Raw genomic sequence first — 48679 nt, forward strand, 5'->3', positions numbered from 1 at the left:
CTGCAACAGCAACTGATAGATACCGATCCGGTTGAGCTGGCCAAAATCTTTATCTCCGGCTCATTAGGAAACGAGGAAATGATCTTTGCCCCTATCCCCAACCTCATTTTTTCAAGAGATTTAGGTATCGCGGTAAACAACCACATGCTGCTTAACAAGCCGGCTAAAAAAGCCCGTTTCCGCGAAACCTTGTTGATGCGGTATATATTTTTCAACCACCCCTTGTTTGCTGCTTACCAGGATAACATCCTCGAAATTCCCGAAACTGCCCAGCACTTTTTGCGCCCGGGTGAGGATAACCAGGGCAAAACCACGTTGGAGGGTGGCGATGTGATGATGGTTAGTCCGCAGCATTTATTAATTGGCTGCAGCGAACGCACCTCTATCAGCGGCGCCAATGAGGCTATTAAATTATTGTTTGATAACGATGTAGTAAAGAAGATAACCATTGTAAAAATACCGCACAAACGCGATTATATGCACATCGATACGGTGTTTACACAGGTAAAACGCAATACCTGGGTACTGCTGCGCTCATTGGCCATAGCCGAAGCGCCATTGGAGGACCAGGAACCAATTTCGTGGTTTACAGATAAAAAATCGAAAGAAAAACCAGAGATAGTACAGTTCCGCAAAGGGAAAAAGCCCAAAGTGATTGATTGCCTGGAGGATTTACTTGACGACATCAGCCAAAAAGACCTGCAAAGCCCGGAGAAAACAAAATTCATTTACTCGGGCAATAACACTTTCCCATTTGATGCCCGCGAACAATGGACCGATTCCTGTAACCTGCTGGCTGTTAAAGAGGGCGTAGTTTTAGGGTACGACCGTAACGATAAAACAGTAGAAGCGTTTAAACAAAGTGGTTTCAACGTAATAAAAGTTGGCGACTTACTTCAAAAATTTGAAAGCGGCGAACTTAATCCGCAAACTTTAACCGATACATTAATTTTAATGCCATCGGCAGAACTTTCCAGGGCCCGCGGTGGTTTTCACTGTATGAGTATGCCGCTTTTAAGGGATAAGGTTTTATAGTCATTGGTCACTGGTCATTAGTCATTGGGCTTTAATAGTTTGTAAAATGATGAATGACTGGTAATCATGACTAACCAAGCGAACTAATGACTAATGACCATTGACTAATGACCAATAACCAATCTACCAGTAACATATTAATGATAAGGCCTGTGAGTTTCGGCTTTAATGAACAAACGGCTGCAAGCAATGCGTTTCAAAATCGCGATGCCGATCAACAGGCTGTACAGGATAAGGCCCTTGCCGAGTTTGATAGATTTGTAAATACGCTCAGAACCGCGAGTGTGAATGTAACCGTGGTTGACGATACCCCCGAGCCGCACACGCCCGATTCGATTTTCCCGAATAACTGGGTATCGTTCCATGATGATGGCACAGTTTACCTTTACCCCATGCAGGCCGAAAACCGCCGGTTGGAGCGCAGGGAAGATATTATAACCGACCTTGAAGATAAATTTAAAATAGGCCATATAATAGACCTAAGCCGTTTTGAAGCCGATCATCGCTTTTTGGAAGGCACGGGCAGTATGGTGCTTGACAGGGAGAATAAAATTGCCTACGCCTGTCTTTCACCACGAACCGATAAAGAAGTGCTTGAGCTTTTTTGCGAGCAAACCGGCTACCAGGCCGTTAGCTTTGATGCAGCAGACGAGCATGGCAAAGCTATTTACCATACCAACGTGTTAATGTGCATCGGCAGTGGGTTCGCGGTTATTTGTGTTGATAGTATCCCCAATCCGCATGAACGGATTGTGGTTTTAGAATCCCTTAAATCGACCCAAAAAGAAGTAATTGAAATTTCATTTGCCCAGATGAACCAATTTGCGGGTAATATGCTGGAAGTTAAAAGCGAAGCCGGCGAGACGCTGATCGTAATGTCGAAAAATGCTTTTAATGCTTTAAGCAGCGGGCAGAAAACGGTATTGGAGAAATATGGAAAATTGGTTTATGCTGATATCAATACGATTGAAACCAATGGCGGTGGTAGTGCCAGGTGCATGATGGCCGAAGTGCATTTACCGGTTAATTTGAACAGTTAAAATCGCATACCAATTCATTTATTTTATCCTTTTTAATAAATGTATTTCCTGATATTGAATCAGCCATTTTCGGTCTTGATACTTGATACTAACTACCTGATACTAAATTTACATTCAAACCATAAATTTAAATCTAACAAATAGCCAATTATTCCGTTTTAAAATCACATTTTTGCCCCAAATTTTTAAAGGATGCAGAGTTACCAGGAATTTCTTGATCTTAGTGTTGGTTTCCCGCAGGATGGTTTTGAGATCATCGACGATGAACTATATTTTCAGGACCTTAATTTAATGGAGATGATTGAAACGTACGGTACTCCCCTACGCTTCACCTATCTGCCACAGATCTCTAAAAAGATCCAACAGGCAAAGCTGTTATTTCAGCAGGCTATCATCAAAAACAACTATCGCGGCAGCTATAAATATTGTTATTGTACCAAAAGTTCGCATTTTAAGCACATTGTAGAAGAAGCGCTTAAAAACGAGATCCACCTGGAAACATCATCAGCTTTTGATATGCCGATGATTGACGCCCTGGAGAAAAAAGGTGCCGTAAACAAAGATATCACCGTGATTTGTAATGGTTTTAAAACCTTCCAATACAAAACATACATTATCGACATGCTGCATGATGGCTTTAAAAACATCATCCCGGTATTGGATAACAAGGAAGAGTTTAACCTTTACGATGATGAGATAGAGATGGAGACCCCATGTAACCTGGGTATCCGTATTGCGGCAGAAGAGCAGCCCGATTCGCAGTTCTACACCTCACGTTTAGGTATCCGCATGGAAGATATCATCGATTTTTATCACAATAAAATTGAGGATAATCCTAATTTCCAGGTTAAGTTATTACACTTCTTTATCAACTCCGGTATTTCGGATACGCCATATTACTGGAACGAGCTGGAAAAATACGTAACGCTGTACTGCAAGTTCAAAAAGATCAATCCGCATTTGGATACGCTTGATATTGGCGGCGGTATGCCATTTAAAGATTCGTTGGTGTTTGATTTTGATTACGAGTACATGATCAACGAGATTGTAAGTCGTATCAAAGAAATTTGCGCCGAGCATGATACCATGGAACCGGATATTATTACCGAATTTGGTAAATATACCGTTGCCGAAGCATCGGGCATCCTGTACAAAGTATTGGGCCGTAAACAACAGAACGACCGCGAACGCTGGTTAATGTTGGATGGCTCTTTTATTACCAACCTGCCGGATGTTTGGGCGTTGAACCAAAAATACATCCTGTTACCGGTTAATAACTGGGATTCTGAATACGAGCGTGTGAACCTTGGCGGCATCACCTGCGACGGACAGGATTATTACAACCAGGAAGCCCACATGAACAGCGTATTTATGCCTAAAACACGCAAGGTGCAATATTTAGGCTTTTTTAATACCGGAGCTTACCAGGAAGTTTTAAGCGGCTACGGCGGCATCCACCACTGCCTGTTGCCATCACCTAAACACGTGATCATTCGCCGCAACCGCGATGAAACTTTCAACTTTGAGGTATTTGGCGAAGAGCAGAACAGTAAACAGGTATTGAAAATCCTGGGTTACACCACTTAAGTAGTTGGCAGTTATCAGTGTGCAGTTGGCCCACTGACCAATATAAAATTAAAGCCGTCTGTTTTGCAGACGGCTTTTTTGTTGGATTATGTTTTCTGAACCCTTTTTTCTGAACCTGGATTAAACAGATTTATCGGATTCTTTGGATTTTCATTAACTTGATGGGCTTTTTATCACAACTCACAACTCACAACTCACAACTGACTAAAACGTATGCTGCGGGCAGGTAACTTTATATCGGTTATTGAGCAAAATGCCGATCACAATTTCGTGCGAGCCGTTGCTCACTGTATTCAATGCTGAGGTTGTGAAATCATAAGAGTAACCTACATTGATAAATGAACTGAGGTTAAAACCAACCAGGGCAGCAAATGAGTCGTTGCGACGATATGATCCGCCAAGCCAGAATTTATCGGCAAATGATAGTTTCATGTTCACATCAAACGTAGTTGGCACGGGCTGTATCACCTTTACCAATACCGATGGGATCAACGTTACATCATCTGACAAAAAGAGTTTTGTTCCGGCTGTGAAGAAATAATGCGGCACTGTTTTATTTTGAGTAACACTTACCGATGTGGTAGTGTATAAACTTTGTGGTAATAACTGTTGAACCGATACCCCAAAAAAGTAATTGGAAGCATATGCCCACACACCTAAACCCAGATCGGGCTTCCATTGGTTGTTGTTGATATTATAAAGTACAGGGTCGCTGTCATCCACGCCGCCAAAATGGAGTTGCGATGTATTGAGCACATTGTGACTTACCCCTGCCGATACACCAACCGCCAAATTAAGCGAGCTGGTAATGCCCAAATGGTAAGCGTACGTAGCATCTATATTAGTTTGAGTGATTGGCCCTGTTTTATCAGATACCAGGGTAAAACCTATACCATGATGTGGTTCGGCCGCCTGGTATTGCTGCGTATATAACCTGCTTGAGGGATTAATGCCTCCATTGGCGGGCGACGCTGTAGCATCGCCTTGCAGAAAATTATCACCAATTGGCGCTGTTACGGTTAAATAACCTGTTACCGGCGCACCTTCAAGCCCTGTCCACTGGCTGCGGTAACCGGCTTTTAAATCAGTATAATTTTCAATCCCTGTTAAAGCAGGATTTAACAAATAATTATTGAAAATATATTGCGTGTATTGCGGCCGTTGCTGCGCAACGGCAAACTGTGCGCCAGCTGCAAGAAAAATAATGGCGTATAAAATTCTCTTCATTAATTTATCTAATGATGGTTACGTGTCCGGATATAACCTTACGTCCGTTCTTCGGATTTATTATATAATAGTAAGTTCCGAATGGAAGATCATTTCCTTTATATCTGCCATTCCAGGGAACGCTGTAACCAATTGACGAATATACCTTTTCTCCGTATCTGTTGTATATATCTACCGTATTATTCGGATAATTTTCTACATTTTTAATTACCCATGTATCGTTTTGCCCATCACCGTTAGGACTAAACGCGTCCGGGACAATGATATCCTGATTTATTGTTCCGCTTAACGTGGGCGTAACCGTTATAGTATACGTAGTCGGTGAATTATCACAATCCGTCGATAAATGGGCAAATACTGTTTTATACGGCTGAGGAGCATCAAAGGTTGAAATATTACTACCGTCAACAATACTAATAACAGAAACCTTATTCGCCTTCAAATCCCCTACGTATAATTTGCTTCCATCCGGGCTTATCGACATATAGTCGGGACCGTCTCCCACCGGAAATTTATTAATCACTCCTTTAGCCACCAAATCAATTACTGAAACCATATTGGTTTCACTATTGGTAAGGTATAACAGACTCCCGTTTTTACCAAGAGCGATTTCGCCCGGATGTTGATCAACAGGAACTGTAAGCTCTGTAATATATGTTGACGTATTAATCCCTAAAACAACATTATCAGCGGGATAAGAGGCATATAAAAACTTACCATCGGCGCTCACCGTCATAAACCTGGCGTTTTTACCCATGTAAACCACAAATTTGATAATATGGCTTGTGGTATTGGCATCTATCCAGGCCAGAGTCCCCCCCACTTGTTGAACATATAACGCTTTCCCGTCGGGGCTTATGGCAAAAGTAACTACCTTATCACCGGCAGAAAACCTTGTTAAAGCGTTATTTGAAGTATTTATTACTGTTATTTTATCATCATTAAGGTGAGCTACAAACACCTGAGTTCCATCCGGCGACATAACAACATCAGCCGGTGAGGCAGCTACAGGAATAGTAGTTGTAACCATGTTGGTTTTGGTATCAATTACCACTATGGTATTCGCCTGCTGGCAACTTACGTAAACCTTGCTACCATCGGGGGTAATCGCCGCGCTCACAGGCATCTTCCCTATCCCGTCTGTAATGGTGGTAACCACTTTATCATTTATTGCATCAACTACAGTTACACTGTTTACGCTGGCATCGGCGTTTACAACATAAGCATATTGGGTTGGCGTAGCAGTAACGGTGATGGTAGCAGTTACATCTGTTGAACCTGTATTGATAGCGGTAAATGATACAATATTCCCTGTACCGCTTGCGGCCAAACCAACAGAGGGATTATCATTAACCCAATTATTAGTGCAGGAGCCCGTAAAATTTATAGCAGTAGTTGCCGAACCGTTTTTAACCGTTTGCGATGTTTGGGCAAAAACAAGTAAAGGAGAAAAAAGAGAAAATATACTTATTGCAAGTAGGTATTTATACATCCTATCGGTCCCGTTTTTCCACCGGTAAAAAAAATTAAAATTCGAAGAATTCTTATCCGGGGAGTGGCGATGCAATATTACCAAAATTATTTATCTGATGATAGTTACATATCCCGAAATAACACTGCTGCCATTTTTGGGGTTGATGATATAATAATAAGTCCCAAACGGAAGATCAATCCCATTATATCGGCCATCCCATGGGGTGCCGTACCCTATTGACGAATATAACCTTTCGCCATACCTGTTGTATACATCTACGGTATTACCAGGATAGTTTTGTATGTTACTGATGTTCCAGGTATCATTTTGTCCATCACCATTGGGGCTGAATGCGTTGGGTACAATAATGGCAACACTCAAGGGTTCAATATTAAGCGTACCGTTAACGTAGTTAAAATCATAATTTGTTGCTACCGCGCCGCCCACCTTTATAGGGTAGATCCCTACCGGGGATAACAGGGTTGCCGTTGTACTAACCAACGGTTGAGTTGATAGTACCGATGCGCCGTCACCATTTTTAAACCCACTGTAATTTAATTCCAATGCGGGATTCGGCTCCCCATATTTCCTGCTATAACTTAAAGCTGTAATAGTTAATATAGCCTTGTTTACAACAACATCGGCATTGACATAATTGATATTGTAGTTATTTGCTTTAAATGTATCCCCTGTTGCCTGGTTTGGCACTATCGAATTTGTATACGTCCCGGCGTTATCTGAGGCTGCCGCACCCGCAGCATAGGTTACGGATATGCTGCCGATAGTCTCGCCATTTTGAAGCCCCACTGAGGTAAAAGTTGTAAAATTAGGTCCACCGATGAGATAATCGCCATAAGCCTTATTAACCGTTAAAGCCGTAACGGTTAACGGAGCGGGTGTAACAACACTGTTGGGGATAAATTCTGTAGCGTTTGTTGCACCTGGGCTACTGATCACTACATTCCCGCTGTATGTTTGTACGTTTGCAGTTGCCTTTAAACGGACATAAACGGGTGTTTGCGGTATAAAGCCGGCGGTGCCAAACTGCACCGTGGTATTGTAAGTAATGTTATCTGTACTCACCTCAAAACCGGCAGGCGGTGTAATTAAAATACTGCCCTGCATTTGCGAACCCGAAACCAAAAAACTGGTGAACCCCGAAGGCGTACCATACACCGTACTCACAGCCTGCAGTGTATAATTGAGTGTAAAAATTGGCGGCGGCGGTGGGTCGACCGTTAAACTGCCAGGCAGGTAGGTAATAATATAATTATCGGGGTAAAAAGTACCGCCGGTGGCATCCGTTACGGTTACCGATTGGGGATATACCGCAGGCGGATCAGATGCTAAAGCACCTGCGCCATAGGCTATGGTTACACTGCCAATAACTTCGGAGTTCTGCAGGCCTTCGGCTGTAAAAGAAAAGGCGTTGGCAGCGCCATAAATGTTTGTTCCAAAGTTTTTATGCAAATCAAGGGCACTAACTGTTAAAACCGCGCGGTTTACAGTGCTTAAAATTGTTGGCACGGTAACATCAACAGCACCGGCGCTTGTGAGCAAAATATCGCCAGAGTAAGTGCCCGCATTTGTTGCCGGGGCCAACCTTACATATATGATAGTGGCAGCCACCGTGCCTGCTGAACCTACCGTTAAGGTATGGCTGAAATTTACATTATCGGTACTAACCTCAAAACCGTTTGGTGGTGTTACTAAAATGCCGGCTGTTAAACTTGTACCAGATACATTAAAACTTGTTGAGGTTGACGATGCTTTGCTGTAAGTTGAAGTAAGCGCGGTTAATGTACCAGTGGTTATTATGGCAGGTACACCAGCGTTAGGTTTAACGGTGATTTTAAATGTGATGGGCGTCCCTGTGCAGCCTACGCCAGGTGTAAATTTTATTGATAACGGGCCGTCATCAATTGTAGGTCCGCTGCCTATAACCTTATTTGTTTGGGTGCTAATGATCTTGATATCGTTAGTTTGTGTAAGTGTTACATACAACTTGCTTCCATCCGCACTTATTGAAATTACATTTGGTGCGTATCCAACGGGTATTACGTCTATTACCGCATGAGCCGCATCAAGCGCTGTATTAATCACAGAAACTGTGCCGTCATTTATATTGGTTACATATAAACGGCTACCATCGGGGCTCATGGCTATATCTGTTGATAATACACCCGTTTTAATGGTGGCTGTAACTTTATTGGTGGCTGTGTTTATTACAGATACATCGCTTGATGCACCGCTTACTACATATAGCTGTTTACCATCGGGACTTATCACCAGGTTGTTTGGCCCCGCTCCGGCAACAATCTCATCTGTTACAAAAAATGAAGGGATATCTATAGCGATAACCCTGTCTGAATATTTTATAGCATATAATGTACTACCATCCGGGGTAATTGCCAAACGATGGCATTTTGCGCCAACATCTAAAACATTAGATACCTTGTTTGTTGATAGATCAATCGCAACAATCGTGTTATCGCCGGTTATCCCAACAAACAGTTTTTTGCCATCCGGACTAATGACAATGCCTGTAGGGCCTTCTCCCACCGGGATATAGTTTATTATTTTATTGGTTAATGTATTGATAACCGATATTGTATTTGAACCTATGTTGGTTACGTAGGCCCTACTCCCATCGGCACTTATAGCTATCTGATCCGGTTCTGAGCCAAATCCCGCAGGAATGGTTTCTACTACCTCATTGGTTGTGGAGTTTATTACAGATATACTGCTTCTTACATTTGCTACATAAGCATACCCAACCGATTGAGGTATAACGGTTATGTTTGCCGTAATATCGCTACCTGTATTATTGATTGTTTTCAAAGAAGCTATATTACCTGTACCAGTTGCAGCCAGCCCAATTTGTGGGTTATCGTTTACCCAGGTATAAATTGGGCCACTCCCGGTAAAAGTAACGGCATCTGTTAAATCGCCATTTATTTTTATCTGATCAGGCACCTGCGTAACTGTGGGCAATTGATTGATCGTTCCATTTACCGCAACCAGGCTATTTACTGCCCCGGCCGATGATAAAACTACGTTACCAGATATACTACCGGTTGCAGTTGCTGCCGATCGTACATATACTGTTTTATTGCTTATTACTCCGGCAGATTGCGTAATTAAAACGCTGTTTGCATACCCGGCAGCAGGTGCAAGTGATATTTCAAAACCGGCGGGGGCCGCGGCAGTTATATCCGCAGCCAATGCGCTGCCTGAAACTGAAAATTGCTGAATATTTGGGCTTGATGATGCCGAGCCCAAACAAGCCGTTATGTTACCGCTAATACTACCTGTAGTAATAACCGACTTAACAGGCGTGACCGTTATGGTAAAAGAAACAGGATTACCATTGCAACCGTTACTTTTTGCAACAAACGCACCCAATGAATATGGGTTATGCCCTACAATAGTTGTAGTTGCTACCGAATTTGTTGCCGTGTTAACCACCGTAACATCAGATGAATTTAAATTAACTGAATACAACTGGCTGCCATCATCGCTAACCGAGATACCATACGGATATTCGCCAACGTCTACAGATGCTATAATCGCGTTATTTGCAGCATTTATAACCTTTATTTTATTTTCAACTGCACAACTCACATATATCCGGCTACCATCCGGGCTTACCGCAATACCGTAAGGAGTTTGCCCTACGGGGATACTGGCTATTGCTATTTTAGTTGCAACATCAATTACAGAAAATTTATTATCAAGTTCATTAGTAATATAAACCTTGCTACCGTCCGGGCTCGATACTATACCAAATGGCCCGGGGTTCACAGCAATATCACTTATCGTTTCTGTGGCTATATTGATTACAGAAACGGTATTTGCTTCGTAATTTGTAACAAACAGCGTACCTCCATCCTTACTTATGGCGATATTATAGGGTACAGCATTAAGCTGCATCGTTTTAATAACCTCAGTTGTTATGGTATTGATAAACGATACGCTGTTTGTACTCTTGTTAATAACATATAACCTACTGCCATCTTCACTGATAATTGCACCAAGCGGATTAGCGCCGACACCAATGGTGGCAATTACCGCGTTTGTTAAAGTGCTTATAACAGAAACATTATTTGAAATACTATTTACCACATAAATCCGGTTGCCATCCTTACTGGCAGTTACCGTATATGGGTTGGCCCCTACCGGTATAGTAGTGATTACCTTATTAGTAGCTGTGTTAATTACAGATACATTATTTGTCCCATAATTGGCTATATAGGCCAGGCCAACGGATTGTGGCGTAACGGTTATATTAGCTTTTACGGGTGCACCGCTATTATTTAAAGCAGTAAAAGAAGCGATGTCCCCGGTTCCGCTTGCCGGAAGACCTATGGAGGGCTTATCATTAGTCCAGGTAAAATATTTTGCAGTACCGGTAAAACTTACCGCGTTTGTAGCTTCGCCATTTATTTTGGTTTGATCAGCTACTTTGTTCACTGTTGACATTCCGTTTATAATACCGTTAACCAACAGGTTTTTATCGCTTACCCCGGTTGAGGATAATATCAAAGCCCCGGTTATATCGCCTGTAGCTGTAGCCGAGGACCGCACGTACACAGTTTTGTTGGTTACAATTCCACCCAATTGTATTAACAAAACACTACCGGCATATCCGCTGGTTGGGTTTAATGACACTTCAAACCCTGTTGGCGCAGTAGCTTTAATATCCGCAGATAAACCTGTTCCGGATACTGTTACTTGCTGAATATTGGGGCTTGCCGATGCCGTACCTGCACAAGCTGTGATGTTGCCTGTTACCGGCCCTGCTGTGGTTATGCCTCCCGCCATTTTTTCCCCATACGAATTTAACAGCGCGCCGCCTAAAACCTTATCAATAGCATTGGTTGCCACAAATTTTGATGAGCGGGCAAGAAACGTTTGACTTATGCCCTCTGATAAGAAAGATAAAAGTAACGTACTCAATATAAGTATATATCTACCCATGTGAAGCAGGTTCATTTGTATAGCGACAAGAAATCAAGCGGGGGCTAATCTTTTGCAATTGACTATAAATATAAGACATCTCTTATGATTTATCTAAGGATAGTTACGCTGCCCGATACCGCTTTTCTTCCATTTTTAGGAGTAATGATATAATAATAAGTGCCAGGCGAAAGCATGCTACCTTTATATCTGCCATCCCATGGGGTACCATAACCTATGGATGTAAACAGCTTTTGGCCGTAACGGTTAAATATTTCAACTGTGTTATCGGGATACTGGTTTAGATATTTGATTTCCCAGGCGTCATTTTGGCCATCGCCATTGGGCGAGAACGCGTTAGGGATAACCAGGAACTTTAATACCTTAACTGCAACCGTGGCCGTAGCCTGGCAGCCCTCCTGCGATGTTACAGTAAGGTGGTATTCGGCATCTTCTGTTGGGGTTAATTTAGGTGCCAATACGTCATCATGATCAAGACCTGTTGATGGAGTCCATTTATAGTTGAGGTTATGCCCGCTGGCCGATGCATTTAAATTAACAGAAGCACCTTCCAAAACGGTTATAGCCCCATCTATAGTAACAGTGGGCGACGTGTAAACCGACACCTGCTGTTTTACCGTATCCGGGCAGTTGCCGTTACTCGAATAAATATAACTGATCTCGGTTGTACCCGTACCTGCCGCCGCCGGGCTAAACAAGCCATTGGCACTTATCCCATTCCCTGCATAAACACCTGTGCCGGTGATACCCTGGATATTAGAGGGCTTAAAGGTAAAAGGGGCATCTTCGGGGCAAAATGAGGGTGCAGGTGCAAATGTTATGACGTGGGCAGGCTTTACCACCAATGAAAAATCCTGCGTATTTTGGCAGGTACCACCCGAATACGCGATAAGATGCACGTTGTAAGTACGGTTTCCATCCGTAAATAACGGGTAGGTATAACGCAATTGCTGACCATAAACAGGGTGCTCATATACTTTTGTGGACTGGGCATCATTATTATCAAAAGTAACTTCAAGCTTGGTTACAATCCCAAAATCAACTACCGACCTGTTTTCGAAAAATATTTCACGGTTACTGCATAAGGCCGAAGGATCAGAAACTACGACCCTGGCTCCCGGCGCTTCGCCATTGATGGTTATTTTTTGCGTTTTTGAATATGTACAGCCATATTTTGAAGTAACTTTTAAAGTAACCAGGTAGTCCTTTGCCTGGCTAAAATGGTGTTTGGGGTTTTGTTCTGCAGATGTGTTGCTGATGGAACCGGCATCAGGGTCACCAAAATTCCATTCATAGGTAAAGCCGGCCTCCGTATCATCGGCAATGGTGCTCTTATTCACAAATTGAACAATATCTGCAACACAGGCATCAGGCCAAACAAAATCAACCACAGGCAAATCATTTATCGTTACTGCTTTTTCACTTACGGCACTGGTGCAGCCATTTGAGTTAATTACAGTTAACTTCGTTTTATATGAACCGGGCGCGCTGTATTGATGGATCACGGCGGTGTTATCATTTTTTTCAACTACAGTGCTGCCATCCCCAAAATCCCATAGCCACTTGGTGATAGTACCATCGGCACTGGTTGAATGGCTTATAAATGTGATATCCTGCATGGGGCAATTTGGCGCCGAAAGATCAAAATCGGCTATGGGAAGCTTATTAATGTAAACTGACATAGCATCTGACACATCGCCGCAGCCGTTTTCATTGGTAATGGTCAGTCGCACGGTATAATTGCCGGGCTGTGTGTAAACGTGTTTGGGATTTTGTACAATATCTGTACTTCCATCGCCAAAATCCCATAACCATGTTTTAATTTCGCGGTCGCTTGTTTCAGACAAGTCCTTAAAAAAAGTGGTATCACCCAAACAGGCACCTGCAAAACCAAGTTTAGCCACCGGTATGGCCGATATATTATAATCAAGCGATATAATCTCATCCGAACCACATTCATTAGCTATAGGGTTAAATACGGTGGCTATTACTGCATGATCGCCGGCGGCAGTGTACGTTTCACTTTGGGCAAACTCATATAAATACAATGTTTTATCTCCCTTTACCGAAGTTGATTTCACCACGGGGTTGTTATCCTCAAAGGCGGCACCGTTTTCAAAATCCCATTTGATATGGGTTGTTTTAAATGGCAGTGTAAGCTGAATTTTATAAGTAACACCGGTACAACCGTTAAGTTGTTGCAATCCGGTTTCAGGATCTTTTAGCGCGATAAACTCATTTAGGTTTTTAAGACTGGCACCTGCCGCGTAACCATATGATTCGGCCTGGCCAAATCCATAAGCAATTGCATTGAACCCATCAGATGCTTTAATGCGGTGTACCCCGGCTTCTACATCAATTTGGGCATAGGAGTAATCTTCGTTGCCGATAACCTTTGTAAACTGTGTATACGGTTTGCCATCTAACTGAAAAGTAGGAACAGTGGCGGTTTTTATAACAACATTTATAAAATTATTAAGGATCCTGTAGTTACTGGTTGAATTTAAGGTAACATGATCAAGTGTTTGCTCAAGCGGGTTAAGGTAAATCATTTCGGGGTCGCCAATATCATACGATGAATCGTTACAATTCATGGTTTTAAACTGGGTAACCGCATATTGCACAACTTGTATGGGCTTATCGGCAGTTATAATATTTGTTGCCGATGAGCTAAACTCATTATACAGGCCGTTAACAAAACTACTGGCTGTAAGAATAACTCCATTCAATTTTACTACTGTATTTGGATCACTCAGCACAATTCTGAATATATCATAATTACGACTTTTTAAAGGTGCGGTAATGTAATTTTTACCCCAGGTGGCGGTTGGATATACCTGCTGAAAAAGATTATCGGAGGTGTTACTTGGCGAGTTGCAGCCAATCATGATCTTTGAACTCCCCGAAAACAGGGCAACTTTTTTACAGGAGCCGGCCTGCGTGCTGATGGTACGGACGCGTGTACCCGTTAAATCGGCATTGGCAAGGGCCTGGTAAACCTGGCCTTTATTTAAAACAACAGTAAAGGGTTTACCCGGGGGCTCGCCATTTAACAGGTAGGTAGTTGGGGTTATCTCAACAGTGGTGTTATCTTCGGTACCAATAACAGCGAAAGTTGAATAGGAAGGCTTTTTTTCGCTGGTTTGCGAATTGGATAATTGTGTATAGTTGATGGAAATATAATCCTTACCCATTACCGTAACTGGTAATAATAAGGTAGCGCCCGATACACTTTGCGCAAAAATGTGGGCATAAACGGCCACCGGCTTTTGTGATATAACATGAATACCTTTGTTTGATACCCCTTGTTGGTCAACAAAGGCACTTGCCGGGATGGCAACAGAAAGTATTTCGTGGGCAACTACATTATAATTTTGCGAAAAGGTACCATCGGCAACGGCAACGGTTACCGTTGTATTTACATCGGCGGTAATGTACAAGTCCATCTGGCTGGCGCTTATTTTAGGATCAGTTGATTTTGGCGGGTCAATATGATCCATATAAACCGTCCAAAACTCTGTTCCCTGGTTTGAAAAGCCACCCTGCGCACGCGCATTGAACATAAAGCACAGTAAAATAATGACCGAAGTTATCGCCCGTAAAAATTTCACCCAGCTATAATTGTTTAAATACAGATTTGAGACGTGAGATATGAGATTTGAGATTCATTTCGAATTTTAGTTTACCTCTTGTTTAACCTAACCACAACTCACAACTCACAACTTACAACTCACAACTCAGCTCCCCGTTCTCGTTAGCGCTTCTAATTCAATATTGGCCAATTGCAGCTTATAAGTGAGCTCCTTGTTTACTTTTCGCAGCTCGTAAATTTCGATGGCGTTTTGAATATATATTTTCAATTCATCATTTTGCCATGGCTTTACCAGGTATTTATACACTTGCCCGCGATTGATGGCATCCATAACTGCGTTAACATCAGAAAAGCCTGTTAAAAGGATCCGGATAGTATCAGGATATGCAGCTAAAATTGATTCTAAAAATTCAATACCCGTAGTAACCGGCATGCGTTGATCCGTTATAATTACACCAATGTCATGCTCCTGCAATACCTGCCGGCCCTCGGCGGCCGATTGGGCTGTATAAATATTAAAGCTTCGCCTAAAAGCCGCCTTAAAACTATTTAAATTATTTATCTCATCATCAACATATAATACTCCAACAGGCATAATAAAACATTTAGTAAGATGGCTATCTATAATTAGTTTGAAGTAAATTTATTGAAAGTTTTATTTTTAGCACATTTTTTTATAATTATTGTAAGATGCAAAATGGCGTAGCGTAAATATGAAGATATTATTGATGGCAACGTATTTACTATTCCTAAATGTAATGGCTTTTGCTTACAAAGCCGATACTCTTGTTATAGGTAACAATCAATCGACCCGTTTAACCAATACCTATTTTTATGAGTTAGATGACCCTAAAGAATTATTAACCATAAATGAGGTTGTTAAAAGCAACAGCTTCCACGCTTGCAAAAACCCTTTGCCCTTTTTGGGATTTACAAAACCGGCCACATGGCTCAGGTTTAACCTCAGGAATAATGCCAATGAGCCTTATCTTTTTATTAGTACCGGCCCAAGTATTATTGATACGTTTGATCTTTACTATGTTGATAAGCAGGATTTAAAAATACATCATTTATCAATTAATGCCCAGCATGACAAACTTGGATTTCAAAACTTTACCTACATTAAATGTCCGATTGAGCAAGGTGTATCAAAAACTATTTACTTACATATAAAAAGCAAATCACCTACTATAATTCCGATATCAATTTATGACGAATCGGCCTTCTTTAAAACCAGGAGCACAGTAAATATCATATCTGGCGCTTTTACAGGAATACTGGTAATTAGTATATTATACAACCTGTTTTTATTTTTTATAATTCGTGATCGCAGTTATCTTTATTATGCGTTTTACATTATATGCCTGGGGCTTACCCAAGCATTGTTACGGGGATATGGTAATTCGCTTATTAACAATAGGGTGCTGCTGAATGATTATGTTATACCTATAACGAGGGTGTGTTTTGGTTCAACAATCTTAATATTCGCCAATGAATTTTTACAACTAAAAACCAATTTAAAAAAATGGTACAAGTACTATATGCTCCTGTATACAGTATATTTTGTAGTGCTGGTATTTATATTTATTGGCTACACGGCGTTTGCGTATACTTTAATTACCATAAATCTTACAACTATTGTATTGGCTTTGCTGGTTATTGGCCTATACCTTTACAAAAACGGCTTTAAGCCCGCAAAACTATTTATGCTGGCCTGGGGACTTTTTTTAATAGCGACGTTGTTATCTGTATCCCGCAATAATAACCTTATCCCTTACAATTGGCTTACAGTTAATGTAACACCTCTTAGTTTGGTTATCGGCATTGTGTTATTTTCGGCGGCGTTGGCCGATAAAATTAACTTTTATCGTAATGAAACCATCGGCTTGCAAAACTTTGCTATTTCGGTGGCGCGGGAAAATGAACGTCTTACCACCGAGCAAAATATCCTGCTCGAAAACAAGGTTAAAGAACGTACCATCGAACTTATTAATGCCAATAAAGATCTTTCGCGCATTATTGATAACCTGAAAAGCACGCAGCACCAATTGGTTGACACCGAAAAAATGGCATCCCTGGGCAGATTAACGGCCGGCGTAGCTCATGAAATTAATAACCCCATCAACTTTGTAAGTTCCAATATTATGCCTCTGAGACTTGATTTTGATGAGCTTTTTACACTGGTAGATAAATACGAAAGTGTAGTAAACCAACCCAACGATGCGCGACTTGTACAGGAAGCAAGTGATTATCGTCAAAATGTTGACCCCGTTTTTATTAAGGCCGAGATAAATACCCTGCTTAACGGCATTGAAGAAGGTGCCAGGCGCACTACCGAAATTGTAAAAAGCCTTTTCACCTTTAGCAGTACCGACGAACTGGTACTAAAAAAGCTGGATATAAACAAGGCTATATTAGCCAACCTGCTCATATTAAGGAGCACTATTCCCTGGTACATACAGATAAAAACAATGCTAAATGACATCGAACCATTAAATTGCTATGCAGGCAAAATAAACCAAATGTTTATAAACCTGATAGCCAACGCCATACATGCCATAAAAGCGAAAGAAAAACAAGAAGATGAAACTATAACCATTATCACCCAGGACCTAAAAGGCTACATTTCCATTGAAATTACCGACACAGGAACGGGTATGGCCGACGAGGTGAAAGAACGCATCTTTGAACCCTTTTTTACTACAAAAAATGTTGGCGAAGGCACTGGCCTGGGCTTAAGTATTGTATTTGGTATCATTGAAAAACATCACGGCAGCATTAACGTGATATCATCGCCCGGCAGTGGCACAACATTCATTATTCTATTACCTAAAGCTAAACCACAAACCAACTAAAAATACTTTTCAGGGTTGGGTACCAGGTTCAGAAACGATTCAAAATTCTCGGCATAGTGCGATTGATCAAGTTTGTAGTAAAAGGCTCCTTTTTTAGAGGATAGCTTATCTTTTTCTGGTTGTTTAACCAATAAACCCGTTGATAATAGTTTGCGGCTAAAGTTCCTGTCATCAAACTTGGTTTGATAAACGCCCTCATACAAGGCCTGCAATTGCGGGATGGTAAATTTCTCGGGCAATAGCTGAAACAATAGCGGATGCAGCGCGGCTTTATAACGTAACTGACGCAGGGCCAGGCGAACCATTTCGGCATGATCAAAGATCAGGTCTGGCATTTCATCAAGCAAAAACCATTCGGGATGATATTCTTCACTTAATTGTTTTTCGTATTGATGGATATCTATAAGTGCGAAGTAAGCGATAGATAAAGCCCGTTCAACCGGGTCGCGACCTGGTGCGCCAAATACCCTGAACTGCTCCATGTATACATTTTTTAGCCCGGTACGCAATTCCAACACACGGTTGGCCGCATCATCCGGTGATTCCGAAGGTTGTATAAAGCCCCCCATCAGGCTCCACTTATGTTTCTCTGGTTCAAGCCCGCGCTGTACCAGCAGCAGTTTAATATTCCAGCCGTCAAATCCAAAAATGATACAATCGGTGGCCACTAAGATGCGTTTCTGGCCGCTATACTTCTGCATAATTTAGTTTAGAGTTTATTTACAAGTGTAAAAATAATTATGCAATTATTTAGTGTGCAACTGACAACTATTTTGGGGAAGAGGATAAATGGCGAGATGCCAAAGCCCCGAAAACTTACAAAGTTTTGAAACGGAGTGGCCTTCAACAATTCATTTGAAAAAACAATTAACTTAAGTTAAACCTTGTAATTGTGGCATCTACATCCGCCATCTTAAATAACAAATGAGTTCCCCCCTCCTTTAAGGTTATATGTTTTAGATTTCCAAACTAATATCCCCGATGTTTTTTGCGGCAAGCTGATATTTATTTTCCATTTACCATTTTCCAATGCGTAAGCTACCGAAACGTTGCCATTGGGATGAGGGATTGAGCCGCTGATCTGGGTTAATTTTCCTAAATGAGGTTCTATTTTTACTTTGGAGAATCCCGGTGCATAGCTATCAATTCCCAATACCGTTCTAAAAAACTCAATATTTGGACTGGCGCCCCAGGCGTGACAATCTGAGCGGGAGGTGTTAACGTCAGAATATTCGGCCCAGGTGGTCAATCCCATTGCCATGTTTTCCCTATAAATACCCAGCCAGTTTATGTAATCATTACCTAAGCCTGCTTTTACCAGTGCCTGGTTCAAATAATATTTAAAATAAACAGAACATTGAGTTAAGCTTTTATCGTTAAGCAGCCCTTTGGCAACGGCAGGTCTATCGGCATTACTAACTGTACCCGTAAGTATCGCCAATGAGTTTACGTGCTGCGAGTAGCCGTTTTTTTCGCGGGTATCGGCATATAGTTTTTTTGCCGGGTCCCAATATTTACGGTTTATGGTAGCTTTTAACTGCGCGGCTTTCTGGCTGTATATAAGGGCATAATCATGCAAACCAATCTTGGCTTCCATTTCTGCAGCCCACTGGTATGCCCACAGCAACTGCAGGTCATAAATTGCCGCGCTTCCATCTTTTCCTTTAACCTCGCCCCACATATTGCCGGCCCAGTCAACAAATGCCCAGTACGGGGTATCTTTCAAAGAGCCATCGGCTTGTTGGTATTTGCTAAAAAAATTCAATACGCCACGCTCGCCCAATAGCTTGTTTCTAATAAAAGCATCGTCGCCGCGATACATCCAGTAATCATGCAGCATGCCAATGTACCATAACGAAAACGGCGAAATAACCTGCGTGCCATTTGATGGGTAACAACTGGCGGTTATACCTTCTGGTAAACGGGAATGATCTATCTGGGTGAGTGCATTACGCGCCAGCCGGTCGTCACTGGTGTTGTAGTAGGATATTACAGCCTGTATACGGGTATCGCCAATGTATTGCAGCTGTTCGTAATACGGGCAATCTGTATAAGTTTCCCACGCATTTAGCCGTGCTGTACGCCAGCCTATATCCAGCATTTGTGTTATCTCCGCATCGTTTGTATTCATTACTGATGTGCGTTTAAAAGGATAGCCGGTAAAAGTGCCGTATAGATCATCTATCACCAAAGGCTCATCTTTTGTTTTTACAAACACCCTGATGTAGCGATAGGTGCGAAAGTTTAATGTGGTGAAAGATTGTGCTTTGCTGCCATCTGCCACCAGGCTATCTATTCGTGCTACAAATTCTTTTCCGTCAACATCATTGCGGTTACCTTTATTTACGCCTTTAGTACCTTTTTCATACAGCGATTCCGCATAACCAAGTGAAATGCCTGCATCCTTTCCCCCACTAAAATTTAACGTAACAAAGGCATTTGTTTCAAACGTTTGATCAAGTAATAAAGAGACCGAAGTATTTGCGGGGATAATTAACGGGGTTTTAGTGGCCGGAAACTCCGCCGGCGCATTTATGCCAATAGCACCGCGCAGTTTAAGGAGGCGTTGGTAAGTCATTTCCCTTGCCGGCAAGGTTGATGGTACCAATGCCCAGTCAATACCCCAGGCTGTCCCTTTGAGTTTTCCATCGGATATTTTATTTGCTCCGGGCCAGGCGCTATCATCAAAACCAGTGGCTTTCCAATCGCCCTTAACACTTTTGCTCATATCCACCATTTCGCCTTTACTGGCGGCAAAAAAATACCCCGGAATAGGCTGGTGCCCCACATCGCGGATCGCTTTCCAGCTCTCATTAGTGTTTAATATATCCTCTGTTGATGAATTGCCCTGCAAAATAAAACCCGTACGTACGCTGATCTGCGCTGCAGGGCTATATTGAGCCTCATTCCACACCAGCGCGGCTACAGAGTTTTTACCGGCAGTAAGGTAAGGTGCCAGGTCGACAGTTTCATAATTCCAAAAATAAGTATCGCCACGTGCCGGACCCAAAGATACCAAGGCACCGTTAACGTAAAGTTTATACCTGTTATCTGCCGATAGGTAAACAATAAATTTAGCGGGCTTAACAGCTAAATCAATATTTTTCCTGAAGTAATAAACGCCATAAATTTTCCCGTTATCACCCTGCGCAGATATCCATTGCGCGTTCCATGGTCGTTGTAAAGGTGGAATACTTGCGGATTGAGCATGCACAGATCCAGCCGTTGCTAATCCTAAAGCAACTACAAATATTATGGTAAAGAAGTGTCTCATCGATGGTTTAAATTGGTTAAGCAATAATAGAAATAAATTTATAAATCGATTTAGCAAATGAAGAAAAAATTTGTTAACATACCTTTTAAGGTAAAAATTATTATCCGGGAAACTTATTTATCACGATTCAACTACAGATGTGTACATCTGCAAACTGCCAGCTACATCAATACAAAAGCACATATATCGAACACTTTTATTGAGGATGTAAAAAAAATGTGGCTTTAAAAACAAAAAAAAAGACATAATTCAAAATCTGATTGATCTTCCAGTGAGTTACATCATGCAACTCTTAATTTTCAGTTTTTTTAAAATACATAACTAAGCCCACCCTGAAATATAAATGAATTTTGACGATAGGAGATGTTGGCTACGCGGTCGTTGAGTTTAGCAAATCCGTCAAATGGCACCTTTTGATCCATATTAAATGTTTCCAGTTTTTGCGAAAAAGTATGCCCTGCAATCAGGTTCAGTTTCCATCGTTTAGTGAGTTTAAGATCGTAAATAAGTCCCGCACTATTTTGCTGCAAATGTATATATTGGTCTTTAGCACCTTCGTTCAGGCGGTACATGCTGCTGTTGAGTGACCCTGTAATACCCAAAGACTGTATTTCTGATAGCCTGTACTTTAAAGAAGCCCTGGCAGGTATAACGCCGGTAAAACTTAGTTTGTTACTGATTGTCCAGTCGATATCAGGTATCGGCAGCAGGAACTTACCCGAGTAATTGCTAATATAAGCTAACGTGATACCGTAGCTGAAAGACTTGCCGGGCCGAAAACCTATCCGCACACCGGCAGTATAGAGGATATCATCCGCGTCTATACTTCGTTTAAAGTCGGAACCCACAGTTGCCAAACCCACAAAAGAGATACTGGTGGTGCGCGAAAGCGAATAATTTAACAATACCGGAACGGTAATAGACTGGAACGCGTTGCCACCTAAATTTTGCTTGCCTGAAAGAAAGAGGCCCTGGTAACGGATGCCTGTTTTTATCAAAATGGGATGAGGTGCCGAAAAATCCTTATATACAGGAAAACCCAGGTCTACAATAGGTTGTTGCATGGTTAGGGAATTCCCGTTGGCGTCAATAGAGGCTACAATATTGGTTACATTGACGCCACCGAGCAGGGGCGCTGTAGTGGTAAATTTTTTGCGCATGCTACTGCTATCAACGCTTTGGCAATAGCCAAGCACAGGCAATAAAATGCCCATCAAAAATAAGCTTCTTTTCATTTTTGTTAAGTGTTTTTTGTGATGAAGGAGTTGTTACGTTAGCAGGGAGTAACTAACCCTATTAATTTCAGCATTGTTTTATCCAATCCTTTTCTTTCTTCTAAAGTTAGTTCCGAAGATAGTACCGCGTCAAATCTTCCAAGTATAGCATCAGCCTGCTTTGCCAGTTTTTGGCCGCTTGCCGTAAGTTCTACATGAGTTTTCCGCTTGTCAACAGCATCAGGGATTACCTTTACAAAATCTTTTTTGAGCAAAACTGATATTGTTCTGTTAATTGACGCTTTATCGCGTCCCAAAGCAGTACCAACATCTTTCTGAGAGGCTCCGCCAGCATAATAAAGTACCATCAAAACCGGCACCTGATCCATTTGAAGAGGAAAATCGTGCTCCCGGAAGAGTTTATCACTTTCTTTATATAATCTATGATAAAGAGCACCTATTTGTGCCACCAGCGAAGGAGGCACAGGATGATCAATTTTGTGATTCATGCCGCAAATATAAAAAATTGGTTGATATATCAACCAATTTTTTATGGGAAATTATTTCTTTTTATGGATACCAATAACCCAATAAATAGTAGGGGTGTTTTTGAAATTTGGTAAACGATAAAATACCGATGTCGGACACTTTTATTGAGGATGTAAAGAAAATAGTTGCGTTGAAAAGTGACGACAACACCTAAAATTGGGGCCGGAAAGAGCAAGAAAACTGTAGCCACCAATTTGGTATGCTTTCTCCGGCAAAAAACCTTGATGGCAGTCTCCAGGCCGATTTAACGGGCGATTATTTCCATTTGGAACAAACTTACGGTTGCATTGTGATAATGAGCGGGAAGCCCCGCTGTACTTTTAAGCTTAGACAACCCTAAAAAGCCAAAACCGCATTTTGTATAATAGGCAATCAGTCCCGGATTATTGCCTACCGTATCCATACGAATGAATTTTTTCTTATTAGTCAAGGCGTATTGTTTTGCCCATTCCGTAATGTGTTGTACAAGATTTTGCCCTCTAAATTCCGGATTTGTTGCAATTCGATGAATATAAACGGCTGGGTCGTCATTTCGCTCTTCCCAAATCTGGGGATCGTTAAACGTTGTTGCCCAAATGCAGGCTATTCTATTGTCAATAACTATCTTCCATTGCCTTTTTTCATTGATTTCGGTTTCGATCATGCTTCTTTCAAATTCAGGCCAATGAACAATAAATTTCCCCTTTTGAAAATCGGTTGCAATACTGTAGAGTCTGAAGATTTCATCAATATCTTCGAGTGTTGAATGGTGTATTTCCATATTTTTATACTTGCTTATAGCTGTAATGAATCTGTTATTTCGCGCCGTTGCCTCCTACCACGTTATCAATCTCGGTTTGAGTGATCCCGTATTTCGCCATTCGTGTACGATGATCGGCCGAGCCTAAGTACACGTGAAGTTGTGCATTCACAGCCTGCAGAAGATCATGATTGCTCTTGCTAAATGAGAAGGCGCCGACGGGCGCTTTTCCATCTTTACTATCCTCGAAAGGGACTGCTTCCAGCCTTGGGTTGGCATTGGCAGTAACATGGTTGCCTACCGCCGTGGCGGCAAACGCGTCAATCTTTCCGGCTAACAATGCAGCGGCAGCCTCTGGCTGGCTATTGAACATCACAATCTGGCTGTCACCCAATCCCGCCGCCCTTGCCGCATCGAACTGTACCTGACCGGGAATAAGCCCAAGCAGCGCATCACCACGCGTCAGCACGGATCTATAGCTCATCAGCGCTTTCGGATTGCCATGAAGCACAAGGAATCCATCGCCAAGCGACCATACCGGCAAGCTGAAAGCTACATTACTTGCACGTTCGGGTGTAACAAAAATGGGCACGTTCATATCCCAGCGCCCAGCCTGCACACCTGGTAAAAGCTCCTCGAAGGTGGTGAGCTGATATTCGATGGATGTTACGCCAATTGCCTGTAGTACCACTTCGGCCAGTTCGATGTCTGCACCCTTTACCAGATGGTTTTCGTCGGTCCAATAAAAAGGGGGTTCCTCAATATACGCGATTCGTACTTTCATATCTTTATTCCACAACGTTAAAGGTGATTGCGCTGCAATTGATGAAGAACCATGTTGTGAAATTTCTGTTGCCATTTTGCTTGTCTTGATCTTGTTTATCTATGCCCGTTGTATTTATAAGGAATATCTCATGATGAACGCGAACTACTTATCGCATTTCATGTAACATTGCAAAGTTATGGGGATAAATAAAACCATAACAGATACAGATTACGAAAATCCAGACATAACAGATACAAAAAATCAGGTGGTAGCTTGTTAAGGTCCTCCATTCGCCTTAACCCAACAAGGTTCGAACTCTAAAAGGAAAAACGTCACTCAAAACCGGACGTTCGCCTGTACGTTTTTGTTACAATACCCTGCCGCGTGAAAATTACATCCAACTATCAATCAATACTTTATTAATTTGGAATATAAATTGACCCGAAGTTTTGAATTGAACTCTCACACATTCCATATAAGCTGGTACGACCTGTTATTGCTCGGAACAATTTTTACCGGGCTTATTTTCGCTGCGTTATTAGTTTTTATGAAAAGTGTCCACCTGGGCGCCAATCGGTTTCTCGCACTCGCGTTGGTAGTGATGGTTTTGTGCATGGTGCATGTTATAAATACCAACATCGGGGTGCCCTTGCAGTTTTCGCTGGCGCTTGGCCCCCTGATCTTTTTTTATGTGCTTAAACTAACCCGACCGGAGTTTAAATTCAATTGGAAATACTTATGGCATTTCATCCCGGTATTATTGGAACAGGTTATCCTATCAGATGCTGTATTGCAACTGTTGACTTTTATTTCGGTTTTTACCTACCTGCGATGGTGTAATAAGCTGATAGAAGGCTATTATAATCAGCTAAAATTCATTGAAGGGGACCGGTACCGGCTCAAATTACGTTGGCTGCAACGCCTATTGACGGGTTTCAGCGTATTGTGCTTATTATGGATGCCTTGCGCAATAGCCAATCGTTTTAATATAAATGTCCATTACCCTTTATACCCCATTTCGGCGGTTATGACGATTTGGTTAGGGGTTGTAGCCTTTGTCAGGTTTAAAGAAATACCTACCGAAACAATTTCGGTGTACCCCTCCCCTGCCTCCACGGAATTGAAGCAAAAGGCTGCCTGGCTAAAGCATGTAATGAAAAACAAACGGTATTACCAGGACCCGGAACTCACCTTAAGTTCATTGGCTAAAAAACTTGGACTAACTACCCATGACTTGTCCCGGATCATTAATACAGGGCTCAAAAAAAGTTTCAATGATTTGATCAATGAATATCGCGTTGCCGAAATAACCCAAAAAATGCGGGACCCGGCCTACAACCGACTCACCCTGCTGGGCATGGCTTATGATACCGGTTTCAACTCCCAGAGTACCTTTCATCGGGCATTCAAGGAAGTAACTGGGAAAACCCCTGCAGAATATAAAAAAGAACTCCCATTTTATAACTTGACATATCGTTCAGGCGCTGCCCCGTTAATTTCACCCCGGAAATTAAACCGCATTAATATGTTTAAAAATTATTTAAAGATGGCATGGCGCAACATGCTGTACAACAAAGGTTACAGCGTACTGAACATTACGGGTTTAGCAACCGGCATGGCAGTAGCGCTTTTGATTGGTTTATGGGTAACAGATCAGTATTCTTATGACCGTTTTTTACCGGGCTATCAGCAACTGTACCAGGTTGAGATGAACCTTACCAGCCAGCACTTTGGTACCAGTACACAAACGTCCATAGCGCTGCCGCTGACCGACGTTTTAAAGAAAGAGATCCCGGGGGTAAAGTATGTGGCCGAAACTGACAATATAGGCAAGATGAACCACGGCTTGCTGGTAGGCGATAAAAAGCTATACATGGAAGGTGGTGCCGCAGGTGCTGATTTTTTCAAAATATTTCAATATCCATTTATAAAAGGCAATGCCAATTCGGCTTTAAAGGACATTTACTCCATCGTTTTAACCGAATCGACTGCCATGGCATTATTCGGTGATGCCGACCCGATGGGTAAGGATGTTCGTTTTGATAATGCGCAAAACATGAAGGTTACGGGTATTATCCGGGATATTCCAAAAAACGCCACGCTGCAATTTAATTATATTACCCCATTTGCCTATAATGAAGCTACCCAGGAGTGGATCAGGGAAGGCCGGACCAAATGGACCTACAATTCGTTTTCCGCTTATGTGGCACTGGAAAAGGGTGTGACCTATGCGCAGGTGGCACCGAGGATCAGGAATATCGTATATCAAAAAAGCCCGGATATGCGAACATTGAAGCCCGAGGTGCTGATGCATCCTTTGAAGGACTGGCATTTATACAGCGAATTTAAGAACGGCAGGGCGGTCGGCGGCTTTGTAGATTATGTTCGCCTGTTCAGCATCATCGGACTTTTGGTACTGGCTATCGCGTGCATCAATTTCATGAACCTATCTACCGCGCGATCCGAAAAACGGGCAAGGGAGGTCGGTGTCCGCAAAGCCATCGGCTCCAGACGTATCGATTTGATTTACCAGTTTTTGCTTGAGTCGGTTTTGATTACGTTTATTTCTTTTCTGCTAAGCCTGCTCTTTGTACAGCTTGCTTTGCCATCTTTCAACGCGCTCACCGGCTCAGCCATTCGTATTCCTTTCGGCAATATCGGCTTTTGGTCTATCATGATCGCTTTTATATTGCTTACGGGTTTAGCAGCAGGAAGCAGACCGGCGTTCTACCTATCTTCCTTCAATCCGGTTAAAGTGTTGAAGGGAAGTATCCAGGTAGGTAAAGCTGCAACACTGCCCCGGAAAATACTGGTTGTGATCCAATTCACGTGCTCTGTTGCTTTAATCATCAGCACAATCATTGTTTACCAGCAAATAGCGTATGTCAAGAACCGGCCAACAGGCTATAGCGCAGACCGCTTGGTTATGACCGATATGAACGGCGACCTTTACCAGCATTATGACGCGCTCAGAAATGAGCTACTGTCAACGGGATTGGTGGAAAGCGTGGCCTCCTCTACGTCGCCAGCGACGCAGGTGTACAGCCATTTTTCGCTGGAGAAATGGCCGGGCAAAAATGCCGGAGATGAAAGTGTGAACATCGGCGCCATATGGGTCTCCAATGAATATTTTCAAACGCTGGGCATGACCATGGCAGCCGGGCTGCAGTTTTCCGGTGATTCGAAAAAGGATTCGCTTAATGTGATCGTCAACGAAGCCACCGTAAGGCGCATGGGGTTAAAGGAAGCCGTTGGTCAAACGATCTCCTGGAATGGCAGCAACCAGCCGGTAAGGATTGTTGGCGTTGTGAAGGATGCCTTGATGGAGTCGCCCTACAAGCCTGTGGAGCCCGCCATTTTCGGGCATAGCCCGAGTGGGTTCGTGATCACTTACCGTTTGCCGAAAAACGCCGATGCTCATACCGTAATAGAAAAGATAGGTAAAGTGTTTGAAAGATATAACCCGGCTTACCCTTACCAATTTAAGTTTGTTGACGACGAGTATGCGCACAAATTTAGCCTTGAGGTGTTGGTAGGAAAACTGGCAGGCGTATTTGCCGGCCTGGCAATCTTCATTTCCTGCCTGGGTTTATTCGGCCTGGCCGCCTACGTTGCCGAACAGCGCACCAAAGAGATCGGCATCCGGAAAGTATTAGGCGCATCAATCGGCCAGGTGTGGGCGCTGCTTTCACGGGATTTCGTGATGCTGGTGAGCATTAGCTGTGTCATAGCATCGCCTTTAGCGCTTTATTTCCTTAACAAATGGCTGCAAAATTACCCATACCATGTTGGCATAGAGTTGGGTGTATTTATCGCCTCGGGTACAAGTGCAATTATTATTACGCTGTTGACTATCAGCTTCCAGGCCATTAAAGCAGCGCTGGCAAATCCGGTGAAGAGCCTTCGATCTGAATGATTATAACAAGCGTACGAAATCGAACCGCCTGGGCAAACGAAATTATTTTGAATATCCCGTTGTTAACAAAAATAGCTGGACAAAGTATGAATTTTCATCTTTGTCCGGTTGGATAACCAATAAAATATCCAGGGCAAACGCATCTAATTGGGTTAACATAACTTAACATATTTTAGATAAAATCCATACAATTATTTAATAATCAACATCTTACATTTTAACAAGGTTAACACTAAACTGATGTATCGCGCAATTTAACCGCATCCAAATATTTGTGCCTATTTTGCCCAATACAAGTCCTTTCGATACCTGGGTCATTTAACCAGCACCAGCCGGGACCTTTTTATTAATTTTACTTTAATGGAATTACTTATCGAAAACATCAGGAGTTACGTACCCCTCTCAACTGCCGACGAGCAAGTTATCGGGAAACTTTTTCACAAAAAAAACATCAATAAGGACGACCATTTGTTAGAAACCGGGCAGGTTTGCCGGCGCTTGATTTTTATTGAGCAAGGCCTGGTAAGGTATTACCTGTTCCATAACGGCGAAGAACAAACCCATTACTTTAATAAGGAAGGGGAATGGGTTTGCGACTACCAGAGTTTCATCCCCAAAGTGCCAACAGCTGTCAACATACAGGCTTTAGAGGATACCATAGCCTGGACAATTAGTTACGATGATTTACAAATTTTTTACCAGGAGGTTAAGTACGGCGAAAGATTCGGACGTTTAGGAGTAGAGCAGGTTTTTATTGACATTATACGACAAATAGACTCCTTATACACCGACAAACCTGAAGTTCGGTACGAAAAATTTATGCGCACTTATTTTGATATTAGCCAGCGTATCCCCCAATACCACATCGCATCTTATGTGGGTATCAAACCCCAGTCGTTAAGCCGCATCCGTAAAAGAATTTCAACGCAAATTTGATTTATTAACCCAGGTGCATCAATGCCTATGGTAGCCACGATAATTTTGTTTCATTATTTAAAACAAATTATCATGACAACAAAAATCTCCTATGCAATTGCATTTTTAACCGGCCTGGGTTTGATTTTCCTCGGCGCTCGTTTCCTTTTATCGCCAGAGATAGCAGAAGCCGGATATGGCATACATTTTAATGAGCAGGGCGACTATTCGTTTCACTACATCAAAGGGATCAGGGATATCCTTTCCGGGCTACTGATCTGCGTTTTTGTTTTGCTGAATGAAAGACGGGCTTTGGGCCTAACCTTATTGGCCGGAACGATAGTGCCCGTTACAGACATGCTTATTGTGCTTGGCAAAAGCTATAACGGCGTGCTGCAAGCCATACCACACATCATCGCGATCATCATTTGCGCCGTATTCGGGATAATTTTATTGGCAACTAAACAAACAGAAAAAGCATTATGAAAACCGCGGCATATATCAGGCTGATCACATCGGCAGAAACCAGTAAAGAAAGTGTGTTGGAGATGAATATCCTCCCCGGCGAAAAAACGCCATGGCATTATCACACCTTGTTTTCAGAAACCTTCGAAATTTTGAAAGGAACATTAGAAGTGGGGAATGGTAAAGGCTTTCATCATTTACGGCAGGGAGATATCACAACGATACAGCCAAACGAGAAACATTGTTACCACAATACTTCTACAGCAGAATGTATTGTAAAAGTAACCCTTAACCCCGGCAATAAGAACTTTGAGCATTCCCTTTTTATTTTAAAAGGACTTGCAAAAGATGGCTTGGCAAGCGCAGCAGGAACACCAAAAAACTCTCAGACCTGGCATTGTTTATTTATCTAAACAATTCCAAAATGGTCGGAGTGCAAAAAATAGCCGGGCCTGTATTTAATTACATTGCTAAAATCGCTATTAAAAGAGGGCGATTAAAGGAGTTGATAGAAAAATATTGTTGTTACTTACTATTAAATGGTTAATTTAGTAGTACTTAACCTGAAATTTATTTCGCGTAGATTCCGTACAGATTTCTCAGGAACGATCTAAATACCATAACCTTAAACCATGAAAACATTCAAAAAAATGAAGCACTTGGTTCTAATCGCCCTGTTTGCTGTCTGCTCGTCCTTAACATTTGCGGCTCCGGTTAAACCAGCATCACCGCCTTTAAATTTCAAACACCAGTACGTAGTAGTAAATGGAGTTAAAATTCATTATGTAGTTGGCGGCAAAGGTGAGCCCCTGTTACTAATACACGGTTTTGGGCAGAATTGGTATATGTGGAATCGCTTATTGCCAGAGCTATCTAAACATTTTACCGTGATTGCTCCAGACATGCGAGGTATTGGTGAATCTGATAAACCCACAAACGGTTACGATAAAAAAAATATGGCTGTTGATATGCATGAATTGATGAAAAAATTAGGTTTCAGCCATATTAATTTAGCCGGGCATGATATTGGGCTGATGGTTGCTTACGCTTATGCGGCACAGTTTCCTGCCGATGTAAAAAAAATAGCTTTGTTAGACGCACTTTTACCAGGAATAGAGCTGGTGTGGAGCCAGGTGAGGGCACAAGCCTGGTGGTTTGGTTTTTTCGGTCAGCCGCATTCAGGTGAGCTTGTCTCTGGTAGGATAGGCCTGTTTTTTACAGATTTCTGGCCCACGGTTGGTTTCCAAAAAAATGCTTTTACGCCAGCAGAAAAAAATGAGTTTATCCGTTCCTATTCTGTACCAGGAGCAACAACAGGTGCTTTCCTTTGGTTTGGAAAATTTAACCAGGATGCAAAAGACAATATAGAGTTTGCGAAGAAGAAATTACCTATGCCGCTGCTTGCTATGGGTGCAGATCATTCTGCTGGCTCATACTTAGCCGCGCATTGCAGATTGGTGGCATCTGATGTACACGAAGTGATTATCAAAAATTCCGGGCATTGGGTAGTTCAGGAACAAACCGCACAGGTTCAAAAAGGTTTGCTGGATTTCTTTTTAAAGTAACCGGTAACAATCCAGAGAGATAAAAAAAGCTACCTCTAAATACATTAGGGGTAGCTTTTGAAATTCCTGTAACCCAACGAGACTCGAACTAAAAAAATAGCTCTATCATGCAGAAACTCGGTTTTTGAAATTTTTGTGCCCTGCGAAAGAATCGAACTCCCGCCCCGCTGGTTAAGAGTCAGTTGTTCTACCAACAATTCACTAACTCACCCGCTTCCCCTGCAACAGCAAATCCATCGCGTCATTCAATGACCCGGCGCGGATCACTTCGCCGGAGTTTACAAAGAAGATCTCGTCGGCATTTTCGATGGTGTTCAGGCGGTGGGCTATAATTACCCGGGTTGTTGTTTCGGGCAATTTGTTTAAAATATCGCTGAGCAGTTTTTCGGTAATGGTATCAATATTCGCCGTGGCCTCATCAAGGATCAGGATCTGCGGGTTACGCAACACTGCCCGCATAAAAGCTATTAATTGCTTTTGACCAAGACTAATGCTATCACCGCTTGAAAGTACCGGCGTATCCAGTCCGTTTTCAAAAATAGCCAGCAGGCTGCCCAGGTTGGCATCGGTGATCACTTTCTCTAACTGCTCGTTGGTATGGTTCTTATACAAATCGTTTCCGTACAAAATATTATCCTTAACGGTGCCGCTAAACAAAAATGGTTCCTGCAAAATAAAGCCTATCTTGAGGCTGCGCTCTTCGGCGGTATAAGTGCGGATGTCTTTACCATCAAGCAACACCAGTCCTTTAGATGCATCATACAAACGGGCAATGAGCGATGCCGTGGTTGTTTTACCGCCACCTGTAGGCCCAACCAGCGCGTAGGTTTTGCCTTGTTCCAGTTTAAAGCAAACGTTATGCAAAATCTCTTTGCTATCGTCATAACTGAAATGCACATGCCTGAATTCTAATAAACCGGCATTGGTATCGGTTATGCCCTGCTCAATCAGCGGCAGATCGCTCTCTAACTGCAATATCTGCGCGATCCTGTCCCAACCGGCCATAGCCAGCTGAAAGTTTGTCCACAGGGCTGCTAACTGCCTCAGCGGGTTATAAAAGTTGGTAGCGTATGATAGATAACTCACCAATAAACCGATAGAAAACTGCCCTACGCTGATCAAATAAATCCCGAAGGATAATACAATTAGCTGCGCTATACTGGCAAACAGGCCATAAACCGGCACAAAAACGTTATTGGCCAAACCTGCGCCTATAGCGGTTTGGTAGTTCTCTTTATTTACAGTATCAAAACGTTTGCGGAAGTAATCACGGCGGTTAAAGGCGATGATCACTTTAAAATTGTTCAGGCTTTCCTGAATCTCGCCGCTTAAGCCACCCGTACTTTTTAAATTAGCCGCATTTTTTCGTTTAATCCAGGGCGATAAAATAATGGTTAAGAAAAGGATGATCAGGGCTGGAGATAAAGCCGCTGCCCCCAACTCAACCTTAATCAACAACAGGAAGATACCCGCCCCTATCATGGTAGAAATATTGCCGATAAACTGCATTAATGATTGCGAAAAAAACTGATTAAGCTTATCGGTATCGTTGTTTACGCGCGAAATCAGGTCGCCTGCCTTATTCTGGTTAAAAAAACCTACCGGCAATTGCTGTAGCTTGTTAAATATAGAATTGCGCAGTGTAAACAACATACGTTGCCCTACCCCGCCCATCAGTGTGGTTTGTTTGTAGCTGGTAAACAGGGCCACAATGTACATGCACAACAGCAAAATGGCGTTATGGATAACGCCGTTAAAATCCTTGTGCTGCACATACTTATCAATGGTACGCCCAATAATAAGCGGACCAAGCAAGTTGAGCGTGGAATTAGTTAATATAGCAAACAACGCGAACAATAACGTTCGCCTTTCGTGTGATATCAGTTGGATCAGCTTTTTTAAGCCGGCCCAGGTTGATGTTTTGGGGGCGGTTTTACTCAGCTGGTTAAGATCGTAGTTCATTTAGTTTTGATATTTTGGTGGTCTTAACGTTTTAATTAATGAGCAACGCCCTGTTCGTAATTACTGGTGCTTTGCTGCGAATTGAAAATCTGTACATAATCCGGGCTGGTTTTCATCAGGTCGTCATGTACACCGCGGGCAATAATTTCGCCCTGGCTCAGCAGAATGATCTGATCGTAATGCTCCACAGAGGCTATCTTTTGGGTAACCGATATGAGCGTTAAACCAGGATAATTCTTTTGAATATTGGCCAGGATCTTTTTTTCGGTATTGCCATCAACCCGGGCAGTAAAATCATCAAGCAATAACACCTTAGGATCAACCGCCAATGCACGAGCCAGCATAATGCGTTGCTTTTGCCCACCCGAAAGACTTGAGCCTCGTTCGGACACTATGGTATTCAAATGCTCGGGCAACGCGCCAATAAAATCTTTCAGTTCGGCGGTATCAATGGCTTTTTGTAAGGATTCATCGGTCACCGTATCGCTAAAGGCAATGTTTTCGCGAATGCTCATATTAAAGATGATGCTATCCTGGAAAACAAAACCAACCTGCCGGTGAAATGCCTCACTATCATAAGCATCAATATTTTTACCATCATACAGGATCTCGCCTTCGGTTAAATTGATTAAGCCAGTCAATAGATAAAGCAGCTGCGTTTTACCGGCAGATGTTGGCCCGATGATGGCGATTTTTGAACCGGCAGATACTTTGAGTGAAATGTTTTTGAGGGCTTTCTTTTGGCCATACGCCAGTGTAACATCTTTCAGTTCCACATCGCCACGCAGGGTATCTTTAATATCACCACCGTCTTTAACATCCGGCGCATCTAAAACCACACTGATGCGGGTAAACGATGCAGAGGCCTGCGCTATCAGGTTGCTCATAAAACCAAGGATGAATATCGGGAAGATCAACAGCGATAAATAACTGTTAAAAGCCGCGAAGCTACCCAGACTCATGGTACCCGTAATTACAAAGTGGCCGCCCATTACTAAAATGGTTAAGGCCGCCATGTTGGCTGTAAAGGTTACTATGGGTATTAAGCCAGCGAAAAAACCAAGAATCTTTAGTCCGTAGTTTTTAGCTTCGGTGTTAGCTTCCAGGAACTTGTTGTATTCCATCTGCTGGGAGTTGATCACCCGGATTAAAGCCGCACCCAGGATACTCTCGTTGATTACCTTGTTTAGCTGATCTATAACGCCCCTGCTTTTCATAAACAAGGCACGCACATTTTTTAACACGTAGGCAAACGTGCCGCCTATAATAGGGATAATGCCAATAACAGGCAGCGCCAGTTTCCAGTTGATGGTAAGCAGCATTACGCTACAGCCAATAATGATAAACAACGACGATACGATGGATACCAAAGCCTGTGACACAAAAAGCTTAATGGAATCAACATCAGCAGTAAGGTTGGTTAGCAATTTAGATGGGTTAGCCTGCTCAATAAAGGCATGACTTTGGCGCGAGATCTTATCGGCCAGCCGGCCACGCAAATCACGCGCCACCCTTTCAGACGCGTAGGTTTGAATAATGGTTTGCAGGTAGGCAAATATAAAAATGAGCACTACAGCTATCGAGAATTTTTTGAGGATATCAACAAGCACAAAGTCATGGTGTGTATAGGCATCAATGCCATTAGCGATGATCTTAGGCAACCAAAGATTGATACCATTACTCATTAAGGCGAACAATAACAGCAACGTTACCAGCCCCATATAGGGCTTCAAAAGGCTAAATACACCTGGCGGTTTAGTATCGGACTTGGGTTTATTGTTTGGCTGCATGCGTTAATAATTGTTTAGTAAAAGTACCTAATAAAAGGGTTTATCTCCCTTTTAAAATATTCCTTATTGATGTTGACGATTCAGGCGCGAAAACATTGTAAACACGATTGTAGGATTAAAAAAGATGAACAAGATTTTTGACTTCAAGTTTAAAACCAACATATTATTAGGTAATCAAAAAGAAATCTCGTTAATCAAAGCAAATCTTATAAATCGTGTTTTTACTCCTATTCAGAAATATCGAAACAAATATATTCCTAATTTGTAATAAATAAAACTTTTTAGAAATAATTATATAATTTTACTCCTAAATAGAAACAACATGAAACCCGTAGTGCAACTGATTGAAGAATGGTCGGCTTTTGAGGAGTTGGATACCGAGCATAATGTAGAGGCTTTTTGCAGGTATTACCTGGAGAAACAACGCCAAAAGGCTTTACCGGCCGCGCATAATGAACGTATCATGAGCGGTGCTTTTTTATTAAAAACCATTGGCCGTATCCTGAGTGCATACTCCTTATACTTCAGGGCCGCGGTCAATTATATAGGCATTCCACCTGCCGAAAGTTTTTATTACCTGAATGGCCTTGTCCACTTAGGCGAGGTGCGTAAAAGCGACCTGATCAATTACATGTTTGCCGAAACTACCACCGGTATGGAAGTGATAAACCGCCTGGTGCGCGAAAATAAGATAGATGAAAGGGCATCGCCCGATGATAAACGGGCCAAACTTATTAAAGTGAATGACAAAGGCCTTCAAGCCCTGCAAGAGTATTATAAAGTATCGGGCAAGGTTGTTGAAATGACCTTTAAAGATATAAGCGACGAAACCGTGATAAACTGCTATGAAATGCTCAAATACTGCGAACAGCGCAACTCGGCCGCGGCTATCGAACTCAAAAACAAACCTTTTGACCAGATGTACGAGCAGGTGATGGCGGGTAAGCTATAAATGTGATACCTTAGTATTTATTAAAACAGTATAAAAAGCGCGTCATTGCGAGGCACGAAGCAATCCCCAACTATACAGGGTCGCTCTGCAAATCGGGGATTGCTTCGTGCCTCGCAAATGACGGTTATAGATTAAACCCGCCCCATGCCCACAAAATTCAATGCCACAGCCAACTATGTTTTAGAAGATGATACCGTATTGTTAAGGCCTTTAAAAATAGAAGACCTGGAATACCTGCTCCCCTATGCCGTTAACGAACCTGATACCTGGAAATACTCAAACGTAAGCGCCAAACATGCCGATGGCATGACCCGCTATGTTGAAACCGCCTTGAAAAACCGTGCGGAAGCCCGCGAATACGCCTTTATTGTATACGATAAAAAGAGCGGAGAATACGCCGGCAGCACGCGCTTTTATGATATTCAACCTCAACTGGATAGTCTGCAGCTTGGCTACACCTGGTACGGCGAAAAATTCAGGGGCACTAAATTGAACAAACATTGCAAGTTTTTACTGTTGCAATTCGCTTTTGAGGAACTGGGGATGGAACGTGTTGAGTTTAGGGCCGATGCCCGCAACCAGCGCAGCATAGCCGCCATGAAAAGCCTGGGTTGTGTGGTTGAAGGCATCCTACGCAGCAACATGCCTTTAGAAGAAGGCGGTCGCCGGGATTCTATTGTATTGAGTATTTTAAAAAGCGAATGGGAAAATGGGGTTAAGGAGGGTTTGAGGGCGAAGTTGTAGATAAATATATTTTTACCCGTTTTCAATAATGCTCTTAATTGTAGAGACGCAACATTTTGCGTCTCCCACCAGACGAGCGGATTTGTATGAGATGCATCGGTAAAATCGGACAGTAAGATTTGCTTAAATTAGCAAAACAGATGCAAAGAAAAAAGCTGGATAAGCCCCGTAGGAAATACGATGCTGAATTTAAGAGTGACGTTTTAAAAATGATATCATCTGGTCGTTCTGTGCAGGATATCTCCCATTCATTAGGAATCAACTCAAACATGATCCATAAATGGAAAGCCCAACACCATGAAGTTATAGGTCAAAAAGGGTCATTTCCTGATGTTGTTAGCGGCACTGTTTCTGACACTGATCACGAACAATTAAAGGCCAGGATACGGGAGTTGGAGCAGGAAAGAGATATTTTAAAAAAAGCGTTGGGCATTTTCAGCCGGGGGATTTAAAGCAGGTGTACGCTTTTATTTTTTCCCAGGAACAGTTCTTTCCGGTTATATTGCTATGTAGTGTTCTTTCGGTAAGTAGGAGTTGTTATTACGTTTATCGTAAGGATGGCAATGATCCCCCGGGTGCCGAAAAAAAACAAATAGAAGCTATGGTAATCGCGGCATTTGCACTGCATAAGCGGCGTTACGGCATTAGGCGATTATTACCGGAGTTGGCAGATCTGGGCCTGAAAATTGGCCATTGCAAGGTTCGAAGGATATTAAAGCAGAACGGATTAATAGCAATCCAGCCTAAATCATTCGTGCCGCGGACAACTGATAGCAGGCATCCATATCCGATCAGTCCTAACCTGTTGACAGGGCGTAAGCATCCTGTAAGGATCAATGAGGTGTGGGTGGGCGACATTACCTATATTCCCTTAGCGGGTGGCGGATGGGGCTATCTGGCTGTTTGGATGGATCTGTTTTCCCGCAAGGTAACCGGTTGGCAGTTGCTGGGAAATATGAGGGAAGAGCTGATTGTACAGGCGTTTAAAAAAGCCTGTACCAATCGAAATATAACTGAAGATCTGATCATTCACTCAGACCGTGGCGGACAATACGCAGGGAATAAATTCCGCAGGCTATTGGCAGGCCCCCGGTTGAGTCAAAGTATGAGCGGGGTAGCTAATCCTTATGATAATGCTTTTATGGAATCATATTTTTCCAGGTTTAAAGCGGAGTTGTTGCAGGGAGGATGTTTTGATGGATTAGAAAATGCCCGCAAAGAGATATTTGAATTTATAGAGATGTATTACAATCCTGTTCGCAGACATTCGTCATTGGGCTATATCAGCCCGGTGGCCTTTGAGCGACAGGCAGGTTATCAACAAAAACAGGAGTCCGGATAAAAAGAAAAAAAGAAGCAAAAAAAGAAAAACGTGTTGGAATATGGAAAACCTAAGGAGGTTTCCCACATTCCAACACGACAAACAAACAACAAGTTATTATTAACTATATTTAAAAACTAAGAGAGTCAACTGTCCGGATAAACCATCACACCTCAGTATAGACGATTTGCACGCGGGAGACGCAAAATATTGCGTCTCTACTAAAAGCCCTCTCTCCCCAAAAAACACACTTGTGTCATTAATTTCAAAAAACAACAGCCCCACAGCTATAAATGGCATAATTCATGGATATTTAAGCAAACTATATTGGTAACAAACCGGTAAGTAAAGCATCAAATCCAAAAAAATTATCCATTGGAAACAATTCTGAATATTTTAGAGCTGACTAAAACATACCAGAGCACGGGGCGTACGCTAACCGTGCTCGATCATATTAACTTTTCAATCGCCGAGGGTTCTACCAACGCCATTGTCGGTCCATCCGGCAGTGGTAAAACTACCTTGCTTGGTTTATGTGCCGGACTGGACAGGTCAAGCTCCGGCTCGGTTGAATTGAACGGCATCAACCTTGGCAATTTAACCGAAGACCAACGCGCCCAGGTACGCAACCAGCACGTGGGTTTCATATTCCAAAATTTCCAACTACTGCCTACCCTTACCGCGTTAGAGAACGTGATGGTACCCTTAGAACTCCGCAACGAAAAAAACATTAAAGCCCGAGCCTTAGACCTGCTGGATAAAGTTGGCCTGGCCGACCGTGGGCACCACTACCCTTCCCAGCTTTCGGGCGGCGAACAACAACGTGTTTCGCTGGCAAGGGCTTTTTCTAATGCCCCCAAGATCCTTTTTGCCGATGAGCCAACTGGTAACCTTGATGCCGAAACCAGCGAGAAGGTAGTTAAACTCATCTTCGACCTGAATAAAGAAGCAGGCACAACGCTTGTGGTGGTTACCCACGATCTTGACCTGGCCGCCAAAACGCAACGCATCATCAGGATAAAGGGCGGCAAGCTGATAGCCGACGAAAAAACAATTAACGGATAAGCTATGGATACCAATCCGGTTAATTATAAACGAAAAATAAACTATGCCTGGCTATTTAATATGGCCTGGCGCGATAGCAGGAAAAATCGTTCCAGGTTGTTCCTGTTCATCTCGGCCATTGTATTTGGTATCGCGGCCCTGGTGGCTATCTACTCGTTCAGGTACAATGTACAAAATGATGTGAACGGGCAGGCTGCTACGCTGATAGGAGCCGATTTGCTGATCTCCGGCAATAAACCTGCCGACCCCAAACTCAAAAGCATGCTCGATTCTTTGGGCGATAAAAGATCAACCGAGCGCAGCTTTGCCTCCATGGCCTATTTCCCCAAAACAAAAGGTACAAGGCTGGTGCAGATCCGCGCTTTACAGGGCGAGTATCCTTACTATGGTACTATTGAAACCACGCCCGAATCGGCAGGCACATCTTTCAAAAACGGGCAAACGGCTTTGGTGGATAGAACCTTAATGCTGCAATTCAACGTTCACGTAGGCGATTCTGTACGGGTTGGTACTGAGCGCTTCCTGATTGCAGGCACCTTGAACAAAGCGCCCGGTCAAAGCGGGGCCATGGCAGGTATAGCGCCGGTGGTGTATATCCCTATGAAATACCTTGACCAAACCGGGCTCATGAAAACTGGCAGCCGGGTTAACTTTACCTTTTATTACAAGTACGACCATAAAATAGATATGGATAAGCTGGTTAAAAAGCTTGACCCTATTCTTGATAAAAACGGACTGAATTACGATACCATCGAAACCCGCAAGGAAAACACCGGTCGCGCGTTTGGCGATTTAGGAAGGTTTTTATCGTTAGTTGGTTTTATTGCCTTGCTGTTGGGTTGCGTGGGCGTTGCCAGCGCAATCCATATCTACGTAAGGGAAAAAATAGCGTCGATAGCCATTATGCGTTGTTTGGGTGTAAAAGCATCTGAGGCATTTTTAATTTACCTTATCCAGATTGTAGGCATCGGTCTTATTGGTTCTATAATTGGCGCGGCACTGGGTACCGCTATCCAACATTTGCTGCCGCTTATATTTAAAGACTTTTTGCCTTTCACTATTTCTGTCGAAATTTCATGGCTGGCCATTGGACAGGGTATTTTATTGGGGGTTATTATCTCTATCCTGTTTGCCATGCTGCCGCTAATTTCGGTGCGTAATATTTCGCCGCTGAATACGCTGCGCATGTCATTTGACGAGGCCGGCCACAAAGGCGACCCTTTACGCTGGCTGGTTTACCTGCTTATTTTAGGTTTTGTTTTAGGCTTTACGTATTTACAGTTGGATAGCTGGATGGGCAGCATATTTTTCACCATTGGCATCCTGGTGGCCTTTATGATATTGGCCGCTGTAGCCTGGTTACTAATGCGGGTAATGAAGCTGATCATCAACAGCGGCTGGAGCTATTTATGGCGACAGGGATTTGCCAATTTATACCGCCCCAATAACCAAACCCTTATTTTAATGGTTTCCATCGGGTTAAGCACCGCCTTTATCTGTACATTGTTTTTTATCCAAAGCATCCTTATTAGCCAGGTTAATTTATCAAGCAGTGGCAATCAATCAAACATGATATTGTTTGATATTCAAAAAAGCCAAAAGGACGCCATTGCCGATGTCACCCGCAAAAACGGCTTGCCGGTATTGCAACAGGTACCTATTGTAACCATCAGGTTAGAACAGATCAACGGCAAAACGGCTGCAGATGCTATAAAGGATACCACCATTAAAATCCCTCATGGCGTATTTGCCTGGGAATACCGGGTAACGTTTCGTGATACCCTGTCGGCATCAGAAAAACTATTGGATGGCACCTGGATTGGCAAAGCAGAGCCGGGTAAAGATATCCCGGTATCGGTAGAAGAAAACCTGCAAAAGCGGGCGCACCTTAAAATTGGCGATAAGTTAGTATTCAACGTACAGGGTGTACCTATGCCGGCCTATGTGGCCAGTGTAAGGAAGGTAAACTGGGGTAAAGTGCAAACCAACTTCCAGGTGGTATTCCCTACCGGGGTATTGGAAGATGCGCCACAGTTCCAGGTGTTGATGACCCATGTGCCATCAAGCAAGGTCTCGGCCGCGTTTCAGCAGGCTGTAGTAAGGCAGTTCCCCAATGTCTCCATCATTGATCTTGGGCTGGTGCTGAGTATTTTGGATGAATTGCTAAGCAAAATTGGCTATGTAATCCGTTTTATGAGTGCCTTTAGCATCATCACCGGTATTGTTGTATTGATAGCATCAGTCCGTATCAGCAAATACCAACGCATACAGGAAAGCGTATTATTGCGGACCCTTGGGGCAAGCCGCAAACAAATTTTCGCCATTACCGCGCTTGAATATTTATTTTTAGGCAGTCTATCAGCCCTTACCGGTATTTTGATAGCCCTGGCTGGTACCTGGTTTTTAGCTAAATACAGCTTTGAAATTCCTTATTCGGTTAGTTTTATACCGGCCCTGGTGCTATTTTTGATCATATCATTATTAACCGTTATTATCGGCTTGCTAAACAGTCGCGGGGTGTTGAACAAACCACCACTCGAAATTTTAAGAACAAACGCCTAAACGCGTTGTATTTATACGTATGCACAAATTGAAGTTAACATATCTTGCCCTGTTTGCAGCTATTGCTTTATCTGCCTGCGGCGAAAAAAATAAACCGGCGGCAAATAACGAAAGCAAGGCCGATACCACTGCCAAAGCTGATGCGGCGGCTACAAAAACCATTTTATTTTTTGGCGATAGTCTTACCGCCGGCTACGGTTTGGATGATCCTGCCGATGCTTTCCCGGGTGTGATCTCCAAAAGGATTGATTCCTTAAAACTGCCTTACAAAGTGGTTAATGCCGGAGTAAGTGGTGAAACATCTGCTGGCGGCAATGGCCGCATAGACTGGACACTGAAACAAAAGGTTGATATATTTATACTGGAATTAGGTGCTAACGATGGGCTGCGCGGCATCTCGCCTACCGAAACTACCAAAAACCTGCAATCCATAGTTGATAAGGTAAAAGCTAAATATCCCGATGCAAAACTGTTAATGCTGGGCATGCAGGTACCGCCAAACATGGGCGCCGATTACGTAAACAAATTCAAAGCCGTGTTCCCTACCATAGCCACAAAAAATAAAATGGCACTTGTCCCCTTCCTGCTGCAAGGCGTGGGCGGTCACCCCGATTTAAACCAGGCGGATGGCATTCACCCCACAGAAAAAGGCGCTAAAATTGTTGCAGATAATGTTTGGATGGTACTGAAGAGTGAATTGGAAAATCCGAAAGGAGTTTATTAAGACACCGAGCGAGAAACTAAAAAACGACGAAAGACTTACGAAGTTTTAAAAACTTCGTAAGTCTGAATTTAAATTACAGCTTAAATTAAACCTATCAATCCGTCAACGCCTGGTAAACCAGCGCTCTGAATTTGTCCTGGATGGCATTGTGAGGCAACGGCCAATTTTGTATAAACAAAAGGCACACCAGGTGCTCTTTAGGATCGGCCCAGTAAAGGGTTCCGTAAAAACCACCCCAGGCAAAAGAGCCGGGACTTAAGCCCAGTTTTTTCGAACTGGCTTCCGTAGTGATGCCAAAGCCTAAACCAAATTTGTCTTTATCACCGTTGATGTACAGATCGCCAATCTGGTTGGTGGTCATCAATTCTACCGTATGCCGGGCCAGTAGGCGCTGCCCGTTGTAAACGCCGCCGTTAAGCATCATTTGCAAAAAGGTAGCATAATCTTTAATAGTTGAGCTTAAGCCAGCACCACCGGCGTAATAAGTGCCATTAACGGTGGGATAATCAAAATTTACACCCGGCATTGTAGCAGCGTTCACTTTAATTAAATGGCCTTGCTTATCTGGCGTATAAGCTACAACCAGCCTGCTTTGCTTAGCTGCCGGAATATAAAAATAGGTATCCTTCATCCCCAGCGGATCAAAAATACGTTCCTTTAAAAACTGGTCTAAGCTTTTGCCCGATACCCTTTCAACCAGGTAACCAAGTACGTCTATGCTCATGCTATACGTCCACCGTTCGCCGGGCTGATGAACCAGGGGTAAAGCGCCTAATTTATTGATAACAGTACTTAAAAGAATCTTATCGCTCACAAAACCAGCCTGAATACCCGCCTTGGCATAAATAGCTTTCATACGATCTGACCCGATCTGCGCGTACTCGATGCCCGAAGTATGGGTGAGCAAATCGCGGATAGTGATTTCGCGTTTGGCCGGCGTAGTGGTGTAAGTGGTATCTTTAGGGTTATAGGTATCAATTACCTTAGGATGTGCAAATGCCGGGATGTATTTTGAAATAGGATCATCTAACAAAAATTTACCCTCTTCAAACAGCATCATTACAGCCGTGCTGGTAATGGCTTTAGTTTGTGAGGCGATGCGGAAAATGGCATCGTTATTCATCAGTTTTTTCTGCTCCAGATCAGCAGCGCCAAATGATTTGTAATACACTATTTTGCCGTTGCGGGCAATAAACCCAACCGCCCCGTTCACATACCCCGAATCGATATTTTGCTCAATCATGTTATCGATACGCTGTAGCCGTTCCGGCGAAAACTTTTCATTGGCCGGTGTACCAACCTGTAAGGTATTGCCCTGTGCAAATACTTTACCTGCAACAGCTATAAATAGTATAATACTAAAGATCTTTTTCATCGTGGGGGTGATGTTTATAATTGGGATACAAAATAGGTTTTTTTGGGGGATAAAAGAAAAAAGACCGAAGAGATTCAGGGAAATCGCTTTTAAAGATTTGTATAGCAAAAGGTAGCTCCTATGGAGCAAAAAAGCATAAATTAATTGTTCTACAAATAGGTAGCCGCTATGCGGCATTCTTTCGTCTTATTAAATTGTATCGTCCTAAAAAAAAGTTTACAGTTTTATAGATAATCCTGTTATGTATTTACAAATATTCGATGCCACATAGCGGTTACCTGCAATGGGTATAGAAAGAGTTACCTTATGCGAAAATGTTAAACGCGATTTCTCTGCGAAGGGATTGGCCAGGCAGTTTGCCTGATTTAAACTCCCCGGCGATAGGCATAGCAAGTCGTACAAGATTTCTCTTTCGCACCCCGCTCATTCCCTCCTTCGCTCTATCGAAATGACATTTTCCTTTAACAAAAAGATTTGGGTACACTATAGCTTTCTACCAATATAAAGTTGTTTGCGGCCAAAAGACGAAAGCGTATCCCCTTAATTCTGATTTTCCGGCAATCCCTTCGATTCCTGTTCAGGATCAAAATGGTATCGGTTCATCAGATGTAATAACACTCCGTTGGTCCAGCCAAAGCCATCCTGCAAAGGATATTCGCCGCCCCCGGCGGTGAGCTTGGTATCAACCACGTTGTATTTCTCTAATAGCTTCCCTGTTTGCTTAAACACACGAATGTTGAGTTTTAACCAACGGGTAGCAATTTCTTTGGCCAGAGCATTGTAGCCGTATTTTTCCAACCCATCAATACCCATATATTGCAAGGGTGCCCAACCGTTTGGCGCATCCCATTGCTGGCCCGAAAAATTGAGCGTAGTAACCAGTCCCCCCGGTTTTAAAAAGTTGTTTTTTAAGCCTTCGGCAACCAGGCGGGCCTGTTCGGCGGTAGCAATTTTAAATTCCAGCGGAAATTCCGCCGCAAGGGATGGCACTGTGGTTGGTTGTTTTAGCTGCCAGTTATAATCATCAAACCAGCCCGTTTTTTGATTCCAGCAGTATTTTAAGATGGCCTGTTTACGGCTTTCGGCCCGTTTTCGATATAGTTTAGCCAATTTGGCATTGTAAATCTGATCAAGGCTTCGGGCGATGGTTAGTTCAAGATTATATAACAAGCAATTTAAATCAACCGGCACAATATCTGTAGTTTGTATGGTTGGCAATTTACCCGAGGCATCAAACCAGCGTGTACTAAAATCCCAACCTGAGGCAGCCGCAGCCCTTATATTGTGATAAAACTGCGGTAAAGGCTGTTTAGTTTCTTTTGCGGCATCAACATCTTTCACGTACGATTCTTCACGCGGTTGGTCGCTTTCGTCCCAGTAGCGGTTCATATATTCTCCGCCAGGCATCCGCACAACTCTGTGGGTAGCCTCATTAGCAGCAATGGTTCCCACGCCCTGCGTCCAGTATTCATATTCTTTGATCAGTTGCGGCCTAAACCGTATCAAGGCCTTTTTGCCTTCACTTTTCTCCAGCAGGTTTACCATCATCGCAAAAAATGGGGGCTGCGAACGGGTAAGGTAATAACTGCGGTTACCATTAGGAATAAAACCATACTTATCAATCAGGTAAGCAAAGTTTTCGACCATATTATGAATTACCTTGGTTTGATGACTTTCCTGCAAGCCAAGCATGGTAAAGTACGAATCCCAATAATAGATCTCCCTGAAACGGCCACCTGGTACTATATAAGGATTAGGCAGGGCCAGCGTTGATGAATTTGGTTTGGCTTCATCAGGGCGGCGTTGTAGAACCTGCCATAGCGTATCCACATGTTTACGGATCCCGGCCTCAATATCGGTTTGGAACGAGTTGTGCGATACCGGCATATCAAAATTGGCCAACACAAATGCTTTCAAATCGAATCCTTGCTTGTCCTTTTGTTCCTGGTAAGCCTTCATGATCATACCAGGATCATACTTAGGTACCGCATCAACAAAGGTTTTGTTATCCGGAAAAATATTGGAGAGCTGAACTTGCTCAAACAGGCCAGGGTACTGCTGTCGCGGTGTTAATGTTTGCGAATGTACACCGAGGCTAAAAAATAGAAACGCGAGTAAAAGTAATCTTCTCATTATCATTTGGTATACCTTTTTGCAGGGTAAGGTAATTGGTTTATTTTGTGGTGTTTAAATTTACTATTTTTGAAAGCGTTATAAATCGCATCCTATTAGTTAAAGATGTTTTTATAAACAAATATTGCCCTGCAGGCTATTTCAGGCCGATAATAAGCCATTATATTATAAACTATTTTTATGAAAAATATTTTAAAAACTATTAGGTTTTTGGCCCTGTTGCTGATTACCAACGCCTGTTTTGGGCAGGTGCAGACCAACGTGCTACCCGCATGGGCCTTTGGAGGCTTTACCCGGCCGGTTGGTGTAAACCCTATCATCTCACCAGATACTACTTCGCGGTTTATGGATCCGGTGAGCAAGAAGTTGGTACCCTGGGAGGCCAACGATACTTTTAACCCTGGAGCAGCAATCAAAAATGGTAAAGTAGTTGTTTTGTATAGGGCCGAAGATTTGTTTGGAATAGGCATTGGTTTCCGTACCTCGCGACTTGGGTATGCCGAAAGCATTGATGGGATCCATTTTAACAGGCGAAAAGCACCTGTACTTTACCCGGCTAATGATAACGCTAAGGAATTTGAATGGCCCGGAGGTTGTGAAGACCCGCGCGTGGCGGTAACGCCTAACGGTACTTATGTAGTTTTTTATACCGAATGGAACCGCAAACTGCCCCGCCTTGGCGTGGCTACATCTAAAGATCTTATTCATTGGCAAAAGCACGGCCCTATTTTTGAAACCGCTTATAGCGGCAAATTCTTTAACATCGCCAGCAAATCGGCGTCTATATTGACCAAAGTGGTGAATGGCAAACAGGTGATCATCAAAATAAATGGCAAGTACTGGTTATACTGGGGCGAACAGCATGTTTACGCGGCTACCTCCACAAACCTGGTTGACTGGGCACCGGTTATTGACGGTAATGGCGAGCTGAAACAACTGATATCGCCCCGTAAGGGCTATTTTGATAGCGATCTTACTGAATGCGGTCCGCCGGCTTTGATGACCGATAAGGGGGTTATTTTATTTTACAATGGTAAAAACAAAGCTGATGACGACCGGGATAAAAGATTTAATGCAAACTCCTACTGTGCGGGCCAGGCTTTGTTTGATAAAAAAGATCCGTCTAAACCCATCACCCGGCTTGATCTTCCTTTTTTAAGACCAATGGAACCATTTGAAAAAAGCGGCCAATATGTAAACGGTACCGTATTTATTGAAGGCATGGTTTACTTTAAACACAAGTGGTTTTTATACTACGGTTGTGCCGATTCACGGGTAGCAGTGGCTGTTTATGATCCGGCCAAACCTTCGGAGCCCGATCTGGTTGATTAGGTGAGTGGTTGATTGGGTTGGATTCAGTTGATTAAGTTGGATTAGGTTTAAAGTCAATATAAATTAAGTCGGTTAAAATCGGTCAACTTATTCAACTCAATCAACTGAATCAACTCGATCAACTGAATCTAAGTAGATGGTATATAGTGATCAGGCAATAAAGCCTGTAAATTGCGGCGCTTTATCCTTGTTATTGCCCATCAGATGGTTGTGGATAGCTTTAAGCGTAACTGCTTCTTTTGTAAAAAGGTCAACAATCTTATTGGTGATCTTTTTTACCGGTTGATTGATGTTGATGTGTACTATTTGCATACTAACTCAATTGCCAATTCCGTGCCAGAGTGAACAGAGGACTAAGTATCTTTTATGTTACGTTGGCCAAAGTTGATTTTTCCCAACAGCCCCGGAACCATCCAGACCCGCTCCCCCAGGGCAGGTGTCCTGGGTTTGAGGTTCGGGTTGACTGGTGCAAGACATCCCGAACCCGGCAACCCGAACCTCGAACCTCAAATCCGGCAAAAATTCTTCCTCAATTCACCGGGGAAAATATACCGCTTACCGACGAAAAACCGGGGTACAACTATTAGCCCGGATATGGCTGTAACGTTTCTTTATTGGGATCGTCATATTGGTGTATTTAGAAAACATAAATAAACAATTACTTGACAATCAAAATATTAACAATCATGAAAACTAACATCATCGCCATCGCTACAGTAATAGTTACAGTACTTGGCTTCACAAATTCAGCCTTTGCAACTACCGATAATGGTAACAACAAAGCCATCGTTTTAACCGACATCAGCAGCATCAATAAAATAGAAGTTTACGGCAACGTACAGGTTTACGTTTCAACCGGCACTGCCGACCAGGTAAAGGTTTACAATCAGTATTATGCCGAAAGCGCATTGGTTCAATCACAAAAAGGCGTTTTACGTATTTCATCATACAAAACCGAAAAATTGGTAGTATGGGTTACCGCAAAAGAGTTAACCGCTATAACTGCCTATGACAATGCCGAAGTAAAATCATTCGGAAACTTATCAGCCATTGAACTTGATGTTAAATTGTACAACAACGCTTCTGCCGACTTGAAATTAGATACTTACAACACCCGTGTTACCATGAACGACCGTGCTAAAGCCAACCTAAGCGGCAGCGTTATCGAATACAATTTGGTACACAATGTATCATCAAGCGTAAACAGAACCAACCTGATTGCAGAACACGCTACAGAAAAAGTAACCGGCGAAAAAGTTAAAGCTGCCGAGTATGCAGGTTTATAATCACACACCGAAAACATTTACCCTATATCATTCTTAACAGCCACCTTTGCGGGTGGCTGTTTTTGTTTTTGGGTGGGGATGATATTTTAGCATTAAAAACCCCGTCATTGCGAGTGATAAAATCGGGCAGACTCTGAAGGTGGGGATGACAACATCGCCCCCTTGTCATTGCGAGGAACGAAGCAATCTCGTCGCCATGCATATTCGCTCTGTATGGCTACGAGATTGCCACGCTGCGCT

At 42.8% G+C, this 48679-nt stretch carries 34 protein-coding genes (1 of these 34 cut by a window edge); 18 read left to right on the plus strand and 16 right to left on the minus strand.

Annotation, left to right across the window (positions count from 1 at the left end; genetic code table 11):
- The 3 genes from FHS10_RS09420 to FHS10_RS09430 form a co-directional block, all read left to right on the plus strand.
- Window positions 1-1035, plus strand: partial view of an arginine deiminase family protein gene (locus FHS10_RS09420; protein WP_259089683.1) — the 3' portion only. Its footprint begins 408 nt before the window's first position; only the last 1035 of its 1443 coding nucleotides appear in the window; its start codon lies off the left edge, out of view; its stop codon occupies window positions 1033-1035.
- A 107-nt stretch (window positions 1036-1142) separates the two neighbouring features.
- Window positions 1143-2075: a citrulline utilization hydrolase CtlX gene (ctlX, locus tag FHS10_RS09425; RefSeq protein ID WP_259089689.1), complete on the plus strand. Its 933-nt coding sequence runs from the start codon at window positions 1143-1145 to the stop codon at window positions 2073-2075.
- A gap of 192 nt (window positions 2076-2267) precedes the next feature.
- Window positions 2268-3662: an arginine decarboxylase gene (locus tag FHS10_RS09430; protein WP_259089691.1), complete on the plus strand. Its 1395-nt coding sequence runs from the start codon at window positions 2268-2270 to the stop codon at window positions 3660-3662.
- A gap of 204 nt (window positions 3663-3866) precedes the next feature.
- On the opposite strand, the gene FHS10_RS09435 is transcribed toward FHS10_RS09430, so the two are convergent.
- From FHS10_RS09435 to FHS10_RS09455, 5 genes are all read right to left on the minus strand, one after another.
- Entirely contained in the window at window positions 3867-4889 is a 1023-nt protein-coding gene (locus tag FHS10_RS09435) for a PorP/SprF family type IX secretion system membrane protein (RefSeq protein WP_259089692.1), read from the minus strand.
- Window positions 4890-4893: 4 nt separating this feature from the next.
- Window positions 4894-6381, minus strand: a complete 1488-nt coding sequence (locus FHS10_RS09440; RefSeq protein WP_259089700.1) for a T9SS type B sorting domain-containing protein — start codon at window positions 6379-6381, stop codon at window positions 4894-4896.
- Window positions 6382-6471: 90 nt separating this feature from the next.
- Window positions 6472-11322 carry a YVTN family beta-propeller repeat protein gene (locus FHS10_RS09445; RefSeq protein WP_259089709.1) on the minus strand — a complete coding sequence of 1617 codons (4851 nt, stop codon included), beginning with the start codon at window positions 11320-11322 and terminating at the stop codon, window positions 6472-6474.
- 110 nt (window positions 11323-11432) lie between these two features.
- Complete coding sequence (locus FHS10_RS09450; RefSeq protein WP_259089711.1) at window positions 11433-14906, minus strand: PKD domain-containing protein; 3474 nt, start codon at window positions 14904-14906, stop codon at window positions 11433-11435.
- A gap of 174 nt (window positions 14907-15080) precedes the next feature.
- Window positions 15081-15530 carry a response regulator gene (locus FHS10_RS09455; RefSeq protein ID WP_259089713.1) on the minus strand — a complete coding sequence of 150 codons (450 nt, stop codon included), beginning with the start codon at window positions 15528-15530 and terminating at the stop codon, window positions 15081-15083.
- A 118-nt stretch (window positions 15531-15648) separates the two neighbouring features.
- Between FHS10_RS09455 and FHS10_RS09460 the strand changes: the two genes are divergently transcribed.
- Window positions 15649-17790, plus strand: coding sequence for a sensor histidine kinase (locus FHS10_RS09460; protein ID WP_259089714.1), 2142 nt, complete (start codon window positions 15649-15651; stop codon window positions 17788-17790).
- Here the strand turns inward: FHS10_RS09460 and FHS10_RS09465 are convergent.
- The 6 genes from FHS10_RS09465 to FHS10_RS09490 form a co-directional block, all read right to left on the minus strand.
- Window positions 17787-18491 (minus strand): NUDIX hydrolase, encoded by a 705-nt coding sequence (locus FHS10_RS09465; RefSeq protein ID WP_259089716.1) that lies wholly within the window; start codon window positions 18489-18491, stop codon window positions 17787-17789. The two genes, FHS10_RS09460 and FHS10_RS09465, sit on opposite strands and share 4 nt — an antisense overlap.
- Before the next feature lie 212 nt (window positions 18492-18703).
- Window positions 18704-21064 (minus strand): alpha-L-rhamnosidase-related protein, encoded by a 2361-nt coding sequence (locus FHS10_RS09470; protein WP_259089718.1) that lies wholly within the window; start codon window positions 21062-21064, stop codon window positions 18704-18706.
- A 308-nt stretch (window positions 21065-21372) separates the two neighbouring features.
- A complete protein-coding gene (locus tag FHS10_RS09475; protein WP_259089721.1) occupies window positions 21373-22299 on the minus strand; it encodes a DUF6268 family outer membrane beta-barrel protein in 927 nt (308 codons plus the stop codon).
- 38 nt (window positions 22300-22337) lie between these two features.
- Window positions 22338-22787, minus strand: a complete 450-nt coding sequence (locus FHS10_RS09480; RefSeq protein ID WP_259089727.1) for a MarR family winged helix-turn-helix transcriptional regulator — start codon at window positions 22785-22787, stop codon at window positions 22338-22340.
- 284 nt (window positions 22788-23071) lie between these two features.
- Window positions 23072-23587, minus strand: a complete 516-nt coding sequence (locus FHS10_RS09485; RefSeq protein WP_259089729.1) for a GNAT family N-acetyltransferase — start codon at window positions 23585-23587, stop codon at window positions 23072-23074.
- A gap of 34 nt (window positions 23588-23621) precedes the next feature.
- Entirely contained in the window at window positions 23622-24425 is an 804-nt protein-coding gene (locus tag FHS10_RS09490) for a transporter substrate-binding domain-containing protein (protein ID WP_259089731.1), read from the minus strand.
- A gap of 454 nt (window positions 24426-24879) precedes the next feature.
- Between FHS10_RS09490 and FHS10_RS09495 the strand changes: the two genes are divergently transcribed.
- The 5 genes from FHS10_RS09495 to FHS10_RS09515 all read left to right on the plus strand — a co-directional run bounded on the left by FHS10_RS09495 (window position 24880) and on the right by FHS10_RS09515 (window position 31193).
- Window positions 24880-28248, plus strand: coding sequence for an ABC transporter permease (locus tag FHS10_RS09495; RefSeq protein WP_259089751.1), 3369 nt, complete (start codon window positions 24880-24882; stop codon window positions 28246-28248).
- A 360-nt stretch (window positions 28249-28608) separates the two neighbouring features.
- Window positions 28609-29184 carry a Crp/Fnr family transcriptional regulator gene (locus FHS10_RS09500; RefSeq protein WP_259089753.1) on the plus strand — a complete coding sequence of 192 codons (576 nt, stop codon included), beginning with the start codon at window positions 28609-28611 and terminating at the stop codon, window positions 29182-29184.
- A 72-nt stretch (window positions 29185-29256) separates the two neighbouring features.
- The gene (locus FHS10_RS09505; protein ID WP_259089755.1) at window positions 29257-29649 is read left to right on the plus strand and encodes a DUF4267 domain-containing protein; all 393 of its coding nucleotides are present in this window, start codon (window positions 29257-29259) and stop codon (window positions 29647-29649) included.
- Window positions 29646-30041 (plus strand): cupin domain-containing protein, encoded by a 396-nt coding sequence (locus FHS10_RS09510; RefSeq protein WP_259089757.1) that lies wholly within the window; start codon window positions 29646-29648, stop codon window positions 30039-30041. The genes FHS10_RS09505 and FHS10_RS09510 overlap by 4 nt, the downstream gene beginning before the upstream one ends.
- Before the next feature lie 219 nt (window positions 30042-30260).
- Window positions 30261-31193 carry an alpha/beta fold hydrolase gene (locus FHS10_RS09515; protein ID WP_259089759.1) on the plus strand — a complete coding sequence of 311 codons (933 nt, stop codon included), beginning with the start codon at window positions 30261-30263 and terminating at the stop codon, window positions 31191-31193.
- Window positions 31194-31394: 201 nt separating this feature from the next.
- Here the strand turns inward: FHS10_RS09515 and FHS10_RS09520 are convergent, their stop codons facing one another.
- Window positions 31395-33155, minus strand: a complete 1761-nt coding sequence (locus FHS10_RS09520; protein WP_259089760.1) for an ABC transporter ATP-binding protein — start codon at window positions 33153-33155, stop codon at window positions 31395-31397.
- Between the two features lie 35 nt (window positions 33156-33190).
- A complete protein-coding gene (locus tag FHS10_RS09525) occupies window positions 33191-34945 on the minus strand; it encodes an ABC transporter ATP-binding protein (RefSeq protein ID WP_259089762.1) in 1755 nt (584 codons plus the stop codon).
- Between the two features lie 322 nt (window positions 34946-35267).
- On the opposite strand from FHS10_RS09525, the gene FHS10_RS09530 reads away from it, so the two are divergent.
- The 7 genes from FHS10_RS09530 (at window position 35268) to FHS10_RS09560 (ending at window position 42313) form a co-directional block, all read left to right on the plus strand.
- Window positions 35268-35897 (plus strand): MarR family winged helix-turn-helix transcriptional regulator, encoded by a 630-nt coding sequence (locus tag FHS10_RS09530; RefSeq protein WP_259089763.1) that lies wholly within the window; start codon window positions 35268-35270, stop codon window positions 35895-35897.
- Window positions 35898-36041: 144 nt separating this feature from the next.
- Window positions 36042-36641: a GNAT family N-acetyltransferase gene (locus FHS10_RS09535; protein ID WP_259089765.1), complete on the plus strand. Its 600-nt coding sequence runs from the start codon at window positions 36042-36044 to the stop codon at window positions 36639-36641.
- A 140-nt stretch (window positions 36642-36781) separates the two neighbouring features.
- Entirely contained in the window at window positions 36782-37093 is a 312-nt protein-coding gene (locus tag FHS10_RS09540; RefSeq protein ID WP_259089778.1) for a transposase, read from the plus strand.
- Between the two features lie 5 nt (window positions 37094-37098).
- Entirely contained in the window at window positions 37099-37983 is an 885-nt protein-coding gene (locus FHS10_RS09545; protein ID WP_259089780.1) for an IS3 family transposase, read from the plus strand.
- Between the two features lie 354 nt (window positions 37984-38337).
- Window positions 38338-39027 (plus strand): ABC transporter ATP-binding protein, encoded by a 690-nt coding sequence (locus FHS10_RS09550; protein WP_259089782.1) that lies wholly within the window; start codon window positions 38338-38340, stop codon window positions 39025-39027.
- Between the two features lie 3 nt (window positions 39028-39030).
- Window positions 39031-41589 carry an ABC transporter permease gene (locus FHS10_RS09555; RefSeq protein WP_259089793.1) on the plus strand — a complete coding sequence of 853 codons (2559 nt, stop codon included), beginning with the start codon at window positions 39031-39033 and terminating at the stop codon, window positions 41587-41589.
- Window positions 41590-41608: 19 nt separating this feature from the next.
- Entirely contained in the window at window positions 41609-42313 is a 705-nt protein-coding gene (locus FHS10_RS09560) for an arylesterase (protein WP_259089795.1), read from the plus strand.
- Between the two features lie 94 nt (window positions 42314-42407).
- On the opposite strand, the gene FHS10_RS09565 is transcribed toward FHS10_RS09560, so the two are convergent.
- Together FHS10_RS09565 and treF are read right to left on the minus strand one after the other, a co-directional pair.
- Window positions 42408-43688, minus strand: a complete 1281-nt coding sequence (locus FHS10_RS09565; protein ID WP_259089797.1) for a serine hydrolase domain-containing protein — start codon at window positions 43686-43688, stop codon at window positions 42408-42410.
- Window positions 43689-44228: 540 nt separating this feature from the next.
- Complete coding sequence (treF, locus tag FHS10_RS09570; protein ID WP_259089799.1) at window positions 44229-45821, minus strand: alpha,alpha-trehalase TreF; 1593 nt, start codon at window positions 45819-45821, stop codon at window positions 44229-44231.
- A 180-nt stretch (window positions 45822-46001) separates the two neighbouring features.
- Here treF and FHS10_RS09575 point away from each other — a divergent pair, with 180 nt between their 5' ends.
- Window positions 46002-47153, plus strand: coding sequence for a beta-1,2-mannosidase (locus FHS10_RS09575; protein ID WP_259089802.1), 1152 nt, complete (start codon window positions 46002-46004; stop codon window positions 47151-47153).
- A 150-nt stretch (window positions 47154-47303) separates the two neighbouring features.
- On the opposite strand, the gene FHS10_RS09580 is transcribed toward FHS10_RS09575, so the two are convergent.
- On the minus strand, window positions 47304-47465 hold the full coding sequence (locus FHS10_RS09580) for a hypothetical protein (RefSeq protein WP_259089803.1): 162 nt from the start codon (window positions 47463-47465) through the stop codon (window positions 47304-47306).
- Window positions 47466-47839: 374 nt separating this feature from the next.
- Between FHS10_RS09580 and FHS10_RS09585 the strand changes: the two genes are divergently transcribed.
- A complete protein-coding gene (locus FHS10_RS09585) occupies window positions 47840-48439 on the plus strand; it encodes a GIN domain-containing protein (protein ID WP_259089805.1) in 600 nt (199 codons plus the stop codon).
- The last annotated feature ends 240 nt before the right edge of the window (window positions 48440-48679 follow it).

Origin of the sequence: Mucilaginibacter dorajii (assembly GCF_024808255.1) — a bacterium.
In the GTDB taxonomy this organism is placed as follows: Bacteria; Bacteroidota; Bacteroidia; order Sphingobacteriales; family Sphingobacteriaceae; genus Mucilaginibacter; species Mucilaginibacter dorajii.

Bases quoted from the DNA above. Each gene is read 5' to 3' on its own strand.
- FHS10_RS09535 (WP_259089765.1), top strand. From the start codon at position 36,042: ATGCCCACAAAATTCAATGCCACAGCCAACTATGTTTTAGAAGATGAT.
- FHS10_RS09460 (WP_259089714.1), top strand. From the start codon at position 15,649: ATGAAGATATTATTGATGGCAACGTATTTACTATTCCTAAATGTAATG.
- FHS10_RS09560 (WP_259089795.1), top strand. From the start codon at position 41,609: ATGCACAAATTGAAGTTAACATATCTTGCCCTGTTTGCAGCTATTGCT.
- FHS10_RS09450 (WP_259089711.1), bottom strand. From the start codon at position 14,906: ATGTTCAATGCGCGTGCGCAGGGTGGCTTTTCAAACCAGGGAACAGAG.
- FHS10_RS09565 (WP_259089797.1), bottom strand. From the start codon at position 43,688: ATGAAAAAGATCTTTAGTATTATACTATTTATAGCTGTTGCAGGTAAA.
- FHS10_RS09490 (WP_259089731.1), bottom strand. From the start codon at position 24,425: ATGGCAACAGAAATTTCACAACATGGTTCTTCATCAATTGCAGCGCAA.
- FHS10_RS09500 (WP_259089753.1), top strand. From the start codon at position 28,609: ATGGAATTACTTATCGAAAACATCAGGAGTTACGTACCCCTCTCAACT.
- FHS10_RS09485 (WP_259089729.1), bottom strand. From the start codon at position 23,587: ATGGAAATACACCATTCAACACTCGAAGATATTGATGAAATCTTCAGA.
- FHS10_RS09435 (WP_259089692.1), bottom strand. From the start codon at position 4,889: ATGAAGAGAATTTTATACGCCATTATTTTTCTTGCAGCTGGCGCACAG.
- FHS10_RS09540 (WP_259089778.1), top strand. From the start codon at position 36,782: ATGCAAAGAAAAAAGCTGGATAAGCCCCGTAGGAAATACGATGCTGAA.
- FHS10_RS09510 (WP_259089757.1), top strand. From the start codon at position 29,646: ATGAAAACCGCGGCATATATCAGGCTGATCACATCGGCAGAAACCAGT.
- FHS10_RS09465 (WP_259089716.1), bottom strand. From the start codon at position 18,491: ATGCAGAAGTATAGCGGCCAGAAACGCATCTTAGTGGCCACCGATTGT.
- treF (WP_259089799.1), bottom strand. From the start codon at position 45,821: ATGAGAAGATTACTTTTACTCGCGTTTCTATTTTTTAGCCTCGGTGTA.
- FHS10_RS09585 (WP_259089805.1), top strand. From the start codon at position 47,840: ATGAAAACTAACATCATCGCCATCGCTACAGTAATAGTTACAGTACTT.
- FHS10_RS09575 (WP_259089802.1), top strand. From the start codon at position 46,002: ATGAAAAATATTTTAAAAACTATTAGGTTTTTGGCCCTGTTGCTGATT.
- FHS10_RS09430 (WP_259089691.1), top strand. From the start codon at position 2,268: ATGCAGAGTTACCAGGAATTTCTTGATCTTAGTGTTGGTTTCCCGCAG.
- FHS10_RS09525 (WP_259089762.1), bottom strand. From the start codon at position 34,945: ATGCAGCCAAACAATAAACCCAAGTCCGATACTAAACCGCCAGGTGTA.
- FHS10_RS09530 (WP_259089763.1), top strand. From the start codon at position 35,268: ATGAAACCCGTAGTGCAACTGATTGAAGAATGGTCGGCTTTTGAGGAG.
- FHS10_RS09505 (WP_259089755.1), top strand. From the start codon at position 29,257: ATGACAACAAAAATCTCCTATGCAATTGCATTTTTAACCGGCCTGGGT.
- FHS10_RS09480 (WP_259089727.1), bottom strand. From the start codon at position 22,787: ATGAATCACAAAATTGATCATCCTGTGCCTCCTTCGCTGGTGGCACAA.
- FHS10_RS09515 (WP_259089759.1), top strand. From the start codon at position 30,261: ATGAAAACATTCAAAAAAATGAAGCACTTGGTTCTAATCGCCCTGTTT.
- FHS10_RS09455 (WP_259089713.1), bottom strand. From the start codon at position 15,530: ATGCCTGTTGGAGTATTATATGTTGATGATGAGATAAATAATTTAAAT.
- FHS10_RS09555 (WP_259089793.1), top strand. From the start codon at position 39,031: ATGGATACCAATCCGGTTAATTATAAACGAAAAATAAACTATGCCTGG.
- FHS10_RS09440 (WP_259089700.1), bottom strand. From the start codon at position 6,381: ATGTATAAATACCTACTTGCAATAAGTATATTTTCTCTTTTTTCTCCT.
- FHS10_RS09580 (WP_259089803.1), bottom strand. From the start codon at position 47,465: ATGCAAATAGTACACATCAACATCAATCAACCGGTAAAAAAGATCACC.
- FHS10_RS09470 (WP_259089718.1), bottom strand. From the start codon at position 21,064: ATGAGACACTTCTTTACCATAATATTTGTAGTTGCTTTAGGATTAGCA.
- FHS10_RS09520 (WP_259089760.1), bottom strand. From the start codon at position 33,155: ATGAACTACGATCTTAACCAGCTGAGTAAAACCGCCCCCAAAACATCA.
- FHS10_RS09495 (WP_259089751.1), top strand. From the start codon at position 24,880: ATGAAAAGTGTCCACCTGGGCGCCAATCGGTTTCTCGCACTCGCGTTG.
- FHS10_RS09475 (WP_259089721.1), bottom strand. From the start codon at position 22,299: ATGAAAAGAAGCTTATTTTTGATGGGCATTTTATTGCCTGTGCTTGGC.
- ctlX (WP_259089689.1), top strand. From the start codon at position 1,143: ATGACCAATAACCAATCTACCAGTAACATATTAATGATAAGGCCTGTG.